Raw genomic sequence first — 57,148 nt, 5'->3', positions numbered from 1 at the left:
GAAGCCGATCGCCACGGCCACGGCGGCCAGGTAGTAGGTGGTGCTGTCGTTGATGATCTGCACCATGCTGTTGGGCCGGGTGCCGTATTCGAGCATCCGCTCGAAGGTGGTCAGGGGCGCGATGCCGCTGAAGAACAGCACGGCGGCGGTGACGGCGGTGGCGATGATCCCGGCCGCGAACACGGCGGCGAAGGACAGCGCCAGCATGGCCGAGAGCCGGTGGATCAGCAGGAAGGCGAGTCCCGCGCCGATGGCGCCGCCCAGCAGGGCGGCCGCCCACTCCTGGAGCTGGAGGTCCAGCGCCCAGGCCGCGAGCAGTCCGCCGAGCACCGACAGCACCAGGGCGGTCGGGAGCACGAGGGTCTTGTGCAGGGTCGTGTTCTTCTCGTCGACGTCGTCGCCCGGATCGCCGTCGTCGGTCCGACCGGAGGCGGTCCAGAACACGAAGGCGAAGGCCGCGACCACACCGATGATCAACGCGGCCCACCACAGCAGCGCCAGATCGAGCCCGGCGGTGACACCGGCGCCCAGGAGGATCGCGATCACCACGACGGCGGGACCGGGCAGGGTCGCGCCGGGGCGGGAGGTCCTACTCATGATCCGCCCTCGTTCTCTTCCTTGTCGGTGCCATCGTTCGCACCGGTCTCACTTTCCTCATCGCCGCACAGGCCGGCGCCGGTCATGGCCGAGCCGAGCTGTTCGGGGGTGACGGTGGCGGGGTCGGCCTCGGCGACCAGGCGTCCGCGCAGGATGACGTGGAGCGTGTCGGACATGCCGATCAGCTCGTCCAGGTCCGCGGAGATCAGCAGCACGGCCAGGCCCTCGGCCCGGGCCTCGCGGAGCTGTTCCCAGATGGAGGACTGGGCGCCCACGTCCACGCCTCGGGTGGGGTGGGCGGCGACCAGGAAGCGCGGTTCCCCGCTCATCTCCCGGCCGATGATGAACTTCTGCTGGTTACCGCCCGAGAGCGCGTCGGCGATGACGTCGATGCCGGGGGTGCGGACGTCGTACTCGGCGACGATGCGCTCGGAGTCCTCGCGGGCCCCCGCCCTGTCGATCCAGGGGCCGCGCACGCTGGGCGCCTTGGTCTGGTGACCCAGGATGCGGTTCTCCCACAGCGGCGACTCCAGCAGCACGCCGTGGCGGTGCCGGTCCTCGGGGATGTAGCCGACCCCGGCCTCGCGGATGCGCAGGGTGGACCAGGTGGTGATGTCCTCCTCCTCCAGGAGGATCCGCCCCGAGGAGAGGCGGCGCATGCCCATGATCGCCTCGATGAGCTCGGACTGGCCGTTGCCCTCGACACCGGCGATGCCGACGATCTCGCCCCGCCGGATGTTCACGGAGACGTCGTCGACGACGGGCCGGCCCTCGGCCGACAGCACGGTGATCCCGTCCAGGGACAGGACCACGTGGTCGGTGACGGTGGACTCGCGCAGCTCGGGGACGGGCAGTTCGCCGCCGACCATCAGGGTCGCCAGTTCCCGCGCGGTGGTGGTGCGCGGGTCGGCGGTGGCGACGGTGGTGCCGCGTCGGATGACGGTGATGTCGTCGGCGACCGACAGGACCTCGTCGAGCTTGTGCGAGATGAAGATGACCGTGAGGCCCTCGCGCTTGAGTTCGCGCAGGTTGTCGAAGAGCTCGTCGACCTCCTGCGGGACCAGCACGGCGGTGGGCTCGTCCAGGATGATGGTCTCGGCGCCCCGGTACAGGACCTTGAGGATCTCCACCCGCTGGCGGTCGCCGACGCCCAGGTCCTCCATCAGGCGGTCGGGGTCCACGCCCAGCCCGTACTGGGCGGACAGGCTCCTGATCCGTTCACGGGCCTTGTTGCCGATGCCGTGCCGGCGTTCGGCCCCCAGGACCACGTTCTCCAGGACGGTGAGGTTGTCGGCCAGCATGAAGTGCTGGTGCACCATGCCGATGCCGTGCTTGATGGCGTCGGAGGGCGAGTGGAAGCGCACCTCCACGCCCTTGACTCGGATCTGTCCCTCGTCCGGCCGGTGCATGCCGTACAGGGTCTTCATCAGCGTGGACTTGCCCGCCCCGTTCTCGCCGACGATGGCGTGCACGGTGCCGGGGGCCACGGTGATGTCGATGTCGTGGTTGGCCACGACGCCGGGAAAACGCTTGGTGATCCCGCGCAGCTCAACGGCGGCGGGTCCGTTCGACCCGCCGCCCGATGGCGTGCTGCTCATCAGACTCCTCTATGGGAACTTGCGGCGGGGCGTGGCGGGCCTTGACAGGGCCACGACCGGACGCCTTCGTCGCGGTGCGGCTACCGGGCGGAGCCGAAGGGGTGGTGTGCCCCTTCGGCTCCGTTCCTCGTGACCCTCGGGTCACCTCGCGGGCCCGGCTCCCGCGGTGGGCTCGGCAGCCGTTACGGCTGGGTGGGAACCTCGATCTCACCGGCCACGATCTGCTCCTTGAGCGCGTCCAGCTCCTCCTGGATCGGCTCGATGGACTCCTCGTTGGAGGTGGTGTAGTCGACACCGCCGTCGCTGAGGTCGAAGCGCTGGATGCCGCCCTCGACGTCGCCCTCGGCGGCCGCGCTGATGAGCTCGAAGACCGAGACGTCGACCTGCTTGATGGCGGAGGTCAGCACGTGCGGCTTCTGGGCGTCCTCGGCGTTGACGTACTGGTCGCTGTCGACGCCGATGAAGGTGAAGTCGTTGGAGACCGCGGACTCCAGGACACCGTTGCCGGAGGCGCCGGCGGCGTGGTAGATGACGTCGGCGCCGCGGTCGTACTGGGCCTGGGCGACCTCGCGGCCACGGGCCGGGTCGCTGAAGCCGCTCATGTCCGGCGGCTGGCTCAGGTAGTCGATCTCGACGTTGATGTCCTCGTTGACGTGCTCGGCCCCGGCCACGAAACCGGCTTCGAACTTGTGGATCAACGGGGTCTCGACACCACCGATGAAGCCGACGTGGTCCTCCTCGGTGGTCAGCGCCGCGGCGGCACCGGCCAGGAAGGAGGCCTGCTCCTCGGCGAACACCAGGCTGGTGACGTTGTCGATGCCTTCGACCTCGGAGTCGACGATCGCGAAGTCGACCTCCGGGTACTCGGGGGCGACCGACTGGATGGCGCCGTCGTAGGCGAACCCGACGGCGATGATGACGTCGTAGCCCTCCTCGGCCATCGTCGTCAGACGCTCCTCCTTGGCGGAGTCCGGCTCGCCGTCGGCGGGCTCGAAGTCCTGCGTCTGGACGCCGAGCTCCTCGGCGGCCTGCTCCAGCCCGCGGAAGGCGGAGTCGTTGAAGGAACGGTCACCGCGCCCGCCGACGTCGTAGGCCAGTCCCACCTTCAGCTCGGAGGCGGCGTCTCCGTCACCGGAGCCGTCGCCGGACCCGTCGTCGGCCGCGTTGTCACACGCGGTGAGTGCCAGCATGCTCGCCGCTGCGACGGCGGCGAACTTGGCCGCGTTACTGCGCTTCACTTGGGTAACTCTCCCCTTCGCCCTCTCAGCACTGCCGCATTCCGCAGCGGAACCGGCCTGAGTTCTGCTGCCGGACGATATCTCGTGGCCGAAAGTACACCGCACCATCGGACGGAGTTGTTATAAAGGCGAGAGCCAAGTGACATGGGGCCTTACCCGGAAGTTACCAAGAACACACCGGAGCCGGTCAACCGTCTTCCTATTCTCTGTTTTTTCACCCCCTCTTCCCTGGAGGAACACGGGTCCGGCACCGATGGTGCGGACCCCTTCACCCCTGGTCACGAGGCCCCGGTGACGCCCTACCGGTCTAGACCGGACTGACCCACTTCAGGCCTCGTCCGCGTCGACCTCCAGAAAGTCGATCACGGCCCGGCGGAACGCCCGGGAGGAGACGGCGTTGACGTGGTCCCTCTTGGGCACCTCGACGAAGGTCGCGCCGATGGCCTCGGCCAACCCCTCCACACCCGCCGCCACGGGGTCCTTCGCACCCGCCGCGAACAGGATCGGAACACCCTCGGGACGGGGTTCGGGGGTGAAGGGTCGGGCCGCCTGACCGAGGGCGCAGGCGGCCAGGGCGTCGGCGTCGTTGCCCGGGAGCCCGACGACCGTTCGATAGACCTGGTCGAAGGGGGTGTCGCCCTCACCCGGGACCCCCTCCTCGACCCCGGCCAGGGCGTTGTCCGGGCCGAAACCGCCGAGGACCAGCCGGCGCACCCGCTCGGGGGCGGTGAGCGCGAGCTCCCAGGCCAGGCGGGAGCCCATCGAGTAGCCGACGACGTCGACACGCTCCAGACCGAGCCGATCGAGCAGGTCCACCAGGTCGGAGACGAAGTGTTCGGGGAGGTAGAACGCGCTTTCGGTGGGTTTGTCACTGGCACCGTGGCCGCGCAGATCCGGGCCGATGACACGGCGTCCCACGGCCTCCAGATCACGCACCCAGCCGGTGGACCCCCAATTCATCTGGAAGTCGCTTCCGAAACCGTGCAGGAGAAGGACCGGAACGGCCTCTCCTGGGGCCTCCGGAAGCAAATCCACATAACTCATCGTCACGTCTCCGACAGGATTCGTCGTCATGAATATCTCCGTGCCTTTCACGGGTTCGAACTCACTGAGAAAAGGGACGGAGGCCCATTCAGATGTTCCTATGAACGAATCGACTCTCCGGGCCTTTTCGTTCGTGTCGACATCCGAATGGACCTCCGTGGAGGGATGATCCGATCAATCCGTCGGGGGCTTCAGACGCACCCGCCTGCGGGGCGCGGCCTCCTCCGTCGGAACGCGACCGACGATCCCGGCCTGCGGTCCGTCCTTCCTCTCGACCGTGAAGGTCACCAGAGGGGCGCCCACCGGGACGACCTGCTCCTCCTCGGCGTGCAGGCCCGCCACGACCCCGCTCTCGGGCGAGGGGATGACCACGGCCGACTTGGTGGTCTCCACCTCCACCAGCGGGTCGTTGCGGCCGATCCGGTCCCCGACCTCGACCTGCCACTCCAGGACGGTCGCCTCGACCAGCCCCTCGCCGAGGTCGGGAAGGGAGAAGGTGATGTTCTCTTCTGCCATGTCGGCTAGTACTCCAGGGTTCGCTGGACCGCGAACAGGACGCGGTCGATCGTCGGCAGGTACTGGTGCTCCAAGGGGCCGGCCGGGTAGGGCACGTCGAATCCGGTGACGCGCTGGACCGGCGCTGCCAGGTCGCGGAAGCACTGTTCGGTGATCAGGGAGGAGACCTCCGCTCCGAGCCCGGCCGTGAGCGGCGCCTCGTGGACGACCACGGCGCGCTTGGTGCGCGCGACCGAGGCCGCCAGTCCGGCGGCGTCGATCGGCTTGAGCCAGCGCAGGTCCAGCACCTCCAGCTCGACGCCGTCCTCCGCGGCCAGTTCGGCCACCTGGAGGCAGCGGTGCACCATGGCGCCCCAGGCGACGAGGGTGGCGTGCCGGCCCGGACGCACGACACGCGAGGTGCCGATGGGGTCGGTCGGCTCGCTCAGGCGGACCGGACGACGGTCCCAGTAGCGGGCCTTGGGCTCCATGTACACGACCGGGTCGTCCGAGCGCACCGACTGGAGCAGCAGACTGTAGGCCTCGCCCGGGTCGGAGGGCGCCACGACCTTCAGGCCCGGGGTGTGCGCGAAGAGCGCCTCCAGGCTCTCCCCGTGGTGTTCGGGGGCCTGGATGCCGCCGAAGGAGGGCAGACGCAGGGTGATGGGCATGGGGGCGGCGCCGCGGGTGCGATAGTTCATGCGCGCCACCTGGTTCACGATCTGGTCGATGGCCGGATAGGCGAAGCCGTCGAACTGGAGCTCCGGGACGGGACGCCAGCCGTTCATCGCCAGCCCGACCGCCATGCCCATGATGGCGGACTCGGCCAGGGGGGTGTCGAAGACGCGCTGGTCGCCGAACTCCTTCTGGAGGCCGTCGGAGACGCGGAAGACCCCGCCGAGGGCGCCGACGTCCTCACCGAAGAGCAGGACCCGGGGGTCCTCGGCGAGCAGGGTGCGCAGGGCCCGGTTGATGGCCTGCTGCATGGACAGTTCGACCGTCTCGGTCTCGGGCGCCGGTTCGGCCCTCTCGATCAGCTCGGTCACAGCTCGACCTCCTCCTGCCAGGTACGGCGCTGGCGGGACAGTTCTTCGGTGGACTCACGGAACACGTGGGTGAACAGCTCCGAGCCGTGGGGCTCGGGGGCCGTGGCCACACCGTCGCGGATCCGCTCGGCGCGGGCGGCGGCCTCGGCGTCCACCCGGTCGAGGTGGGCCTCGTCGGCGTGGCCGGCCTCGATCATGGCCGCGCGCAGCAGGTCGAGGGGGTCGCGTCGACGCCACCGGTCGGCCTCGGCCTCGTCCCGGTAGCGGCCCGGATCGTCGGAGGTGGAGTGCGGCTCGACCCGGTAGGTGAGGGCTTCGATGACGGTGGGGCCGCCGCCCTCGCGGGCCCGCTCGACCGCCTGGGCGGTGGCGGTGTGGACGGCACCGACGTCGTTGCCGTCGACGAGGACCCCGGGGAGGCCGTACCCCTCGGCGCGCGCGGCGATGGAGCCGCCCGCGACCTGCCGGTGGTTGGGCACCGACAGCGCCCACTGGTTGTTCTGGCAGAAGAAGATGACGGGTGCGCCGAAGACGCCCGCGAAGTTCATGGCCTCGTGGACGTCGCCCTCGGAGCTGGCGCCGTCGCCGAAGTAGGCCATCGCCACGCCGTCGCCGCCGCGCAGGCTCTCGCCGATCGCCCAGCCCACCGCGTGCGGCACGGGTCCGCCGACGACGGCGTTGACCGCGCCGAAGCGGGACTCCATCACGTCGTAGAGGCCGCCGTGCCACAGGGCCCGGTGGGTGGACATGTAGCCGACCATCTCGACGCCGTAGGCCAGGGCCGAGGCCATCTCGCGGTAGGTGGGGAAGACGAAGTCGCGTGCGGGATCGAGCGCGGAGACGCCGCCGACCTGCGCGGCCTCCTGGCCCCGTACGGAGACGTAGGCGGGGAAGACGCCCTGGCGCTGGAGGGCGATCGCCTCGGTGTCCAGGTCGCGCGCGGTGCGCATGTCGCGGTAGAGCCCGCGGGTCAGTTCGGGCGACAGGTGCTCCACGGTGATGGCGCCCCGGCCCGTCGACTCTGGGGATGGCATGTCGAGCGGCTCCCAACGTGGCCCTGGGTACGCGTGGAGCGCCGCCGGGGCTCGAGGTGGTCACGGTCTTGCCTTGATTGTCCGGATGTCTGGACGTTTTCGCTAGATATCACCGAACAGTCGAGATGATCGGGAACGACACGAGACTCTCGGTTCGTGATCGTCTAGGATTCAACCCTCAGAACGGAGGAAAACGACACAACACGCTGAACACCACGAACCACCACCGACCCCACCATCTCTACCCTCTCGACGGTGCGCCGCGCCATCGTTTTCCGCGACCTCCACCGAGCACGGCGAGGCGTTGCGATCCGAACACGGGGGGTACGCGACCGTCGTCGGAACGCGTACCTTCGTACCCCCGACCCACAGGAGTCGTCATAGGTACACACAGAAGCAACGAATGCGATCGAAATAGCCGAACGAAGGGTAATTTCCTCCTGATTCATGACACTTCGGCCTAGACCCCGCCCGCTCGGGGAAACTCTCGAGCCACTCCGCGCGTCAACCATGAGTACAGTCGGACTCCACCGCCATCCCGCCGGGCGGTTCGCACGAGAGGCGACCGCGCGCAAATCCCCCGACCCCCCCATCCCCCTCCGACCCACAACAGCCCGAGCGTGCGCATCCCATCTCGCCGACTGAGATCTCCATGGACGAGAACGACGTTTACCTGGCATTTCCTCGGTTCTCCGCCAAAGACGGAGACAAAGGACCGAGCACCATGACAAGAACACCTGAGGAGCACCCGACATGGCCATGGGCGAACAGCGCAGGAACGGCCGGCGGCCGGACACCACCGACCAGACCATTCTGAGCGCGCTCGCCAAGGACGCGCGAACCGGCATCACGGAGATCGCCTCACTGGCCAACGTCTCCCGGGCCACGGCCTACAACCGGATCAAGCGACTCACCGACGACGGCGTCATCCGCGGCTACTCCGTGGTGACCGACCACGCCAAGATGGGGCTGGGCGTCACCGCGCTCGTCCTCATCTCCGGTAGCCAGCCCGATTGGCGGGCCAACCGGGAGATCCTCTCCTCCTACCCGGAGATCGAGTACTGCTGGTACGTGGTCGGTTCGGCCGACATCGTCCTGCTGGTCAGGGTCGCCAACACCAACCAGCTCCGCGACCTGATCCTCACCCGGCTCCAGGCCCTGCCAGGGGTGACGTCCACTCAGACGCTCACCGTGATCGACGAGGTGGTCCATCGACCCGTCGTGGAACCGACGGACGAGGAGGAATGAACCCTCCGGGTCACCCGCCCACCAGGACGGCGATCTCCGCCTTCAGCTCGGACAGGATCTTCGAGCCGCGCGCACGGACGTCCGCGACGTCCCCGTCGACCCCCGACACGACCTCGATATAGGCCTTCAGTTTGGGTTCGGTCCCCGAGGGGCGCAGGGTCACCCTCCCCCGCACCGTGCCCTCCAGTTCGAAACGCACGGCATCGGTCGAGGGCAGACCCTCGTGCCCCTCGGCGAAGTCGACGGTCCTCGCCACCCTCAGAGGACCGAACGCGGTGGGCGGCTCGACGCGCACCCGCCGCATCGTCGCGGCGATCACGGCCGGATCGGACACCCGCACCGAGAGCTGATCGCTCAGGTGCAGGCCGTGGCGGCGCGCCTGGTCGTCCAACAGATCGACCAGGGTCAGCCCCCGACGTTTCGCGGTCGCGGCCAGCGAGGCGGCCATCAGCGCGGCGGAGATCCCGTCCTTGTCGGCGACCGGGCGCCCCTCGTCGCCTCCGACGCAGTACCCCAGCGCCTCCTCGTAGGCGAACACCCGACGCTCCCCCGGCCCGCCCGCGCGGGCCAGCCACTTGAAGCCGGTCAACGTCTCCTCGTAACGCGCCCCCCGGTCCCGCGCGATCTCGCCGAGCAGGCTGGAGGAGACGATGGAGGTGGCCACGACCCGATCGGGGCCCTCGGTCCGGTCGAGCACGTACTCGGCGAGGAGCCCGCCCACCTCGTCGCCGGTGAGCATCCCGTGCCCCGGGACCGCCAGGGCCAGACGGTCGGCGTCGGGGTCGTTCGCGATGACCAGGTCGACGCCCTCGGCCTCGCCCAGCGCGAGGGCCAGGTCCATCGCCCCGGGCTCCTCGGGGTTGGGGAAGTCGACCGTGGGGAAGTCGGGGTCGGGCTCGAACTGTTCGGCCACCACGGCGGGACGGGGGAACCCGGCCCTTTCGAAGGCCTCCAGGAGCACGCGGCCGCCCACACCGTGCAGGGGCGTGTAGGCGACGGACAGGTCACGGTCCTCCCCCAAGGGCAGAGCGGTGACGGCGTTCAGGTAGCGGTCGACCGCCTCACGGCCCAGGACCGTCCACCCCTCGCCCAACGGCAGGTCGCCGACCGGGCCGACCGCGTCGATGAGGGCGGAGATCTCCGCGTCCACCGGGGAGACGATCTGCGCGCCCGCGTCGTCGCCCTCGCCGCCCACGTACACCTTGTAGCCGTTGTCCTGGGGCGGATTGTGGCTGGCGGTCACCATGATCCCGGCGTCCGCGCCCCGTTCCCGCAGCGTGTAGGCCAGCACCGGGGTCGGCAGGGGCCCTTCCAACAGGGTCACCCGGTGGCCCGCCCCGGTGATGACGGCGGCGCTGTCCCGGGCGAAGTCCGCCGAACGGTGCCGGGCGTCGTGACCGATCACCACGTGCCGGCCGCCGTCTCCGAGCCAGGCCGCGATCCCGGCGGCGGCCCGCATGACCACGACCCGGTTCATCCGCCCGGGGCCCGCACCCAGGGCACCGCGCAGCCCGGCCGTACCGAACTCCAGCCCGGCCGCGAACCGGTCGGCGAGGTCGGTCGCCGCGGCCCGCTCGCCCGCCTCGGCCCGGCCGAGCAGGTCGGCCAGTTCGTCCCGGGTGACGGGGTCGGGGTCCTGGTCGAGCCAGTCCCGGGCACGGGTGAGGAGTTCGGTATCGGTCATCGGATCGCCTTTCGGTCGAGGGATCGCCCTCGTGGGGGGAGGTCCGGGGCGGTACGGGCCCCGGACGGGAGAGGGGCGTCGGTGCGGGGTCGGGTCAGATCCGGCCGACGATGTCGGCCAGCAGACGGCCGACGGTCTCGGCCGAGTCACGGCCGGTGGCCAGGACCTCCTCGTGGTCGAGGTTGGCCCCCTCCAGCCCCGCCGCGATGTTGGTGACCAGGGACATCCCCAGGACCCGGGCCCCGGCCGCACGGGCGGCGATGGCCTCCAGGACCGTGGACATGCCGACCAGATCGGCGCCCAACGCGCGCAGCATCCGGATCTCGGCGGGGGTCTCGAAGTGCGGGCCGGGCATGGCCGCGTAGACGCCCTCGGCCAGGTCCGGGTCGACCTTGCGGGCGATGGCGCGCAGCTCGGCGCTGTAGGTCTCGGAGAGGTCCACGAAGGACGCCCCGCTCAGCGGGGACAGCGCGGTCATGTTGATGTGGTCGGCGATGAGCACCGGCGAACCGACCGAGTAGCCGGGGGCGATCCCGCCCGCGGCGTTGGTGAGGACGATGGTCCCGGCGCCCGCGGCGACGGCGGTGCGGACGCCGTGGACGACGGCGTCGGTCCCGTGCCCCTCGTACAGGTGGGTGCGGCCCAGGAAGGCGAGGATGTGCCGGTCGCCGTCGGTGATGGAGCGGATGGTGCCGCTGTGACCGTCGACGGCCGGGGGCAGGAAGCCGGTCAGTTCGGCGGAGGCGAACTCCTCACCGGAGTCTCCGAGCAGGTCGGCGGCGGGGGCCCAGCCCGAGCCCATCACCAGGGCCACGTCGTATCCGTCCACACCGGTACGTTCGCGCAGCTCGTTCGCGGCCTGCTCGGCGGTGGCCTGGGGCGTGAGAGTCACTACGGGTTCTCCTTCATCGGTGCCGCGCGGGCGGCGGGGTGCTGATGGTGGTCTTCAGGGGGACGCGACCTCACGTCCCGGGCGTAGGGCGCGGCCTCCACGTCCAGGGGGTCCGACAGGGACGTCGGCACGAGGTCGGGCCGGCCCCCGGTCCCGCCATTGTGGCGTGACGTCATGGGCGCGTACGGGCACCGCCGCCTCCGGTACGAGGGTCATCGTGGTTCCGGAAGTCGGGGGACGGGGTGGTAGCCGGTGTCGACCGGCCGGGAGAAGACGCTCTGCATGCCGTGGTCACCGGCGTCGTGGCGACGGCCCGTGGGGGTGAAGCCGGCCGCCCGGTAGGCGCGTTCGCCGGCCTCGTTGCCGTCGTTGACGCACAGGACGATGTGTTCGGCCTCGGGAACGATCTGGGAGACGAGCAGGTCGAGCAGCGGGGCCGAGCAGGCGGTCCTGCCGATCCCGTGCCCCTGGTGTTCGGGGGACAGGTAGAAGGCGCGCAGCAGGACCGCCCGCTCCGGCTCGTCCACCAGGTCGCGCAGCACGCCGACCCGGTCGATGATGCCGAAACCGGCGCAGGCGTCCAGGGCCTGGGCACGGTCGGACAGGTCGGCCCCGGTGAGCACGACCGCGTAGGGGAAGAGGTCGGGTACGGCGTCGGCGCGGGGCAGGGTGTGCATCGCCTCGTCGACGAACCTGCGCTGTTCGGGGGCGACCCGCTGACGCGTGACGATCTCGCGCAGCGTGTCGACCTCGGGGGTCCTGCGGTCCAGGCGCACCAGGCGCAGCCCGGGAACGTTCCTGTGTTCGGTCGCGGTGGTCGCGGGGGTGTCGGCCTGTTCGGGGGTCTTCGGCGGCACGTCGTCCTCCACTCGGCTGTCGGACCGGACCCGCCCCGGGAGGGACGGGCCGGACCGTCAGTCTTACATTCCGACCGGATGCCAGACCGTCTTGGTCTCCAGGAAAGGGGTCAACCGGGAGGTGCCGGGGTCGGTGTCGAGCCAGGCGTCCTCTCCCCCGTCGGCCTCGGGGCCGGGGCGCAGTACCCGGGTGAGGGTGGCCGCCGCCGCCCTCTCGAAGTCGACGGCCGACTCGCCGGCCCCGGTCAGGTCCAGGGCGTCGACGTCGGCGTGCGAGGCCAGGTGCGGACCGATCTCGCCCACCTTGCCGGTGAGCACGTTGACCACGCCGCCGGGCACGTCGGAGGTGGCGAGCACCTCGGCCAGGTCGATGGAGGCCAAGGGCGCGCTCTCGGAGGAGACCACCACGGCGGTGTTGCCGGTGGCGATGACCGGGGCGAGCACCGAGGTCAGCCCGAGCAGCGGGGCGCCCTGGGGCGCGAACACCACGACGACGCCGGTGGGCTCGGGGGTCGAATGGTTGTAGTAGGGACCCGAGACCGGGTTCGATCCCCCGATGACCTGGGCGAACTTGTCCGTCCAGCCGGCGTAGTGGACCCAGCGGTCCACGGCCGCCGACACGTACCGGTCGGCCTCGGCCCGGGAGACCCCCAGGGCGGCGACCAGCTGGTCCGCGAACTGGGCGTGCCGGCCCTCCAGCACCTCGGCGATCCGGTAGAGGATCTGGCCGCGGTTGTAGGCGGTCCGACCGGACCAGCCGCCGAAGGCCTTACGGGCCGCGACCACCGCGTCGCGCGCGTCCTTGCGCGAGGCGAGCGAGGCGTTGGCCAGGTGTGCGCCGTCCGCTGAGGTCACGGGGTGGCTCCTACCCGACTCCGAGCGGGGAAAGGCCCCGCCCAGATAGAGCTTGTAGGTCTTGCGGACCGCGAGTCGGGCCGGAATCTCGGCCTTCGTCACGGTCGTCCGGGTCTCGGTGGCGCCGCCGTCGGCCGCGCCCTCGTTCTTCCTCTTGTCGCCGTCGCGCCGCTCAGCCAAGGTAGGCCTCCAAACCATGTCGCCCGCCCTCGCGGCCGTATCCCGACTCCTTGTAGCCGCCGAAGGGGCTGGTCGGGTCGAACTTGTTGAACGTGTTGGACCAGATCACCCCGGCGCGCAGCCGTTCGGCGGTCCAGAGCATGCGCGAGCCCTTCTCGGTCCACACGCCGGCGGAGAGCCCGTAGGGGGTGTTGTTCGCCTTGGTGACGGCCTCCTCGGGGGTCCGGAAGGTCAGTACCGACAGCACGGGGCCGAAGATCTCCTCGCGGGCCACCCGGTGGGCCTGGCCGACCCCGGTGAGGACGGTGGGCGCGAACCAGTAACCGGACTCGGGGAGCGCGCACTCGGGAGACCAGCGCTCCACGCCCTCCTCGTCGGCGGTGTCGGTGAGCTCGCGGATCCGTTCCAGCTGGGCGGCGGAGTTGATCGCGCCGATGTCGGTGTTCTTGTCCAGCGGATCGCCCAGGCGCAGTTTGGCCACGCGCTCCTTGAGACGGGGCAGGAACTCCTCGGCGATGGACTCCTGGAGCAGCAGCCGTGAACCGGCGCAGCACACGTGTCCCTGGTTGAAGAAGATGCCGGAGACCACACCCTCCACGGCCTGGTCGAGTGCGGCGTCGTCGTAGACGATGTTGGCGCCCTTGCCGCCCAGTTCCAGGGTGAGACGTTTGTCGGTGCCGGCCACCGCGCGGGCGATGCCCCGGCCCACCTCGGTGGAGCCGGTGAAGGCGATCTTGTCGGTGCCCGGGTGGTCGACCAGGGCCCGGCCGGTCTCCCCCGCGCCGGTCAGGATGTTGACCACGCCCGGGGGCAGGTCGGCCTCCTGGCAGATCTCGGCGAAGACCAGCGCGGTGAGCGGGGTGGTCTCGGCCGGTTTGAGGACGACGGTGTTGCCGGTGGCCAGGGCCGGGGCGACCTTCCACGCCAGCATGAGCAGCGGGAAGTTCCACGGGATGATCTGGGCGGCCACGCCGAGCGGGCGGGGGTCGGGGCCGAAGCCCGCGTGGGCGAGCTTGTCGGCCCAACCCGCGTGGTAGAAGAAGTGCGCGGCGACCAGCGGCAGGTCGACGTCGCGCGTCTCCTTGATGGGCTTGCCGTTGTCCATGCTCTCCAGGACGGCCAGCTCGCGCGAGCGTTCCTGGATGATTCGGGCGATGCGGAACAGGTACTTGCCCCGCTCCGCGCCGCTCATGCGGCCCCAGACGTTCTCCTGGGCGCGGCGGGCGGCGACGACGGCGCGGTCGACGTCGGCCTCTCCGGCCACGGCCACCCGGGCGAGCGTCTCCTCGTCGGCCGGGTTGAGACTGGTGAGGTGCTCACCGCTCAGGGCCGGGGTGAACTCGCCGTCGATGAACAGGTCGTAGGTCTCGCGCAGGTGGACGACGGAGCGGGACTCCGGTGCGGGCGCGTACTCGAAGATCACGGCTAGTCCTGCGTGTAGTGGTCGGGGCCCGGGTAGGTGCCGGTGGACAGCCTGGTCCGCTGCATGAGCAGGTCGTTGAGCAGACTGGAGGCACCGATCCGGAACAGGTCCGGGGTGAGCCATTCCGGTCCGGCGGTCTCGTTGACCAGGACCAGGTTGCGGATGGCGTCCTTGGTGGTGCGGATGCCTCCGGCGGGCTTGACGCCGATCCGGCGGCCGGTGGCGGCGTGGTAGTCGCGCACGGCCTCCAGCATGATGAGCGTGACCGGGAGGGTGGCGGCCGGGGACACCTTGCCCGTGGAGGTCTTGATGAAGTCGGCGCCCGCCCGCATCGCCAGGTGGGAGGCGCGGCGCACGTTGTCGTAGGTGACCAGTTCGCCGGTCTCCAGGATGACCTTCAGGTGGGCGTCGCCGCAGGCCTCCTTGACCGCGGCGATCTCCTCGTAGACCTTCAGGTAGTGGCCGGACAGGAAGGCGCCCCGGTCGATGACCATGTCGATCTCGGCCGCCCCGTCGGCGACCGCGCGCCGGGTGTCGGCGAGCTTGACCTCCATGGGGGCGCGTCCGGCGGGGAAGGCGGTGGCCACCGAGGCCACGCCGATCCCGGTGCCGCGCAACGCCTCGACGGCGACGGCGACCATGTCCGGGTAGACGCACACGGCGCCCACCTTGGGCACGGTGCGGTCGGCGGGATCGGGCAGCGCCGCCTTGACGCACAGGGAGCGGACCTTGCCGGGGGTGTCGGCCCCTTCCAGCGTGGTCAGGTCCACCATGGAGATCGCCAGGTCGATGGCGGCCGCCTTGGCGGTCGTCTTGATGGACCTGGTGGCCAGGTCCTGGGCCCGGGCTCGGGCGCCGACCTCGTCGACTCCCGGCAGGCCGTGCAGGTAGGCCCGGAGAGCGTGGTCGGTGATCGCCTCGGGCACGGTCGCGGTGTGTGGCACGGGCACCTACAGCTTCGTCGGTTCGTGTGGCCGTCCGCCGGTGACCGGTGGGGGACGGCCCGTACGGGCTCGGTACGGGGTGCGGGCCCCGTTTCCGGCCGTCAGGTGGTCACCATAACCCCGGGTCGCTTCGGCGGCGCGCCCCCGCACGTTCGATCCCCCAAGGTTGGAGAAGCCTCCAAGGAGAGGGGTGGATCTCTGTCATGGTTTCCTCCGAATAGACCCTCGAATCGGGGTGGAAACGGGGTTTTTCGACGAACTTCGACAGGGTCGGTGTCCTCTCTGGTCTAGACCGGACCACTCCCTTGGACCTCGATGGACGTCGCACCGGACCGTTATCGTGGAGGCATGGCGGAGTTTCGGATCAGCAGTGACGACGACGGGATCGACCTGCGCAGGATGGCGACCGCGTTGGCCGAATCGCAGGGGTGGGCCCGCGAGGACGTGAGCGTCTGGGACAACCGTCGGGGCGAGGTGATCGTGACCGTCGACGACTCCCTGCTGCGCAAGCCCGAGGTCGACCCGCTGCACCGGCCCCGGCACACCCCGCACGCCGTGCACGACGCCTGTGAACGGCTGCGTCGGGAGGACACCTCGCTGCGCGGAGTGGACTTCGCCTTCCTCAAGGCCGAGTGCGCCCGCTTCTTCTCGGCCGGTTGGACCCTGGCCGACGTCGAGCACGCCCTGGGCCACCGGCCCGACGGTCGCGTGTGGGAGAAGGGCGAGCGCTATCAGGGCGGCCGCTGGTTCTCGCACCGTCTGAGCGCGTGGAAGACGCCCGACGGCGACATCCGCCCCTCCCTGTCCCAGGAGGAGGCCCAGCTCCGGGTGATCGGCAAGGCCGGGCTCCCCATGGACATCGGGCTGCCTCAGGACACCGAACTGTCGCAGCGCCCGGTGGCCAGCCCCGCCGTGGCCCGGTCGGCCGCCGACGACGCCCGCCGCCTCATCCGGCAGAACACCCGCACCACCACCGACTCCCTCGCCCACCAGGACCGCACCTCGGCGCACATCCGACGCCCCGACCGCCCCTGAGGTCCCTGAGGCCCCGAGACTCTAGCGGGCGCCGTTCTCCCGTCGACGTTCCTCCACCACGGTGACCGCGGCGTCGGCGCAGCGGGCCAGCCCGAGTTCGAGCGGCCCCCGTCCCACCGCGTAGCGCCATAGGGAGGCGAAGAGGAGCGATCCGAACACGAACCACTCCATGTACCAGGGGCCGCCGGCCCCCATGGTGGTCTCCGTTTGGAACGGGATCAGGATCGCCAGCACCAGGATGTGCCCGGTGTAGACGGTCAGCGGCATCCGCCCCACCGAGGTGAGCGGGTACATCGCGCGGGGCAGCCGTTCGGCGAGCAGCATGCACACCACCAACACCACCAGTGCCTGCCCCACCGCCTCCAGGATCTCGAAGGTCGTACCGGTGTGCGGTGTCCCCACCGCCAGCCACCACCAGCTGTCGGTGGGCACCTGCCCGCTGACGTTGTGCATGGCGTCGCGCGTGTTCTCCCGCAGCTGCTCCGCCGTCCAGGCGTCCATCGAACCCAGCGGGGCCCCGGCGAGGAAGGTGCTGTGAGCCTCGGTCAGCCGGTCGATCCCGCCCATCCGCTCGAGCAGGAGCCACGGCCCCAGGTAGCCGAGCGCGGCGGCGACGGCCCCACCGACCGCCATGCGCACGCGGACCGCGGTGGCGGTCAGATCGGTGCGGCCCACCGCCATCCCGGCCAGGACGAAGGTCATGAAGGTGATGGCCGGGTAGTAGCCGGTGAGGAGGAACTCCGGGAGCGAGGTGAGCGATCCCGTGCGCGGCGCCGTCGGGACGAGGTCGCGGCGCAGTAGGAAGGACGCCACCGGGCCGCACAGGGCCAGGGTCCCCGCCGCGGTCCACAGCACGGCCGCCCGTGCCCGGAGGAACGGCAGCGCCAGCAGGAAGAACCCGGCGTAGTAGGTGAGGATGACGGCGATCGGGACCGCGAACAGGTCCAGCACCACGCCGAGCAGCCCGATGAGCACGGCGCGGGCCATGATCCGCACGATGGCCCGGCGCAGGGCGTCGCCCTCGACCGGCCGGGTGCGTCCGGTCATCAGGGCCAGCGAGACACCGGCCAGGAAGGCGAAGAGCGCCGAGGAGTTGCCTCGGACCAGCCCGTGCAGCGCCCACCCCTGTTCCTCGGGGAGCAGACCGTGGGAGGCCACCCCGAGGTGGACCGCGAACATGCCGAAGACCGCGAGGGCGCGGGCCGCGTCGATACCGTCGATCCTGCGCGCGACCGAGGAGGGCGTTCCCGAGGGCGCGCCTGTGTCGCCTGACTGATGCTGTGCCACATCCGTCAGGTTATGCCTGTTCCGGACATTCCCCTTCTTCGTGCGAGGCCCCGTACCGCCGGCCTTCGACCGGCCGGGGCGGAGTGGACGTTCCGCCCCGGCCGGTCGGAGCGGGTCAGCCCCGCTCGGCCAGGTCGCTGAAGTGGTCCAGCGCCTCGGGGTTGGCCAGCGAATCGCGGCTGGCCACCTTCTCGGGCCGCTCGCCCATGAGGATGCGCTTGACCGGGACCTCCAGCACCTTGCCCGACAGCGTGCGCGGTACCGCCGCGATCGCCCGGACCCGGTCCGGAACGTGGCGGGGCGAGCAGTCGGTGCGGATCCGTCGGGCGATCTCCTTGGGCACGTCGCCCTCCAGGTCGGCGCCCTCGCGCAGGACGACGAACAGTTCGATCTTGGAGGAGCCGTCGCCCTGAGGGACGTCGACGACCAGGGCGTCCAGGACGTCGTCCAGGGACAGGACCGCGCGATAGATCTCGCTGGTGCCCATGCGCACGCCACCGCGGTTGATGGTCGAGTCCGAACGCCCGTAGATGATCGCCGTGCCGCGTTCGGTGATCTCGATCCAGTCGCCGTGCCGCCAGATACCGGGGTAGACGGAGAAGTAGCTGTCGCGCAGACGCTCGCCGTCGGTGTCGCCCCACAGGTACACCGGCATCGAGGGGGCCGGTTCGGTGACGACCAGTTCACCGACCTCGCCGATGAGCTCCTTGCCCTCGGGGTCCCAGGAGGCCACCGCCATGCCCAGGCCCCGGGACTGGATCTCCCCCTCGTAGACGGGGAGCGTCGGGGTACCGCCGACCAGACAGCTACAGATGTCGGTGCCGCCGCTGGTGGAGAACAGCCACAGGTCCGATCCGAACTCCTCGTACGCCCAGGAGAAGGCCTCGGGGCTGAGCGGGGAGCCGGTGGAGCCGATCGCCTTGAGCGCGGACAGGTCGCGCCCCTCGCGCGGGTGGACGCCCTCCTTCATGCAGGAGGACAGGAACCCGGCGCTGGTCCCGAAGACCGTCACACCGGCGTCGGCGGCCAGCTCCCACAGGGTGTCCAGGCCGGAGGCGGGGGTCGAGGGGCTGCCGTCGTACAGGACGATGGAGGCCTTGGTCAGCAGGACGCTGGCCAGGAAGTTCCACATCATCCAGCCGGTGGTGGTGTACCAGAAGACCCGGTCGTGCTCCTGGGCGTCCAGGTGCAGGTTCAGGTTCTTGAGCTGCTCCAGCAGGATGCCGCCGTGACCCTGGACGATCGCCTTGGGCAGACCGGTCGTCCCCGAGGAGTAGAGGACCCACAGAGGGTGGTCGAAGGGGACGGGGGTGAAGCTCAGCGCGTCGCCCGAGCCGGAGGCCTCCAGCTCGGACCAGGGCAGGGTGCCCTCCAGGGTCGCGCCCGAGGAGAGGTTGTCGAGGAGGACCGTGTGCTCGACCGTGGGCAGGGCCTCTCGCAGCTCCTCGACCACCGGTCGGCGGTCGAAGTCCTTGCCGCCGTAGCGGTAGCCGTCCACGGCCAGCAGCACCTTCGGTTCGATCTGCGCGAACCGGTCGATGACGCTGCGCACGCCGAAGTCGGGCGAGCAGGAGGACCAGATCGCGCCGAGGGAGGCCACCGCGTAGAAGGCGGCGATGGTCTCCGGCAGGTTGGGCAGGTAGGCCGCGACGCGGTCGCCCTCGCCCACACCCAGCCTGCGCAGCCCCGAGGCGATGGCGGCGGTGCGCTCGCGCAGCTCGCCCCAGGTCCACTCGGAGAGCGGACGCAGCTCGGTGGCGTGCCGGATCGCGACGGTGTCGTCGTCACGCCCCTCGAAGACGTGCCGGGCGTAGTTGAGCGTCGAACCGGGGAACCATTCGGCGCCCGGCATGCTCCGGTCGGCCAGGACCGCCTCGTAGGGGGTGTCGGCCCGGACCCCGTAGAACTCCCAGATGGACGCCCAGAAACCGTCGATGTCGGTGACCGACCAGCGCCACAGGGCGTCGTAGTCGAAGTCGCGGACGGCGGTGGACCCGCCGGAGCCGAAGGCCTCGACCCCCTTCTCCCGTGCGGCCCATCGTGCGAACGCGACGACGTTGGAGGACTCGATCCGTTCCTCGTCGGGCTCCCAGAGCACACGGGGCACGCTGCTCTCCGTCATTGGCCCGCCTTCCCAATCGCGTGAACGTGTTGCTTTGAGACCCATCTAACAACACCGCGTATCCGCGCTCACGCGCCGGCCCGGGTTTCGGCGTCCGGCCCGGCCCACCGGTGTTCGCAGGTCACCGTGGGGCGGCCCGAACGCGAGGACCCCGCCCTCGACGACGCGCGAGAACGGGGTCCGCCCGCCGGAGCGGACGATGGTCACGGAGGGTCAGCTCAGGGCACGGACCGCCGCCACCGCCTCGGCCGGAGAGTCGACGACGGGGGCGCCGGTGGCCTCCAGACGCTCACGGGCCATCAGGCCGCTGGCGACCAGGACCGTGCGGGCCCCGGCCTCGCGGGCGGCGCGGGCGTCGTCGTCGATGTCCCCGATGAGGACGACCCGGGAGGGGTCCAGGTCCTGACGCCGCAGGTGGTCGATGAGGTGCTCGGCCTTGGAGTCCTTCACCGTGGCGAACTTGCGCCCGTCGACCCGGGTGAAGTGCGAGGTCAGACCGCGCTCGGCGATCAGCGGGACCAGGTGTTCGTGGGTGGCCATGGACAGCAGCGACTGGGTGCGTCCCTCCCCCGCCCACGCGTGGAGGACGTCGGGAACGCCCTGCGCCAACTCACAGGTGGGCAGGTGGCTCACGTAGCTCTCGTCGTACAGTTTCTCGACCCGCTCCCACTCGCCCTCGGCGAAGGTCCGTCCCAGCAGCTCCTCGTAGCAGGGGATGAGCGGACGCCGGAAGATCGAACGCCAATGGTCCATCTCCACCGGCTCACGGCCGAAGCTCGCGCAGACGGCGTTGACCGCGGCGAGGTTGGCGTGGTTGTCGTCCAGCAGGGTTCCGTTCCAGTCCCAGACGATGTGGTGGGGGTCGTGGTTCTCGGATGTCATCTCAGCCATTGGATGCACTTTACGACCGAACGTCCGTTCGCGATACGCGGTTTTCACCACTCTCGCCGAGGATCCTCCAGGTCATCGCCGCCTTGGAGGGCCTCCTCGGGGTCCGAACCGCGCCGGTCGCGACGTTCGGACCGTAGCCGTCGACGTCGACGCACCACCCACACCGCGGCGAACACCATCGCCGGGAACACGATGAGGATGAGCACCGGAAGGAGGATGGCCATCAACGAGGTGAGGAAGCTGACGACGTCCTCCAGGAAGGAGACCACCGGCGCCGCGCAGCCGAGGCTCATCGTGTTGATCACCGGCCGCGACAACGCCTTGACCAGGTGGAAGGCCAGAGCGATGAGCACGCCGGCGATCACCGGCCCCCAGTCCACCCCGCCGGAGGACACGGCGGCCCCGGAGGCCTCGCCGGTGATCTCGGACAGCTCCACCGTGGAGGCGCCCGCGCCGAAGGTGATGCCGCCCGAGGTCGGTCGGACGATCGTCTGGACGACGTCGTTGACGCTGTCCAGCGCCGGGAACTTGTCGGCCGCGAACTCCACGACCAGCAGCACCCCGAGACTGATCAGGGTGACGGGATGCTCCAACCAGGCCCAGGCGGGACCGAGCGGGATCAGGTCGGTGAAGCGGGCGACCAGCCCGACCAGGAGGAGGGGGATGTAGGCGTTGAGCCCCGCCGCGGAGGACAGGCCCAGGCCGGTGAGGGTGGCGAACATGCGGTTCCTTCGTGCGCGCCGAACGGAAAGAGGGTGCCGGCCCGAACCCTCGGACCGGCACTCATCGTTGTTGACGCTCGCCGGAGGCTCCCGGTTTCGCGTTCGACGCTATTGGCGGTAGTTCTCGACCTCGGAGGCCGGGCGGACCCTCGCCTCCTCCGGGTCCTGTCCGTACTCGTCCTTCGCCCTGCGTTGACGCAGCAGATCCCAGCACTGGTCGAGCGCCTCCTCGACTTGCTTCATCCGGGCGCGAGAGGTTCGATCCAGACCATCCGGGTCGGAGCGGAGCGCGTGCTCCTCGTCCATCAGACCGCGAATGGTCGTCATGATGTCCTGTTCGGCGCTGTCGCTCATACCGTCATCGTCGACGCGTCCCCGGGCCGGGGCAAGGGCTCCGGCCCGGGGATCACCCGATTCAGACCGAACGTTTACGGGAGACCACGAACGCGACCAGGGCCGCTCCGATCGCGGCCAGACCCCCGATGATCAGCGCCGCCACTCCGGGGCCGGTGACCGGGAGCGTGGGCTCGTACCCGTGGGACGGCGGCTTCGGCTTCTCCGTCGGCTCCTCGGTCGGTGTCGGGTAGCCCGTCGGTTCCTCGGTCGGCCCCTCCGTCGGCGTCGGGTAACCCGTCGGCTCCTCGGTCGGAGACGGACTCGGCGTGGGCGACCCGGTCGGGCTCGGAGACGGCGACCCGGTCGGCGACGGCGTCGGACTCGGGCTCGGAGACTCGGTCGGAGACGGGCTGGGACTCGGGGACGGGCTGGGGCTGGGCGAAGGACTCGGAGACGGCGAAGGCGAAGGTGAGGGGCTGGGTGACGGGCTCGGGCTCGGAGACGGAGTGGGTGACGGGCTCGGGCTCGGAGACGGAGTGGGTGACGGGCTCGGGCTGGGGCTGAGCGACGGAGACGGTGAGGGACTCGGAGAAGGCGAAGGGCTGGGTGAAGGAGACGGACTCGGTGAGGGCGACTCGGTCGGCGACGGCGTCGGGGTCGGAGTCGGGGTCGGCTCCGGGCTGGGCGTCTGGGGGGCGATCTGATTGCAGTCGGCGCGCACGTCACCGAGGGTCATGTCGAAGAGCGTCTCCGGTGCCCCCACGGGGTTCCCGTTCGCGTCCTGACCTTGGACGACCGCCGTGTAGTCGGTGCGGGCGTGCCCGATGAAGGGGTCCTCGATCTCGTACACGTGGGTGATGGTCACGGTGACGTGGGCGTTGGTGATCCCGTCCCCGTAGTCGCCCGGGAAGTCGAGTTCCGTGACGGCGGTGCCCGCGGAGTTCGGGGCGGGCGCGTTGATCAGTCGGCCGAGGAAGAACGGCGCGGTGGTGGAGTCCTGGATGATGACCCCGGCGGGCGGGGCGCACTGCACCCGGTTGTTCCAGGTGGAGACGGAGAGGAGACGGTGCTGACCGTCGGGCTGCGTGGGCCCTTGGGCGACCAGGCCGGCGGCCACTCCCCCACCGACCGGTAGGGGCACGTCCAGATTGGTGAAGGCGCCGTTGGCGTTGGACATGCCCGATTCCGGACCGCTCTGCACGTTCACCTCGGCGGTGCCGGTGGCGGAGGTCAGATTGTTGGAGATGTTCGAACCGGGCCCGGTGTTGATGTCCCATGATTCGTTGCCCTGGCCGCTGACCTCCAGTTCGGTCAGGGTTCCGGAGACGGCCCCGTCCCCGTAGACCGAGGGATCGAGCGTGAGGCTGCCCCAGGTGCTGGAGGCGTACGGCGTGGCGGGCTGGGCGGCGGCGTCCCTGGCGGTGAAGGTGGTCCCCGCGGCGACGGCCCCGGACGCCAACAGAACAGACGCCACTATGGCCACCCCCGTCTGACGGACCCTCGTGGTCTGTAGTGACATCCGCACTCCAAGTTACTTATCGAAACCAAACGACTACCCAGAGCAACGATAAGGGAGGGGGGGTCCGACATGTCGAAGCGACCGGCCCATCGATCTGGGAAACTCCTACTGTGACCCCATTGAGGGCGAATCGCCCTCGCCCCAGGACCCCGCGGCGGAATAGAAGGCCGAACCCCGGCCTTCAATACCACGAGGGGGTATTCTGATGACAGCTGAGCAGGTACTACACGGGAACGAAGGTATGACGGCGACCCACGGTTACAGCAGCGACAAACAGAGCCACATCAACCGACTCCGCCGCATCGAGGGCCAGATCCGCGGACTCCAGCGCATGGTCGAGGACGACCAGTACTGCATCGACATCCTCACCCAGACCTCGGCGGTCAACAAGGCGTTGCGCTCGTTCGCGCTGTCCATGCTCGACGAGCACCTCAAGCACTGTGTCGCCCACGCCGTCGCCAACGGCGGCGACGAGGCGGAGGAGAAGGTCCGCGAGGCATCGGACGCGATCGCCCGCCTCGTCCGCTCCTGACCGTTCCGCCACATCCCCCGCCCCACGGGTCTCCCGAGGATCGACGTTCGCGTATGCCCCCCACCGAGAACAGCCGTTCGAGCGCTCTGGAGCGCCACCTGGCCCTCCCGGTCATGGTGTGCGCGGCCGTCTCCGTTCCCGCGATCTTCCTGGACCTGTGGGGCGAGGGGATATGGGGCCGGATCGGCCGCCAGGTCAACTGGGCGGCCGGACTGGCCCTGTGGGCGGAGTGGATCCTGCTCATCGTCCTGGCGAAGGACAAACGCGCGTGGTTGCGCACGCACAGGTGGACCACCTTCATCGCCGTGCTCACCGTGCCCGCGCTCCTCTTCACCCTCGGCCCGGCCCAGGTCCTACGCCTGGTCCGGACCGCGGGGACACTGCGCCTGGCCCGGGTGACCCGGATCATCGAGGCCGGCGGGGTCCTACGCCGCCGTCTGGGGCTCCGAGGGACGGCGGGGATCACGGCGCTCGTCGTCACCATGGTCCTGTCCGCGGCGTTCGTCGTGACGGTCCTGGCCGACCCCGAATCGGCGAGCCGCCGCTACCTGGCCGACCTGCCGGGGAGCCTCTCCAACGCGCGGATCGCCGCGGCCCTGTTCCTGGTCGCCGCGACGACCGCCCTCATCCTGTACCTACGCCGACGGGCCTCCTCCGCCCCCGAAGACGCCTCCGGGGCCGACGTTCCCGATCAGTCCCCGTAACGGGCCCGTTCGTTGTCGAGCAGCCGGGCGCCCTCCCGACGCGAGCCCTCCGCGTCCAGGTAGTCGACCGTCTCCTTTGCCACGAACGACGAGGGGCGACCGCCGTCGGCGAACCCCAGACGGGAGACCTCGCCTCCGGTGACCGCCCTGATCCCCCAGTTGGCCACGATCCGCGCCCGCGCCGTGGTGGAGGGCACCGAGGCCACGTGGTAGCCGCGCGTGACCGCCAACGCGGGCAGTCCGCTCAGATCGAACCGTAGGACCCGGGCCAACGCGTCCCTACCGCTCAGGTCCACCACCAGCCCCATGTCCTTGTGCTTGAACTCGTGCAGAGGTCGGCCCAGGACCGAGGCGACCACGTTGTGCGCGGCGACCTCCGCCTGACGACCGGCGTACTGGGCCGTGGGCGGGCAGTAGGCGCTGTCGGCGCTCGACAGGTCGGGCACCGCCGCCGCGTCACCGAGGGCGAAGACGTCCGACAGCCCCGGAACGGAGAGGTCGGTACCGACCTCCAGACGCCCCCGCATCGTCGGCTTGTCCAGGGTCTCCATGAGCGGGCTCGGTGAGACGCCCGCCGTCCAGATCAACGTCCGGCAGGGCAGGGAGCGGCCGTCGGTCAGCACCACCTTGTCCGCGCTCACCTCGCGGACGCTCACCTTGAGCTTGACCTCGATGCCCATCCCCCGGAGCAGGTCCATGGCCTTACGGCCGAGCCGGTCCCCCAGCTCGGGCAGCACCTTGGGGGCGATGTCGACCAGATGCCAGCGGATCACCGAGCGCAGTTCCGGATAGCGACGCGCGGCCTCCTCGCACAGGCGCATCAGGGAGGCGGCGGTCTCCACCCCCGTGTAGCCGCCGCCGACCACCACGAACCGGCAGCGCTCCTCCCGCTCGATCGGGTCTCGAGAGTCGTTCGCCAGTTCCAGCTGAGCCAGGACGTGGTCGCGGAGCAGGACCGCCTCGGCCAGGGTCTTGGCCCCGTAGGCGTGCTCGGCGAGGCCGGGGATGTCGAACTCCCGGGTGACCCCGCCCGGCGCCAGGACCAGCCGGTCGTAGGGACAGGGGATCAGTTCTCCGGTGGGGCGACGCACCACCACCACGCGTTCCCGTGGGTCGACACCGATGGCGTGGCCGGGGACGAAGCGGGTCTTGCGGGTGAGCCGGTGCACCGACATGGCCACCGATTGGGGGGTGAGCAGACCCGAGGCCACCTGGGGCAGCAGCGGGCTGTAGAGCATGTAGTCGTGCGGAGCGACCAGCGCGATGTCGGCCGCCCCGTTCGGGATACGGCGTTCCAGATGGCGAACGGTGTGAAGTCCACCGAAACCCGCTCCTACCACCACGATCCGAGGCCGAGACATGTGTTCACCGCTCCTTCTCCGTGTCGGGGTCGGGACGTCCCGGGCCTTAGAGGGGCCCTGAACGGGGGGCGTACCCACTTCGCCCCTGCCGAACGTACGGGTCCGGTCGGATTTCCTCTGCCTCCCACACGAGTCGTTTCCGGGACTTTGACCCCCATTGGTCCTCGCCCGAAAAGGCATACGGGGACTTCAACCCGACGAAACCCGCCCTTGGTCGCGCACCCCGAACACTAGGTGACTGTGTGTGGTCGAGCACGAACAGAATGTGCCGACCCGTGTTCATGGAGAGGGGCAAGGAACGCGTATGCGTCCGTTCACCAAGATCGCCGCCACGACCGTACTGGCCGGAGGGATGACCGTGTTCGGTGCCGGGGCGGCGTTCGCCGCCGGGGCCGACCCGTCCCCCGAGCGGCCTCCGGCGGAGATCCCGGCCGAGGCGCCCGCCGACGTCGCCCAGCCGGTGGAGGACGTCGTCGGTGAGGCCCCGGCCGAGCTGCCGGCGGAGGTACCCGCGGAGATCCCGGCCGAGGTCCCGGCCGAACTGCCCGCCGAGGTCCCGGCCGACGTCGCCCAGCCCGTGGAGGGCATCGTGGGCGAGGCCCCGGCCGACGCCACCCAGCCCGTGGAGGACGTCGTCGGCCAGGCCCCCGTCGACGTTCCCGCCGAGGCCCCGGCCGAACTGCCCGCCGAGGTCCCGAGCGACCTCACCCAGCCCATCGAGGGCGTGACCGGTGGTCTGCTTCCCTGACGGGCCGCGATGACGAGGGGCGGACGGCCGTGGCCGTCCGCCCCTTCACGTGTCCCGGTCATGCGCCGCGGACGCCCCTGGCGATCCGCTCACCGGTCTCGGCGTCGATCGAACGCCAGTAGTCCAGGGCACGCGAGAGCACCCCGTCATCGGTGACGGACGACAGGTGCCCGACGACGTTGGAGACCAACCTGCCCCGGGCGGCGTCGTCCATGACGTCGCGGATCAGCGCGCGCGGCTGGACGAAGTCGTCGTCGTCACGGTGCGGGGTGTAGGCCTCCCGCACCAGGTCGGCCTCCTCCACGCGCCAGCCGGCCTGTTCCTCCCCCTCCTGGCGTACGGCGTCGGGCCCGCCGAAGGAATTGGGGTGATAGACCGCCCCGGTATCGGGGGCGTCGTGACGCATGTGCCCGTCCTTGGAGTAGGAGCGCACACGGACCCGGGGCCGGTTGGGCGGCAGCTCGTTGTAGTTGACCCCGATCCGGTAACGATGGGTGTCCGGGTAGGAGAAGATCCTTCCGAGCAGCATCTTGTCCGGCGAGGCGCCGATGCCCCTCACCAGGTTGGCCGGTTCGAAGGCGGCCTGCTCGATGTGGATGAAGTGGTTCTCCGGGTTGTGGTCGAGCGTCATACGCCCGACCTCGATCAGTGGATAGTCGGCGTGCGGCCACACCTTCGTCAGGTCGAACGGGTTGAACCGGTAGTCGGCGGCCTCCGCCACCGGCATGATCTGCATGCGCAGCGTCCAGGACGGGTACTCTCCGCGCTCGATCGCCTCGAAGAGGTCGCGACGGTGATGGTCCGCGTCCTCACCGGCGAGGCGATCCGACTCCTCCTGGGTGAGGAAGTCGTTGCCCTGGTCGGTCTGGAAGTGGTACTTGACCCAGAAACGCTCGCCCCGGGCGTTGATCCACTGGTAGGTGTGCGAGCTGAAGCCGTCCATATGGCGCCAGGTCTTCGGAAGACCTCGATCCCCCATCAACCAGGTGACCTGGTGCGCCGACTCCGGGGAGAGGGACCAGTAGTCCCACTGCATGGTGTTGTCGCGCAGGCCCGTGCGCGGATCACGCTTCTGAGAGCGGATGAAGTCCTGGAACTTCTGGGGATCCCGCATGAAGAAGACCGGCGTGTTGTTGCCGACCATGTCGTAGTTCCCCTCCCGCGTGTAGAACTTCAGTGCGAAGCCACGCGGGTCGCGCCAGGTGTCGGGGCTGCCCATCTCCCCCGCCACCGTGGAGAACCGGGCCAGCATCGGGGTCTCGCGGCCGGGTTGGAAGAGGTCGGCACAGGTGTAGGCGCTGACGTCCTCGGTCACCCGGAAGGTCCCGTAGGCGCCACTGCCCTTGGCGTGCACCACGCGTTCGGGCACCCGTTCCCGGTTGAACTGCGCCATCTTCTCTATGAGATAGGCGTCGTGGAGGAGGAGCGGGCCGTCCCGCCCCACGCTCAGGGAGTGTTCGTCGCTGGGGGCCGGAATACCGGCGTTGGTGGTGGTCGTGTCCTGGGGTTCGGACCGGTCGTCGACCATGAAGGCTCTCCTCGGGAAGCTGGGCACGTGTCCCGGACGCCCGGTCCGGGGCCTCGTGCGCGGATCTACCCGGAGGCCGGTCAAGCCACGTACAACGAGGGGCTATCTCACCGTCGCCCCTGCCGAGAGCAGGGCCGCGCCCCCCATCTCCAGGAGCAGGTCCGCCATCGCCTCCCGGGAGAGCTCCCCTCGACTGTGCGGCGTGGAGTTGAGCAGCCCGAAGGCCGCGTGCACCGACGCCCTGAGGGTGGGCCCGGGAACGTTCGGACACAGCTTCTCCAGAACACCGACCCACTCCTCCACGTAGCCGCGCTGGAGCCGGCGGACCGTACGCCGGTCCTCCTCGGTGAGGTTGCCCAGTTCACGATCGTGGACGGTGATGAGGTCGGGCTCGTCCAAGGCGAACTCGATGTGGCCCCGCAACAGGGCCCGCAGCGCCTCCTCCGGCCCGTCGGCCTCGGCCACCAGGGCACGTCCGCGCGCGGCCAGACGTTCGCTGATGTCCACCAGGACCGCCCCGAGCAGGGCCTCCTTACCGGGGAAGTGACGGTAGAGGGCGGGGCCGGTGGTACCGACCGCGCGCCCGAGGTCGTCGATGGTCACCCCCCGGTAGCCGTGCGCCGCGAAGAGGCGGGCCGCCGCCCGCAGGATCGCCGTCCTCCGCTTTCCCATCTCCCTGGCCATCGTCCACCCGCCCCTCACCCGCGCTCTCGCCGGTCCGGCCTCGTTCGGCGTCCGATGTCGGCACACCCTGGACACCCATGTTAGTAGTTACTAACATCACCTTTGTTAGTGAGCATTAACATCCCTCCACGAGAGGACACCATGAGCAGGGCACCTGTGCTCGGCTCGGCGGTGGACACCGCCGGGCCCGCGTTCGCCGCCAACGACGCCGCGAACCGCGCCCTCGCGCTGGAGCTGCGGGAACGGATCGACACCGCCGCCCTCGGCGGCCCCGAGAAGACCCGGATCCGCCACGTCGAGCGCGGCAAACTCCTCCCCCGAGACCGCGTCGACCTCCTTCTCGACCCCGGATCCCCCTTCCTGGAGATCGCCCCGCTGGCCGCCTACGGCCTCTACGGCGCGGACGGCCACGACGCGCCGGGCGCCGGCATGATCGCCGGGATCGGGCGCGTGGCCGGACGCCCCATGGTGGTGGTCGCCAACGACGCCACCGTCAAGGGCGGCAGCTACTACCCGATGACGGTGAAGAAGCACCTGCGCGCCCAAGAGGTGGCGCTGCACAACCGTCTGCCGTGCGTCTACCTCGCCGACTCCGGCGGCGCCTTCCTCCCCATGCAGGACGACGTCTTCCCCGACCGGGAGCACTTCGGCCGCATCTTCTACAACCAGGCCACCATGTCCCGGATGGGCATCCCCCAGATCGCCGCGGTCCTGGGGTCGTGCACGGCGGGCGGCGCCTACGTCCCCGCCATGAGCGACGAGGCGGTCATCGTCCGGGAGCAGGGCACCATCTTCCTGGGCGGCCCGCCCCTGGTGAAGGCCGCCACCGGCGAGGTCGTCACCGCGGAGGAACTGGGCGGCGGCGACCTGCACTCGCGCGTCTCCGGGGTGACCGACCACCTCGCCGACGACGACGCCGACGCCCTCGCCCGGGTCCGGACCATCGCCGACACCCTCGGCCCGCTCGACCCGCCCGCCTGGGAGACCCGGGAACCGCGTCCGCCGGCGCTGGACCCCGAGGAGCTCTACGGCGTGGTCCCCTCCGACACCCGCACCCCCTACGACGTGCGCGAGGTGATCGGTCGGATCGTCGACGGCAGCGAATTCGCCGAGTTCAAGGCCGAGTACGGGACCACCCTGGTCACCGGGTTCGCGCACATCAACGGCCACCCGGTCGGGATCATCGCCAACAACGGCATCCTGTTCGCCGAGTCCGCGCTCAAGGGCGCCCACTTCATCGAACTGTGCGACCGCCGCTCGATCCCGCTGGTGTTCCTCCAGAACATCTCCGGCTTCATGGTCGGCCGCGACTACGAGGCCGGTGGTATCGCCAAGCACGGCGCCAAGATGGTCACCGCCGTGGCCTGCGCCCGCGTCCCCAAGTTCACCGTGGTGATCGGCGGGTCCTTCGGCGCCGGCAACTACTCGATGTGCGGCCGCGCCTACTCCCCCCGCTTCCTGTGGATGTGGCCCAACGCCCGCATCTCCGTGATGGGCGGTGAACAGGCCGCCTCGGTGCTGTCCACCGTGCGCCGCGACCAGAAGGAGGCGCGCGGGGAGGAGTGGTCGACCGAGGACGAGGAGGCCTTCAAGGCCCCCATCCGCGACCAGTACGAGGAGCAGGGGAGCCCCTACTACTCCACCGCCCGCCTGTGGGACGACGGTGTCATCGACCCCGTCGACACCCGCGACGTGCTCGCCATGGCCCTGTCCGCCGCCCGCCACGCGCCCCTGGACCCCGTGGGCTACGGCGTCTTCCGGATGTGAGGAACCCTTGACCACCACACCACGCACCATCTCGGGGAGTCACGGAGTCGCGCGCGTCCTGGTCGCCAACCGGGGCGAGATCGCGCTGCGGATCATGCGTACCCTGCGCCGCATGGGCATCAGCCCGGCCACCGTCTACACCGACGCCGACTCCGAGGCCCCGCACACCCTGGCCGCCGACGTCGCTCTGAGGGTGGAGCACTACCTGGACGCCGACGGGATCGTCGCCCTGGCCCTGGACTGCGGGGCCACCGGCGTGCACCCCGGCTACGGCTTCCTGTCGGAGAACGCCGACTTCGCCCGCGCGTGCACCGACTCCGGCCTGGTCTTCATCGGCCCGCCCGCCTCGGCCATCGAGGCCATGGGCGACAAGATCCGCGCCAAGGACACCGTCGCCGCGGCGGGGGTGCCCGTCCTGGGCGGCTTCGCCGAGAAACCCGGACAGCCCTTGGACGACGACGAACTCCTTCGCGCGGCCGAGGAGACCGGCTACCCGCTGCTCATCAAGCCCTCCGCCGGAGGCGGCGGCAAGGGCATGCGCTCCGTGTACGCGCCCGAGAGCCTGCTCGCCGACGCCGCGGCCGCCCGCCGAGAGGCGCTGGCCTCCTTCGGTGACGCGACCCTGCTGGTGGAGAAGCTCGTCCGGCGGCCCCGCCACATCGAGGTCCAGGTCATGGCCGACGCGCACGGCCACGTCCTGCACCTGGGCGAACGCGAGTGCAGCCTGCAACGCCGGCACCAGAAGGTGGTGGAGGAGGCCCCCTCCCCCCTGCTCACCGAGGGGCAGCGCCGGACCATGGGCGAGGCCGCCGTCGCCGCCGCCCGATCCTGCGGCTACGTGGGCGCCGGCACCGTCGAGTTCATCGCCGAGACCGACCCCGACGGAGGCCTGTCCTTCTCCTTCCTGGAGATGAACACCCGCCTCCAGGTGGAGCACCCGGTCACCGAGGAGGTCGTCGCCGTACGCGGCGAGCGCGGCGTCGACCTGGTGGAACTCCAGGTACGCGTGGCCTATGGCGAGGCCCTGCCCTTCGCTCAGGAGGACGTCTCCTGGGAGGGGCACGCGGTGGAGTCCAGGATCTACGCCGAGGACGCCGACCGCGGTTTCCTGCCCTCGGGCGGGCCGATCCTGCTCTTGGAGGAGCCCTCCGGCCCGCACGTGCGGGTGGACTCGGGCATCGCCCGGGGCGGGGCGGTCACCTCCGACTTCGACCCGATGCTGGCCAAGGTCGTCACCTGGGGCGCGGACCGTGCCGAGGCCCTGAACCGGATGGACGCCGCGCTCGCCTCCTACCGGCTGCTGGGCTGTGTGACCAACACCGCCTACCTGCGCCGCCTCCTGCGCCACCCCCGGGTGATCGCGGGCGACCTGAGCACCGACCTCATCGCCTCCGACCCGCCCGAGGAGGCCCCCGACCTCCTCTCCTCCGTGGCCATGGCCGCCGCCCTGGACCACCAGCTCGACCTGGAGATCGGCCCCACCGCCGACCGGTTCGCCGTACCCGACGGTTGGCGGATGGGCGGCCCCGCCTGGACCCCGTGGAGACTGCGGGCCCCCGGCCACGACGCCGTCGTCGTCCGGGTCCGACGCGACGGCGCCCCCGGGCGCTACCTGGTCGCCCTGGCCGACCGGGAGCCGGTCGCGCTCGGGGCCCGCCGCTCCGCGGACGGCACCCGGCTCACGATCACCGACGCCGACACCACCGTCACCTACGCCCGCGCCGACGACCCAGCCACCGCCCACCGGTGGCTGGGGCTGGAGGGCGCCGCCTGGAGCCTGCACGAGGAACCGGTGACGGCGGCGCTGCGCGAGGACGACGCGGCCGCCGACGGCACCGTCCGCAGCCCCATGCCCGGCACCGTCCTGGACGTACCGGTCCGGGTCGGGCAGACGGTCACCGCCGGAACCACCCTGGCGGTGGTCGAGGCCATGAAGATGGAGCACTCCGTGCCCTCCCCGATCGACGGGACCGTCGCCTCCGTGGCGGTCCGCACCGGTTCCTCCGTGCCCATGGACGCCGTCCTGGTCACCGTCGAACCCGAGAACCCGGCCGACACCCCTTCCACCTCCACCGAGGAGCAGCGATGAACCGCCACGAACTCTCGACCGAGCACGCCGATCTGCGGGCCGCGGTGGAGACCTTCGCGCAGACCGAGGTCGCGCCGGTGATCGGCGACTTCTACGAGCGCGGCGCCTTCCCCTACGAGATCGTCGCCAAGATGGGCCGGATGGGCCTGTTCGGGCTGCCCTTCCCCGAGGAGCACGGCGGCATGGGCGGCGACTACTTCGCCCTGTGCCTGGCCCTGGAGGAGCTGGCCCGGGTGGACTCCTCCGTGGCGATCACCCTGGAGGCCGGGGTGTCGCTGGGCGCCATGCCCCTCCACCGCTTCGGTACCGAGGAGCAGAAGAAGACCTACCTGCCCCGGCTCACCTCCGGCGAGGCCCTGGGCGCCTTCGGGCTGACCGAACCCGATGGCGGCTCCGACGCCGGTGCCACCAAGACCACGGCCCGTCTGGAGAACGGCGAGTGGGTGATCAACGGGACCAAGTCGTTCATCACCAACTCCGGGACCGACATCACCGCTCTGGTCACGGTGACCGCCGTGACCGGTGAACGCGAGGACGGCCGGCCGGAGATCTCCTCGATCCTCGTCCCCAAGGGCACCCCCGGTTTCTCCGTCGGCCAGAAGTACTCCAAGGTCGGCTGGAACGCCTCCGACACCAACGAGCTGGTGTTCGAGGACTGCCGTGTGCCCGAGGCCAACCTGGTCGGCGAACGCGGTCGCGGCTACGCCCAGTTCCTGCGCATCCTCGACGAGGGCCGCATCGCCATCGCGGCGCTGTCGGTCGGTCTGGCCCAGGGCTGTGTCGACGAGAGCGTCCGCTACGCCCACGAACGCCAGGCCTTCGGCGGCAGCATCGCCCGCTACCAGGCCATCCAGTTCAAGATCGCCGAGATGGAGGCCCGCACCTACAGCGCCCGTCTGGCCTACTACGACGCGGCCTCTCGGATGCTCGCCGGCGAACCCTTCAAGAAGGAGGCGGCGATCGCCAAGCTGATCGCCTCCAACGCCGCCATGGACAACGCCCGCGACGCCACCCAGGTCTTCGGCGGCTACGGCTTCATGAACGACTACGCCGTGGGCCGTTTCTACCGCGACGCCAAGATCCTGGAGATCGGCGAGGGCACCAGCGAGGTCCAGAAGATGCTGATCGCCCGCGAGCTCGGCCTTCCCGCCTGAGACTCCCACCGACCGCGGCCCCGGGGACAACGGCGTCCCCGGGGCCGCGCTGTACACAAGGAATGTGGACGACTTCAAGGGGCTGGAGAGCGCACTGGAGATCATCGGGATCCGAGTGTTCGGGGGGCGACCGTGCGTGATGCGCGTTCGGCCGGCATCATGGGTCCGCTCAAGGCCCCTCATGCCCCCGAGGTCCCGGCGCAGTGCCCCTCTCCCTCTTTCCCCGTCCGCAGGACCCCACCGAGGTCCTCCCCCTGAGTGCCCACGACCCGACGAGGCTGGGCCCCTATCGACTGCTCGGGCGGCTCGGCTCGGGCGGGATGGGGACCGTCTATCTCGGTCGCTCTCGTACCGGCCGTTCGGTGTCGGTGAAGGCGGTGCATCCGGAGCTGGCCGACGAACCCGAGTTCCGTGAACGTTTCGCCCGGGAGGTGGCCGCGCTGCGACGCGTGCGCGGCCGTTTCGTGCCCCGGTTCGCGGGCGCCGCGCCCCGGGCGGAGATCCCCTGGCTGGCCACCCTCCACGTCCCCGGTCCGACCCTGCGCGAGCGGGTCGAGCACGTACGCCCGTTGCGGGCGGGGGCCCTCATCGCTCTGGCCTCCGGTGTGGTCACCGCCCTGGCCGACATCCACCGGGCCGGGCTCGTGCACCGGGACCTGAAGCCGGGCAACGTCGTCCTCTCCCCCTCCGGGCCGCGTGTCCTGGACTTCGGCGTCGCGGCCTCGGCGGCCTCTCTGCCCTCCTGCGGGCGGATCTGGGGCACCCCGGGATGGGTCTCCCCCGAACGTCTGCGCGGAGGGGCCGCCACGACCGCCTCCGACGTGTTCAACTGGGGGCAGGTGACGGCCTACGCCGCCACCGGGCGCAACCCGTTCGGCACCGGACCCGTCGCGTCGGTCGAGGAGCGGATCCTGCGCGGCGAGGCCGACCTGATCGGTCTGCCGGCCGAGCTCCTGCCCATCGTGCGCGCGGCGCTGGCCCCGGATCCGGTCCTGCGCCCCTCCCCCGCCCAGCTCCTGTCATCGCTGCCGCGGCAGGACGGTCCCCTCACCCGGCGTTCCTGGTGACCCGGTTGGCCACAATCGGACACGCATCACTCTGAGCCTCCGATCCACCACGACAGGTGACCGAGCGTGGTCTCTCGGCCGACCAGAGGCCCGTGCACCGGGATACCAGAGGTGTACGAGGCCGGTGTTGTACCGGTGACGGCGAAGAGTGATCACACGGGGGTGACAAGTGGACGAGGGCGGCACAGAATGGACTCGTAAGGCCGACGCGGCCCCCTGTCACCGGGCCCGCGACCGACCCGGATCGCCACGACGCCTCGCACGGGTCCACCGGCCCTCACACGTTCCCCACCGGAGGAGACACCGGATGGAAGGCGCTCTGCCGCTGATCGCCCTGGTCGCCGTGGTGGTGTCCGCCGGAGTGATCACGGTCGCCGCGCACTTTCGCCAGGAGCGGGTCGCCGAGCTGCGCGGATGGGCCCGGGAGCACGACTGGGACTACGTCGAACAGCACCCTTCCCCGCTGGCGGACGCCACCCTGCCCCGGGAACTTCGCGCCCCCGGCGTCCGGGCACGCCACGTGCTCACCGGCCGACGCGGCCGCCACCTGGTCACCCTGTTCGAGCTCGACCGCCCCTCCGGCCGGGGAGGGGACGGTCCCGCGCCGCGCCCCCACCGGATCGTGGCGGTGCGCGCGCCCGGCCCGGGCGCGGAACTGGAGATCCACCGCCGTGATCTGTCCCGCACCGTGTCGTTCGACGGTCGCGGAGAACCGGAGGAGATCGACCGCGCCTTCGCCGGGGCCTTTCACACCAGCGGTGACGACGAGCGTTTCGCCCGCGCCGTCCTGACCCGGGGGACCGTCGCGTGGCTGTTGTCGGACTGTCGTTCCCGGTCGCTCCCGGTCCGCTTCTCCGGCGGGCACGTCCTCACCTGGGCGCCGATGCGACTCGACCCCGCCCGTGCCCTGACCGCCGCCGACTATCTGATCGATCTGGTCGACCGGATCCCCGGCCGGGCGTGGGGGCTCAACACCGCCGGTTCCTGAGCCCGGACACGACTACCCCCGGCGCACGCACCCGGACGTTCGGCCACCCGGTGTGGTCCCGATAAAATCCGCCTTGCCCGAACCACGAGGAGTAGGACCCGATGAGCGACCCCAACGCCACGCACCGCATCTCGCGCGCGGATCTGTTCCGCGACGACGAGGAGGAGACCACGGCGGACCCCGACGCCACCGCGCAGATCTCCCGCGAGGATCTCTTCAAGGAGGACCCCGCGCCCCGCGACCGCCGGGAGCGGAACTGACCCCCTGGAGAACACGAGGAGCGCCCGCCCCCACGAGGGGGAACGGGCGCTCCGTGGTTTCAGGGGACCGTCGCGGTCAGCGGCGTTCGCGCACGGTGGCGACGATCTCGGCGACCGCCTCGTCGATCGGGACGCCGTTGTTCTGGGAGCCGTCGCGGTAGCGGAAGGACACGGCCCCCTTGCTGATGTCCTCGTCACCGGCCAGCAGCATGAAGGGCACCTTCTGCTTCTGGGCGTTGCGGATCTTCTTCTGCATCCGGTCGTCTCCGGCGTCGACCTCGACCCGGATGCCCTCGGCCTTGAGCCTGGCCGCGATCTCCTGGAGGTAGGGCACGTGCTCGTCGGCGATCGGGATGCCCACCGCCTGGACCGGGGCCAGCCAGGCCGGGAAGGCGCCGGCGTAGTGCTCCAGGAGCACCGCGAAGAACCGCTCGATGGAGCCGAACAGGGCGCGGTGGATCATGACCGGACGCTGACGGGAGCCGTCGGCGGCGGTGTACTCCAGGTCGAAGCGCTCGGGCAGGTTGAAGTCCACCTGGATCGTGGACATCTGCCAGGTGCGGCCGATGGCGTCCTTGGCCTGGACGGAGATCTTCGGGCCGTAGAAGGCCGCGCCGCCCGGGTCCATGACCAGTTCCAGGCCCTGCTTCTCGGCGGCCTGACGGAGGATGCCGGTGGCCTCCTCCCAGACCTCGTCCTCGCCGATGTACTTCTCCGGGTCCTTGGTGGACAGCTCCAGGTAGAAGTCGTCGAGGCCGTAGTCGCGCAGCAGGTCGAGGACGAAGGTGAGCAGCGAGTCGAGCTCGCCCGCCATCTGCTCCTTGGTGCAGTAGATGTGGGCGTCGTCCTGGGTGAAGCCGCGGGCGCGGGTCAGGCCGTGCACCACGCCGGACTTCTCGTACCGGTACACGGTGCCGAACTCGAACAGGCGCAGCGGCAGTTCACGGTAGGAGCGCCCGCGCGCGTCGAAGATCAGGTTGTGCATCGGGCAGTTCATCGGCTTCAGGTAGTAGTCCTGACCGCCGTCGAGCTGCATGGGGGGGTACATGCCGTCCGCGTACCAGTCGAGGTGCCCCGACTTCTCGAACAGCGTGCTCTTGGTGGCGTGCGGCGAGTAGACGAACTCGTAGCCGCTCTCCTCGTGGCGCTTGCGCGAGTAGTCCTCCATGACCCGGCGGATGATGCCGCCCTTGGGGTGGAAGACGGCCAGTCCGGAGCCGATCTCGTCCGGGATGGAGAACAGGTCGAGCTCGGAGCCGAGCTTGCGGTGGTCGCGCTTCTCGGCCTCCTCCAGGAAGGTCAGGTACGCCTTGAGCGCGTCCTTGCTCTCCCAGGCGGTGCCGTAGATCCGCTGGAGCTGCGGGTTGGTCTCCTTGCCGCGCCAGTAGGCGGCGGCGGTGCGCATGAGCTTGAAGGCCGGGACCACCCGGGTGGTGGGCAGGTGCGGGCCCCGGCACAGGTCCTTCCAGCACAGCTCGCCGGTGCGCGGGTGGACGTTGTCGTAGATGGTGAGCTCGCCGGCGCCGACCTCGGCGGAGGCGCCGTCGGCCGCCTCGGCGGCCCCGCCCTTGAGACCGATCAGCTCCAGCTTGTAGGGCTCGGTGGACAGCTCGGCGCGGGCGTCGTCGTCGGAGACCGCGCGCCGGTCGAAGCGCTGCCCCTGCTTGATGATCTGCTGCATCTTCTTCTCGATGCTCTTCAGATCGGCCGGGGTGAAGGGCTCGGCGACGTCGAAGTCGTAGTAGAAGCCGTTCTCGACGGGCGGGCCGATGCCCAGCTTCGCCTCGGGGAAGAGCTCCTGCACGGCCTGGGCGAGGATGTGCGCGGTGGAGTGGCGCAGGATCGCCCGTCCCTCCTCGGAGTCGATCGCGATCGGCTCGACGGTGTCGCCGTCGGAGAGCTCCAGGGCCAGGTCGCGGGGTTCACCGTTGACCAGGGCGGCGATCACGGTCTTGCCGTCCGCCTCCAGTGCCTGGCCCGCGGTGGTCGTGGCCGCCACCGCACGCGAGGTTCCGGCGAGGGTGATATGCAGCTCAGACGCGGCGGACACGGTGACTCCCAGGGATACGTCGATGTCATGGATACGCACCGGCCGCCGGTGACGGCGGCCTGGTGTTTCGTCACCGATGCTATCGGCTCCGTGATGAGGTCGCCCCGTCGTCCACAGGGCCCGGGGACGATCCCCCCATCGGCCGCTCGGGGCCCGTCGGGGCGGGGAATCCAGAACGGACACCCGTGATTCGGTCGGAGAATCGGGGCGATCCGGGCCGGGGGGACGAGGTGCTCCGAGGCCCTTCGAAGCCCTGGCGGCGGGGCCTCCACCAAGGACCTATCGGACTCTTCGTGATCTTCCGGTCTTTTCCTCAGGGCATTGATCCGCATCACGAGATCGGTGAGAATCGGCAGACATCCGACGCCGCACCGAGTTCGTGACCCGAATGCCATCAGATGTAACGACCGAATACTGTGAGCGCATGTCACCGAGTCCTCCAGACGGACCTCCAGCGACGGAGACATCCCACCGGCACCGCACCCGGGTACGCCGGTGGAGGAGGCTGCGCGCGCGGCTCAGACTCTTCCGCCGACGCATGCACACCCACCCGGTGCTGCACCTGCCCTGGCGGATCCTGGTCGGGACGGTGGGCGCGGTGGTCGTCGTCGCCGGGATCGTCATGCTGGTGATCCCCGGCCCCGGTATCGCCTCGATCCTCTTGGGGCTGCTCATCCTCAGTACCGAGTTCCGTTGGGCTCGGCGCCTCCTCCATCCGGCCAAGGTCTGGACCCTGCGCGCCGAACGGTGGGCGCTTCGGACCAAGGACGACCATCTGCGGCGGATGCGCCGCCGGCGGGCCGCGCGACGTGGACGGACCCCCGACGAATAGGCGGGACCTTTCCCGGAGGGGGTGGCCGCCGAAATCGGGGCCGTGGAGCAAAGTCGCACGTTGCCCGGCATTGAGACGACCGAAACGAAAAAAGAGGGAGCGGATCCGTAACGATCGGATCCGCTCCCTCTTCGAGGTGGGCGATACTGGACTCGAACCAGTGACCTCATCGGTGTGAACGATGCGCTCTAGCCAACTGAGCTAATCGCCCCTCGGGCCTGGGCCCCCGTCCGGCCTCGTCGGCCTGACATGTAGAACTCTAGCGCATGTTCGAGGGTGCCTCGCAACTCGACCACCGAGCCGCCCCCGAAGAGACGTGACCGAGGTCACATTATCGACATGAAGACCCCCATTGGAGTTCCACGGACGCCCCTGATCCCCGCGATGAGTAGGAGTTCCCGGCTTCACGACCCCTCCGAGGACGACCACGAGTTGACCTCCGCGTGACACGGGCCACCCATCATGGGGAAATCTTTGGTTTCCCCTGGTCATTACAGTGACGAAGGATCGTGGTGCCGCCCCGCGGCGCGCTGGGCCCGCTGGGCGGGCAGCGAGACCTCCGGTCCCACCGACCAAGAAAGTCTCCGTACTCACGTCATGATCCGCGGACAAGCGCGTTGGAGCGAGTGAGACGGCAACCGGCCGGCGCCCCAGGAACGCCTGGGCCGGACGAGAAAAGGTTTGGCGAACATGAACAGTAGCGATATCACTGCCACCGCCGAGCTGGGCCTGCGACTCGTGGTCCCGGAGCGCACCGCGGTTCCCCTGGTCGCGCGACTCGACTACAGCGCTGACGACCCGTACGCGATCCGCGTGGCCTTCCACACCGGCGAGGACAGCCCCGTCGAGTGGATCTTCGCCCGCGAGCTCCTCACCGTGGGCATCGTGCGCCCCGTCGGCGAGGGCGACGTCCGGGTGTGGCCCTCCAAGAGCGAGGGTGGAGAGCGCTCGGTGAGCATCTCCCTCTCCTCTCCCTTCGGTCAGGCGGAGTTCGACACCCAGGTCTCCCCCCTCGCCGAGTTCCTCCACCGCACCTACGAGATCGTCCCGGCCGGCCAGGAGGGCAGCTTCGTCGACCTCGACGAGGAGATCCAGCAGCACCTCCACTCCTAGAGAGTGGAACGGAGCCCGGCACCCCCGTGGGGCGGCGCGAGCGGGGCACCGACACATCGGCGGAAGAGTGAGGGGACGACGCCTGGGCGTCGTCCCCTCACTCGTTCCCGTTCCCGAGGACCCCGGTCACGGGTCCTGGTCGTCCGCGGAACGCTCGGCGAACACCGCCATCGCCTTGAGCGTGATCGGCCCCGGCTCCGACGACACCGTCCGGTCGTCGATGGCCAGGATCGGCTGTACGTCGCGCCCGGTGGAGGTCAGGAACGCCTCGGTGATCTCGGGCAGACGCTCCATGGGAACGTCCTCCTCCTCGCCGCCGAACCACTCCAGGACCAGCTCGCGGGTGATGCCGGCCAGCGGCCCCGCCGACAGCGGCGGGGTGACCAGCCGGCCGTCCAGCACCACGAAGACGTTGCTGCCGGTGCCCTCGCACAGGTTCCCCGAGATGTTGCGGAAGATCGCCTCGCTCGCGCCCCGCTCGCTCGCGTAGGCCAGCGCGCGCACGTTGTCGGCGTAGGAGGTGGTCTTGAGCCCCGCCAGGGCCCCGAACTCGTTACGCGGCCACGGAGCCAGCGCCACGGTCGTGTGCGGGGCGATCCCGGGGAAGGGCGACATCGCCACGATCATGGTCTGCTCCCCCTCCCCGCGGCCCGAACCCAGCGGCCCGGTCCCGTCGGTGACGGTGATGCGCACACGGGCGTCGGTCACCTCCGCGTTGGCCTCCAGGGCCCGGGCGACGCCGTCGGCGATCAGTTCCAGGTCCGGCTCGTCCATGCCCAGGCCGGTCGCGGAACGCGCCAGCCGCTTCAGGTGCCGGGTCAACGCGAACGGACGCCCGTTCCGCGCCCGGACCGTCTCGAAGACGCCGTCCCCGACGGTGACGCCGTGGTCGACCACCGGAATCAGCGCGTCCTTCTCCTCCAGCACCGCGCCACGCCCATGGCCGGCTCCGGCGATCCACACCCTCATTGCAACCCCCACTCTCAAGAGCCCTGGTCGGGCCGGTGTCATCCTCGAATCCTGCCACTTCGGAGCGGGTGCCCGCCGGGAGATGCCCCGAACCGGGCCCTACCCGGCGCCGTCCCCCCTGACAAGACCTGTGACCGGCACCGGCCGCGAGGCCTCTCCACACCGTCTTTCGCGACCCCGTTCTCGCTGGTCCGGACACCGGAACACGCCGGTGTTCCGCCCCGTCCCACGAACGATGGCCGGACAGATAAGTTACGAATGACTATCATCTGGGCAACGCTTATGCGGGACCGGTGGCCGTACCCCCACGACGGTGACCTCCCCGGAACGTCCCGCAGAGCACGCGCTCCAGAACACACAAGGCCCCGCCTCCGACAGAGCAAAGAGAGACATGACCCAACCGAGCACCGCCCGCGGAGAACTCAGCTGGCTGCTGGACGACCTCCTGACTCGCGCTTCGGGCACTCAGCACGCCATCGTCCTGTCCACCGACGGGCTCCTCATGGCGACCTCCAGTGGCCTGGACCGCCCCGCCGCCGAACACCTCTCGGCCATCGCCTCCGGACTGCACAGTCTCGCGGGAGGGGCCAGTCGGCAGTTCTCCGCGGGCGACATCCGCCAGAGCATCATCGAGATGGACCGCGCCTTCCTCTTCGTGGCCGCCGCCGGCGAGGGCGCCTGCATGGCCCTGATGTCGGACGCCGACAGCGACGTGGGCCTGATCGCCTACGAGATGAACAAGGTGATCGAGCGCGTCGGTCAGTACCTGTCCGCCCCACCCCGGCCGGACATGCCCTCCACCCCCGCGCAGGCGGAGAACTGATCCTCGTTCCGTACGCACGCGCGGGGATCCGCCCCTGCCGCCGCGGTGGACCTCGACGGTCCGCCACGGCAGGGCACGGAACCCCGTGGGGAAGTCGATTTCGCACTTGCCCGAAGATCCGCTAGAGTTCTTAACGCAGCGAGGGACGCGGCACCGGGAAGAACCGGAGGCCACGGAACACTCGCCGCGCGGACGTGGCTCAGCTGGTAGAGCATCACCTTGCCAAGGTGAGGGTCGCGGGTTCGAATCCCGTCGTCCGCTCGAAGGGTCCGAACACGATCGCCTCGGCGACACGGTAGGATCCAGGGACGGGAGAGATCCCGTACCACATGCGGACGTGGCTCAGCTGGTAGAGCATCACCTTGCCAAGGTGAGGGTCGCGGGTTCGAATCCCGTCGTCCGCTCGGAGAAAGGCACGCATGGGTGCCGCTCGGCCCCCCGTGCCTCCAGCCGGAGTGGCCGAGTGGTTGAGGCAAGGGACTGCAAATCCCTGCACACGGGTTCGATTCCCGTCTCCGGCTCCATGCGTACCACATTTCCATAGGGGCGATTAGCTCAGTTGGCTAGAGCACTACCTCGACACGGTAGGGGTCACAGGTTCGAGTCCTGTATCGCCCACAGGTAAGGCCGAAGGCCGGGATCCACACGGATCCCGGCCTTCGTCGTTCCCGGGGTCCGAGCCGGGCGCACCGCTCCCCCGCCGGGAGGACTCGGACCGCGCGACCGGCTCAGATGCGAGCGCCGATGGCCCCGGCCCCCCGTGACAGCTCGGGCAACCAGGTGAGCAGCTCCTCCGCGCTGGTGACGTCGGTCGTCGTCACCAGGTTGAGCGCCCCGGCGAGTTCCTTGTCGGCGTCGTACACCGGCACGCTCAGGCTCAGCGCGCCCAGTTCCCGCTCGGACTCCGAGAGGTGGTAGCCGTTCTCGCGCACCCTGCGGATGTCCTCCATCAGGGCCCGCTCCCCCTGGACCCGCCCCGAGGCCAACGCGACCTCCGGGAAACGGCGAACGTAGTCCTCGATCTCCTCGTCCGGCCAGGCGGCGAGCAGCACCTTCCCACCACCGACGTCGAGCGGCACGCGCCGTCCGATCGGGAACTGGTAACGGAGGGGATCGGCTCCGCTGACACGGGCGACGAGGATGCGTTCGTCCCCCGAGCGGACGAACACGGAGGAGGTCAGCCGCGTGGTCGCGGAGAGCTCGGTGAGCACCGGCGTGGCGATCGTGCTCATCCGGTCGTTGACCACGAAGCCGTGCGCCAGCCCCAGCACCACCGGGCCGAGTGAGTACCCCAGACGCCCCTGTTGGACGTAGCCACGCCGCACGAGCTGGTTCACCGTCCGCTGTGTGGTGGCCAGGTGCAGGTCGGTCTCCCTGGCGATGTCGCTCAGCCGCAGCGGACCGCGCGCGCGTTCCAGGCATTCGAGCACGTCCAGCGCACGGTCGAGCGTGCGTCCCTGGTTTCCGCCTCCGGCGCCCATGCTCGCCTCGTCACCCCTTCTTCGTTCTCTTCTGAGGATTTCCTCGCCCCGGGCGATGACCTCCAAGCCCGTGGAATACGGCGATCCGGCTCGCCTCCGTTCCCTCCAAGGTAGCGGAGGGGTTTCCGGGAGGTTGACAGCCGAGAGAGCCACAGGTCACACTCCCTATCAATCAACAAGATAAACTATCACTCAATGATAGCTGGTGCATGATGAAGGTAGCCGTTCTGGGACTGGGCGAAGCCGGCGCGATCTTCGCGGAGGCCTACGCCGCCGCCGGTCAGCTGGTCATCGGCTTCGACCCCGCGAGCACGGTGCGGACCCCCGAGGGCGTCGATCGGGCCTCTTCGATCGCGGAGGCGGTGGCCGGGGCGGACGTGGTCCTGAGCCTGGCCACGGCCGCCCACGCGGTCTCCGTCGCCCGTGAAGCCGCGCCCGCGTTGCGGTCCGACGCCGTCTACATCGACCTCAACGCGGCCTCACCGCAGGTCAAGACGGATGTGGCACGTACTGTCGATGGTGCGGCCCGCGTGGTCGACGGGGCCCTCATCGGTTCGGTCGTCAAGTTCGGGTCGAAGGTCGACATCCTCCTCGCGGGCCCCGCCGCCGAAGAGGCCGCTCGGATGCTCCGGGTCGTGGGCGCGAACGCCGAGCCGATCGGCGAGACCGTGGGCGCCGCGTCGGGACGCAAGCTGCTGCGCAGCGTGTTCATGAAGGGGTTGGGGGCGCTGATCACCGAGGCCTTGGACGCCGGACGCGCGGCGGGCGAGGAGGAGTGGATGCGCGAGCAGGTGGCCGCCGCCCTCACGGACGGGACCGCCGCGCTCGAGCGGTTGGACAACGGGACACGGCTGCACGCAGTGCGGCGCTCCCAGGAGCTGGACGCCAGCATCGCCCTGCTGGACGAACTCCACGTGGAGGCCCCGGTGAGCACGGGCGCGGCCGACCGTCACCGGTACCTGGCGCGTGTGACCGACCACCCCGACGAACGACTGATCGACGCCTACGCGACGATCCCCACCGCCGCCATCGGGGACGCGCGGGACCGGCTCGGTTTCCTGTCCTCCAGGATCAGGCCCGTCTGGGCCGGGGCCCGGCTGTCGGGGCGCGCCCTGACGGTGCGGACACGGCCCGGTGACAATCGCGCGTTGCACGAGGCGCTGACCGTCGCCCGCCCCGGCGACGTCCTGGTCGTGGACGGAGGGGGCGACGACTCCCGGGCGCTGTTGGGCGAGCTCATCGCCGAACGCGCCATCAACAAGGGGGTACGCGGGATGGTGATCGACGGAGCGGTCCGCGACGCCGACGAACTGCGCGAACTCGGCTTCCCCGTCTGGTCCGCCGCGATCTCTCCCGCGGGGCCCTACAAGGACGGGCCGGGCCACATCGGTCGCACCATCGCGGTGGGCGGCGCGGTCTGTTCCCCGGGGGACATCGTGGTGGCCGACGGGGACGGCGTGTTCGTCGTGCCCCGCCTGGAGGCCGAGCGGACCCTTGCCGCCGCCCGGCTCGTCCTGGCCGACGAGGCCGAACGCCGCGAGGCGATTCGGAGGGAACGCGCGTGACGATCCCCTCCCCCACCCGGTCGCTCCCCCGAAGCGACACATCGCCCGTCCACGGGCACCAGAGTTCCCCTCCACCGAAAGTCGACCCATGCCGATCGCGCTACTAGCCCTCGCGGCGTTCATCGCCGTGATCATCGTGTGGAACGTCGTGTTCAAGCGGAACATGGGCGAGGCCATGCTGCTCGGACTCGTGGTCACCGCCCTGTTCGCCGGAACACGGGCCCCGGAGTACCTCTTGGGAGGGCTGGCCGACGCCCTCACCCACGACGTGCTCTACGCCGCCCTGGCCTTCGTGTTCATGGCCTACCTCATCGACACGACGGGGCTGATCCAGAAGATCCTGGCCATCCTCAACTCCGCCTTCGGACGCCTCCGGGGCGGCCCCGCGTTCATCGACACGGCCGGTTCCGCCGTCTTCGGGGCCCTGTCCGGCTCCAACTCCGCGAACACCGCCTCCAGCGGTTCCTTCACCGGCCCCTGGATGGTGCGCACCGGGTGGACCCCCACGCGGGCGGCCACCGTGCTCGCCGGCAACGGCGGGATGGGCGCGGCTCTGCCACCCAGTGCGTCGATGGTCATCATGATCGGCTTCGCCGGAGGGATGGTCACCACCGGCCAGGTGTATCTGGGCCTCCTGATCGCCGGGCTGTACCAGATCCTGCTGCGCATCGGTCTGGTCACGTACTTCGTCCGCCGTGACGGTGTCCCCAGGGTGGACGAGCACGACCTGGTGCCGATGCGTACGTCGCTGCGTCAGGGGGCCGGCGCGCTGACGATCTTCCTCGGCGCCCTCATCCCCATCGCCGTCACCGTGGGCCCCCTGGCCACCTACCTCACCGAGGCCACGCCACTGGGCGACGCGGTCGGCGACATCTCCCTGCTGACCTGGATCCCCATCCTCATCATCGGCTTCTCGCTCATCGCCGGTCGGGACCGTCTCCCGCGGACGGTGCGCGGCTGGTCCCGTCTTCTGGACGGCGCCCTGCCGAAGTTCGCGACCATCGGCGCCCTGCTGTTCTTCGCGATCTCCGCGAGCGAGATCCTGGGGCGCCTGGGCCTGGCGGAGGACGTCAACGTCATCCTGGAGTCCCTGCCCGTCGGTTCCACCGTGATGGTGGTCGTCGTCGGCCTGGTGATCACCCTGGTCGCCGGTCCGCTCTCGTCCACGGCCACCCTGACGGCGGTCGGTCAGATCTCCTTCCTCGCGCTGGTCGGCGTGGGGGTCGACCCTCTCCTCGCGATCATCGCGATCCTGGTGTTCGCCTCCACCGAAGGGGCCTCCCCTCCCGCCTCCGGCTCGATCTTCGTCGCCGCGGGTCTGACCGGGGCACGGCCGGAGAGCACCTTCCTGCCGCTCATCGTCTACTACATGATCCCGATCTTCCTGATCGGCTGTCTGATCGGTTGGGGCGTCCTTCCGGTCCTGGGGGTATGACCATGCTCGCTCTCAAGCCCCGGACCTTCGGCGTGGTCCGCGCGCTGTTCAAGGTCGGTCTCGTCTGCTGCCTGGCACTAGGAGCGCTCCTGGTCCTGGGGCAGATGGCCGGAGTCCTCACCCAACGTCCGGACTGGGTGACCGGCGCCTCCGACCTGCTGTTCGTGCCGAGCGTCGGCGCGGCGGCGACCTTCGGTGTCCTCGGTTTCATCTGCAACTACCTCGCGCCGGAGGAGCCGGAGTCCGAGGACGACTGAGGGTCCGGGAAGGGCGGGACGGGGCGCGCCGTCACCCGCCCCGCCCTTCCCGGTGTCGGGGTCAGAGGTCGCGGTCGGGAGCGTCCAGGGCCAACCGATAGCCGCGCTTGACCACGGTCCGGATGATCCGGGGGTCGCCCAGAGCGGTGCGCAGTCGGGCGATGGCGGCCTCCACCGCGTGGGCGTCGGCGTCCTCGCCCAGGCAGGTGAGCAGCCGGGCCCGGTCCAAGACCTGCCCGGGGCGATGCGCCAGAGCTCTCATGACGCGCATCAGGGTGGGAGAGAGCGTGCGGGCGACGCCGTCGACCAGGACGGCGTGACCTCGCGGTTGGAGATGGTGCCCGGCCACCTCCAGAGTGGGGTACCGGGCCGGCAACTCCTCGGCGAGCCTGCGGATCTGGGCGCCGACGCGCGCGCGTTCGGGCCTGACGGTGGGGATATCGTGCGCCACGAGCGGGCGGGCGGTGACCGACCCCACGCACATGGCCAGGACGTCGCCGCGCAGGGCGTGGACCAGGTCGGCCCGGCGGCCGGTGGCGTGGGCCCGGGCGAGCAGTCCGGCCGCGGCGGGGGCGCTGGTGAAGGTGACGGCCTCCGCTCCCCCGGAGACGACGGTCTCGATGAGACGGTCCAGGGCGGCCGTGTCCTCCGGCTCGACCCAGCGGTAGACGGGGACCTCGATCACCTCGGCCCCGGCCAGGCGCAGTGCGGCGGTGAAGTCCGGCAGCGGTTCACCGTGCAGCTGGACCGCCACGCGCAGGCCTCGGACACCTTGGGCGAGCAGGTGGTCCAGGACCTCGGCGGAGGATTCCGAGTTCGGTGACCACTCTTCGGTGAGACCGGCCGCGCGGAGGGCGCCGCGGGCCTTGGGGCCTCGGGCCAGGAGACGTGAACCGCGCATCCCGGTCAGGAGCCGGTCGGCGACGCCCCACGTCTCGCACGCCTCGATCCAACCGCGAAAGCCGATGCCGGTGGTGGCCACGACGATGTCGGCGGGGCGACGGGCGAGTTCGTCGGAGACCGAGGCCAGGCGTCGGTCGTCGCTGATCGGGACGATGCGCAGAGCGGGGGCGGACACGACCCGGGCCCCTTTGCGGCGTAGCAGGGCGCCGATCTCCTCGGCTCTGCGGGCGGCGGTCACGGCCACGGTGAAACCGGTCAGTGGCCCGGAGGGCGTGGCCCCGCTCGCGGAGACGGTGTCGTCGAGGGTGGTGGGGACCGTGTTCACGGGGTCCCCTCCTCGGTGCGGACGGCGATCTGCACCGAGGCGCCTCTCCGTCGTACGGGCCAGGTGGTCAGGCACGTGTGCTCGTCGTCCAGGCCGCGCCCGGTCGACAGGGAGAAGACGTGCTTGAGCATGGGAGAGGCGATGGTGGGCTCCCCCGCCCGGTCGCCGACGATACCTCGGGAGATGACGGCGGCCCCGGTGTAGGGGTCGATGTTGTCCACCGCGTACAGGCGATGGTCACGGGTGCGGAACAGGGCCGCCTGGCGTCCGTCGGGGAGCAGGACGGCCACTCCGTCCTCGACCCCCGGCAGGTGCGCGGGGCAGGCGTCGATCCAGGTCGTGGTCGGCTGGACGGTGGCGGTGATCATCGTGGTCCCTCCTGGGGTCGACGGGCGGGCATGCCCAGGTCCACGGACGCGCCGGCGGGCACGGGCTGGTCGCGGACGGTGGTGAAGTCGATGGTGGGGTCGGGGGCGTGGGGGGCGTTGGCGAAGGAGACGAACCGGGAGAGCTTCTCGGGGTCGGCCAGGACGGCGGCCCACTCGTCGGTGTAGGAGGCCACGTGGCGTTCCATGGCCTCCTCCAGTTCCGCGGCGATCCCGAGGCTGTCGTCGATCACGACGTCGCGCAGGTGGTCCAGGCCGCCTTCGAGGGACTCGATCCAGGGCGCGGTGCGCTGAAGCCGGTCGGCGGTGCGCACGTAGAACATCAGGAACCGGTCGATGTAGCGGATGAGGGTGGGCTCGTCCAGGTCGCCTGCCAGGAGTTCGGCGTGGCGGGGGGTGAAGCCGCCGTTGCCGCCCACGTACAGGTTCCACCCCTGGTCGGTGGCGATCACCCCGAAGTCCTTGCCTCGGGCCTCGGCGCATTCCCGGGCGCATCCGGAGACGGCGGACTTGAGTTTGTGGGGTGAGCGCAGACCCCGGTACCGCTCCTCCAGGCGGATGGCCAGACCCACCGAGTCCTGGACCCCGTAGCGGCACCAGGTGGTGCCCACGCAGGACTTGACGGTGCGCAGGGCCTTTCCGTAGGCGTGTCCGGATTCGAAACCGGCCTCCACCAGACGCGCCCAGACCGCGGGCAACTGTTCGAGGCGGGCGCCGAAGAGATCGATGCGCTGCCCGCCGGTGATCTTGGTGTACAGGCCGAAGTCGCGAGCGACCTCGCCGATGACGATGAGCCGCTCGGGGGTGATCTCGCCGCCGGGGATCCGAGGTACGACCGAGTAGGTGCCGTTGCGCTGGAGGTTGGCCAGGTAGCGGTCGTTGGTGTCCTGGAGGGTGGCCTGCTCGCCCTCCAGGATGTGACCGTTGCCCAGTGAGGCCAGGATCGACGCGACGGCGGGTTTGCAGACGTCGCATCCGTGTCCGGTGCCGTGGGAGGCGATCAGCGCGGAGAAGGTGGAGACGCCGGTGGAGCGGACGATCTCGACGAGTTCGGCGCGCGAACGGGTGAAGTGCTCGCACAGGGCCTTGGACTGTTCGATGCCGGACCGGGCGAGGATCCGCTTCAGCATGGGCACGCACGAGCCGCAGCTGGTGCCCGCCCCGGTACGGGCCTTCAGAGCGGGGACGTCGTGGTCTCCATCGGCGATGACCCGGGAGAGGGCGCCCTTGGTGACGGCGTTGCACGAGCAGATCTGCGCGTGGTCGGGCAGGGAGTCGGCGCCCAGGTCGGCCCCGCCCTCGGGGGTGATCAGGGAGAGCGGGTCGCCGGGGAGGGGGGAACCGACCAGGGGGCGCAGGGCGGAGTAGGCCGAGGCGTCGCCGACCAGGACGCCGCCGAGCAGGGTTCCCGCGTCGTCGGAGACCACGAGTTTGGCGTAGCGGCCGCCCGCGGCGTCGTTGACGACCACGTCCAGGGCCCCGGGGGTACGGCCGTGGGCGTCGCCGAAGCTCGCCACGTCCACGCCCAGGAGTTTGAGCCTGGTCGAGGTGTCGGCTCCGGTGAAGACGGCCTCCCCGCCCAGAAGACGGTCCGCGACGACCTCGGCCATGGCGTTGCCCGGGGCGATGAGGCCGTAGACGGTGCCGCGGTGCTCGGCGACCTCGCCGATGGCGTGGATGCGGGGGTCGTCGGTGGTGCAGGTGTCGTCGATGACGACGCCGCCGCGTTCGCCGATCCGGAGCCCGGCCGCGCGGGCGAGATCGTCGCGGGGACGGACGCCGACCGAGAAGACGACGAGGTCGGTGTCCAGGCGGTCTCCTCCGTCCAGGACCAGGCGGGCCGCCCTCCCCTGGGGGGAGGCCTCGATGGCCGTCGACGCGGTACCGGTGTGGACGTGGACGCCCAGATCGGTGACCAGGGCGCGCAGCAGCGCGGCGGCCCCCTGGTCGATCTGCGCGGGCATCAGGTGGGGGGCGAGTTCCACCACGTGTGTCTCCAGACCCAGCAGGCGCAGGGCGTTGGCGGCCTCCAGCCCCAAGAGCCCACCGCCGACGACCACGCCGGTGCGGGCGTCGCGGGCGGAGGCGATGATGGCGTCCAGGTCCTCGATGGTGCGGTAGACGTGGCAGCCGGGCAGGTCGTGGCCGGGGACGGGCGGCACGAAGGGGGTGGATCCGGTGGCCAGGACCAGACGGTCGTAGCGCAGTCCACGGCCGCGGGCGGTGGTCACGGTGCGGGCGTCGCGGTCGATGGCGGTGACGCGTTCGTCGACGTGCACGTCGACGGTGGGGCCGGAGAGATCTCCCAGGGAGAGGTCGTGGGCGTCGGCGCCGTCGAAGTAGGAGGACAGGGCCACCCGGTCGTAGGCGGTGCGAGGTTCCTCTCCCACGAGGGTGACGTGCAGGTGACGATCGGTGTCACGGTCACGGAGGGCCTCGACGAGGCGGTGGCCGACCATGCCGTTGCCGACGACGACGATCTCTTCCATGGTGTGCGCGGCTCCTCCTGCTACGGGGGCGGACGGATCCCAGACAACCTCTCGAGTGTTTCCGTCGGGTCGGCCGCGTGTGACGCGGTGGTTTCGTTGTGCCGCCATCGCGGTTCGAGGGCGTGTGATGTCACGGGGGCGTGTCGTCACGGCGGGCGCGCCCGGGGCCGGCCCCGGGCGCGCGGTCGCGAGGCGGCGACCCCGACGGATCACCCCGCCGGGGCGCTGCGCATCCCCTCCAGCACGGCCCGTACCTCGCGCACGCATCCACCGCAGCCGGTGGTGGCGCGGGTGCGTTCGGCGATGTCCTCTCGGGTGCGGGCCCCGTCCAGCCACGCCTGTTCGATCTCGATACGGCCGACCGCGTTGCAGCGGCACACCGGCGCGTCCCGTGCCTCCCGAAGACCCGAGGCGGGAAGGGGCGCTCCTTGGAGCAGGGCCAGCCGGTCCGAGGGCACCGGGTCGCCGGTGTCGTAGAGTCCGGCCAGGGTGGCGGCGGCCTCGGGGAAGCCCAGCAGTACCGCGCCCACCACCTTCTCCTCACGGACCGTCAGCTTGGCGTAGCGACCGCCGTAGGGGTCGCTGATCGTCACCGTCTCCGCGCTCGGAGAGCCCTCTTCCTCGTGGACCCGGCCGAACGCGGTCAGCTCGATGCCCTCGGCCTTGAGGCGGGTCAGCGGTCGGGCTCCGGTGTAGGTCGCGTGCGGTGCGGTGCCGGTCAGGCGTTCGGCCAGGACCGCGGCCTGTTCCCAACCCGGCTGGACGAGCCCGGCCCCGCCGCCGGGGTGGCGGGCACAGTCTCCGATGGCGTGCACACGCGGGTCGGAGGTGGCCATGCGGTCGTCCACCACGACACCGTGATCGACCTCGATCCCTGCGGAGGCGGCCAGGTCGGTGTCGGCTCTCACCCCGGCCGCGACCACGAGGGCGTCGCCGGGCAGGACCCGGCCGTCGTCCAGTTCCAGTCCGGAGCCGGGGGTCCAGCGGACGGCGGTCCGACCGGAGTGGACCGTCACGCCCAGGGCGGCGTAACGGTCGGCCAGGATGCCCGCGGCCGCTCGGTCGATCTGGCGGCACATGATCCAGGGCGAGGCCTCCACCACCGACACCCGTACCCCTCGGCCCACCAGGCCGCGTGCGATCTCCAGCCCCAGGACCCCTCCGCCCAGGACCACCATGGGAGCGCCGGGGCGGGCCACCGCGATCAGACGCCGACAGTCCTCCAGGTCACGGAGGACGCCCACCCCCTCCCCCGGTCCTCCCTCCGAAGCGCGCACGCCCGGGACCGGAGGAAGCACGGCGCGTGCCCCCGTGGCCAGGACGAGTTCGTCGTAGGGCAGGCGGGAACCGTCGTCCAGGGTGAGGACGCGTCGTCGGGTGTCCAGGTCCGTGGCGGCCGTACCGGTGCGCACGGTGATCCCCGGCCCCTCGGGTACGGGCAGCCGGATCCGTTCGGCGGTGTGGTCCCCGGCGAGCACACCGGAGAGCAGGACCCGGTTGTAGGCGGTGTGGGGTTCCGCTCCGACCACGCTCACCCGCACGTGTTCTCCGGACGGGTCCAGACGGGCGACCTCTTGGGCGAAACGGGCACCGACCATGCCGTTGCCGACGACCACGATCCGGCGGGGAGAGGTGTTCTGGAGGGTGTTCAACCGTGACCTCCGGGTGTGGGAGCGCCGGTCTCCTCCGGAACGCCTCGGCCGCTCCGGTCCGGCGGGGCGGGTTCCAGACGCACGGCGCTGACCTTGAACTCGGGCATACGGCTGGTGGGGTCCAGCGCCGGATGGGTGAGGTTGTTGGCGGACTGTTCGCCCGCGAAGTGGAAGGGCAGGAAGACGGTGTCCAGGCGGGCCGTGGGCGTCAGACGCACGCGGGCGAGGGTGTGCCCACGCCGGGAGACGACCCGTGCCGTATCCCCGTCGGCCAGCCCGACACGGGCCGCGGTGGCTGGGTGCACCTCCACGTACGCCTCGGGCTCGGCGGCGTCGAGTTCGGCCACACGCCTGCTCTGGGCCCCGGACTGGTAGTGGCCCATCAGCCTGCCCGTGGTGGCCACCAGGGGGTGGCCGGGATCGGTCTCCTCGGCGGGGGGCCGATGGTCGACCGGGACGAGGCGGGCGCGTCCGTCGGGGTGGGCGAAGGAGTCCAGGAAGAGACGGGGTGTGGACTCCTCGGGTGAGCGCACCGGCCAGTACAGCGCCTGACCGTCGGCCAGACGTTCGGGCGTGACCCCGGAGTAGTCGGCGGCCCCTCCGGCGGAGGCCCGTCCGAGTTCGGCCAGGACGGTGTCGGGGTCGGTGGGGAAGCGATCGGCCGGCTGTCCCAGCCGTGCGGCCAGCGAGGAGAGGACCTCCAGGTCGGTCCGGACCCCGTCGGGCGGGGCGGTGGCCCTCTCACGGCGCAGGATCCGCCCCTCCAGATTGGTCATGGTGCCGCGTTCCTCGGCCCACTGGGCCACGGGCAGGACCACGTCGGCCATGGCGGCGGTCTCCGAGAGCACGAAGTCGGCCACCACCAGTAGATCCAGGGAGTCCAGGCGGGCACGTACACGCGCGGAATCGGGGGCGGAGACCACGGGGTTGGAGCCGAACAGCAGAAGGGCGCGTGGCCCGTCGGGGGTGCCCAGGGCGTCGAGGAGTTCGAAGGCCGAACGCCCCGGGCCGGGCAGGGAGTCGGGCTCCACACCCCACACCCGGGCCACGTGGTCACGGGCCTCGGGGTCCTCGATGTGCCGGTAGCCGGGCAACTGGTCGGCCTTCTGGCCGTGCTCGCGTCCACCCTGGCCGTTGCCCTGACCGGTGATACACCCGTAGCCCGAGCCCCGACGGCCCGGTAGTCCCAGGGCCAGGGCCAGGTTGATCCAGGCCGAGACGGTGTCGGTCCCTTTGGAGTGCTGTTCGGTGCCGCGCCCGGTGAGGATGTAGGCGGCGTGGTCTCGGGCGGCCCGGCCCAGCAGGTCGGCGGCGGCACGGATGTCGGCGGCGGGTACGCCGGTGACACGTTCGGTGCGTTCGGGCCACCAGGCGGCGGCGTGTTCCCAGGCGGCGTCGAACCCGGTGGTGCGTTCGGCGAGGTACTCCTCGTCGCACCGGCCCTGTACACGTGCGGCGTGCAGTAGCCCCAGGGCCAGGGCCGTGTCGGTGCCGGGACGGGGCGCCAGGTGGAGGCCGCCCCGATCGAGGGCGACCTCGGCGGTGGCCGAGCGACGCGGGTCGATGACGATGAGGGCGGGCGAGGACAGATGTCCCATCATCGGCGGCATGGTCTCGGCGGGGTTGGCCCCGGCGAGCAGGACCACGTCGGCCTCGGCGACGTCGGTCAGGGGGAAGGGCATGCCCCGGTCCAGGCCGAAGGCCCGGTTGCCCGCGGCCGCCGCCGACGACATGCAGAAGCGGCCGTTGTAGTCGATCTGGGAGGTCGCCAGGGCCAGGCGGGCGAACTTGCCCAGGGTGTAGGCCTTCTCGTTGGTCAGGCCGCCACCGCCGAAGACGGCGACGGAGTCGGGGCCGGCCGCGGCGCGAAGGGCCATGAGGCGTTCGGCGACGTGATCCAGGGCGGTGTCCCAGTCGGTCTCGACCGGATCGGAGTCGCGGTCCTTCCGCAGCAGGGGGCGGGTGAGCCGGTCGGGGACGGTGAGGACCTCGGCCGCGGTCCATCCCTTGCGGCACAGTCCACCCCGGTTGGTGGGGAAGGGGGCCGGGCGGACGGCCGGACGTCCCTCCGGCCCCCGCTCCAGGCGCATGGCGCACTGGAGCGCGCAGTAGGGGCAGTGGGTGATGGTCATCGGGCCGTGGCCCCGACGTTCTCGACGGCGAGGGCGGGGCGCGCGGGGCGACGCATGTACACGGCCCAGGTGACCAGCGCGCAGAGAAGGTAGAAGGCGCCGAAGGCGAGGAAGGCGGGCGCGGTGGAACCGGTCGCGGCGAAGGACTCGCGGAAACCGACGTTGATGCCCACGCCCCCCAGAGCGCCGACCGCGCCGATGAGGCCGAGCATGGAGGAGGCCACGCGTTTGGCGCGGGCCAGGGCCCGGTCCCGGGACTCACCGGCGGCGACGGCGTCCTCGGCGCGGGCCGCGTGGATGGAGGGGATCATCTTGTAGGTGGAGCCGTTGCCCAGTCCGGTGAGGGTGAACATCACCGCGAACGTCCCGATGAACAGGGGTGCCCGACCGGTCTGAACGGCCAGGACGAGCACGGCGGCGCAGGCGGCCATGGCGGTGAACACCCACAGCGTGACGCGGGCCCCGCCCAGGGAATCGGCCAGTCTTCCTCCGACCGGGCGGACGAGGGAACCCACGACCGGGCCCAGGACCGCGATCCCCGCGGCATGGACGGGTTCCAGGCCGAACTGGGCCTGAAGCAGCAGACCGAAGGCGAAACCGGTGCCGATGAACGAGCCGAAGGTGCCCACGTACAGCAACGACATGATCCAGAAGTGGGGGTCACGGACGGCCGACAGGTGAGCGTCCGTCTCACCACGTGGGTGGACGAGGTTGTTCATGGATCGGTGGGCCCACCAGACCGACAGCAGGATCAAGGGCATATAGAAGAGCGGGACCAGGTGGCCCGCCGATGTGGTGAACAGGGCGATGACGGTCAGGCCGACCAGCTGGACGGTGGCGACCCCGATGTTGCCGCCACCGGCGTTCAGTCCCAGGGCCCACCCCTTCTCCCTCTCGGGGAAGTAGGAGTTGATGTTGGCCATGGAGGAGGAGAAGTTTCCGCCGCCCACACCGGCGGTGGCGGCCAGGACCAGGAGTAGCCAGAAGGGGGTGTCGGGGTTCCGGACGAGGAAGAACGCGGCGACCGTGGGGACGATGAGCGCCAAGGTCGCGATGACGGTCCACGTGCGTCCGCCGAAGACGGGCACCGCCAGGGTGTAGGGCACTCGTAGGACGGCACCGACCAGGGTGACCACCGACAGCAACAGGAACTTCTGTTCGGGGGTGGTGGAGAAGCCGTGCTCGGGGATCATGAACAGTACGAGCACCGACCAGATGCTCCACACCGAGAAGCCGATGTGCTCGGAGGCGATGGAGGCCCAGAGGTTGCGGCGGGCCACGTGGCGCCCCGTCTCCTCCCAGAACCGCCGGTCCTCGGGGTCCCAGTGGGAGATCCGGTCCCCGACCGCGCGCGGCGCGCGTCGGCCTGTCTCAGAGGTCACGTCCGGTGCCTTCCTACTCGACGGCTGTCGACCCTACCGAGGGTAGGAAGGCCGTGTTGCCCGGAGATGTCCGTCCGTGAAACACGAGAGACGGCCGGCTCACCCGGCGAGCACGGCCGTGGTGAGCGCGTCCGTCGGCGACGGATGATCCGTCCGGGGTCTCCGTCAACCCTGCTCGCCGTTGACGGCGAGTCTGCGCAGGGTCTGCTCCGAGGCGGTCGTCATCTCGTTCGGGACGCCGAGGGAATCGAGGAATTCGGCGGTGGCCCGCACCTCCTCACTGCGCCGGGAGGCGTGCTTGACGGTCCCACTGAGGAAGCGGTCGACCAGCTCCGCGCCCCCCGTGAGCTGGGAGGCCACCTGTTCGCGCACCCATTCCTCCGCCCCCGCGGCCCTACCGGCCACGACGGCCTCGCACACCACCGAGGCGAGGGGCTTCATCAGGGAGCTGCGCAGGAGCTTGCGCGCCGTGGCCTCGCCCGGCTCTCCGGGCAGGACCTCCACGTCGGCGCCCAGGGACGCGCACACCCGCGCGACCTCGGGGGCGCCCGGACCACTGGCGATGAGGGCGGTGGCGGCTCCTCCGATCGTCATCGGGCCGAGGATGGCCACGTCGGCGAACCGGGCCCCGGTGGCCTGGACCTTCTCGCCGAGAGACCTCATGACGTCGGGGGTGGCGGAGGTGAGGTCGGCGTAGACGGTGTCCGGGGCGAGCGCTCCGAGCACGCTGTCCGCGACGGCGGGAGCGACGGAGGCGGAGGTGAGCACCAGCACCATGCCCGCTCCGGCCACGGCCTCGTGGGCGGACTCCGCGCGCCGGACGCCCTCGGGGGTGTCCGTGGGGCCGGGGTCGAAGCCGGTGACCTCGTGGCCCGCTCCGGCGAGCGCGGTGGCGTAGATGTTTCCGGCCTCACCCAGGCCGATGACGGTGATGCGCATGGTGACCTTTCGTCGTGTGGGAGCCGACGACGGGCCGGGACCGCGCACGAGTGCGCCCGCTCGGTCCGGTCGCCGCTCCGCCGTGGTCCGGCGGGCGGCGTTCCCGATACGGGGTCGGGCGCTGGGCCGGATCACGGAAGGGGGTGCCGCCCACTGAGGGCGGAGGCTGCTCTTCGGAGTTCGGGGACGGCCTGACGCAGGCGGTCCCGGGATGTGTGTTCGGAAGGCCCGGAGACGGAGAGGGCGGCGAGCACCTCCCCGGTCGGGCCGGTGACGGCGACGGCCGCGGCGGCGACGGCGACGTCGCGCTCACCGATGGTCAGGCTGTAGCCGTCCTTATCGATGTCCTCCAGTTCCCGGCGCACCCGCTCGGGATCGAGCGGTTCTCCCGAGGCGTTCGCGCACCCTTCCGACATCGCCACCACGGCGTCCCGCTCGTCCTTGGGCAGGTGGGCCGCGATGACCTTGCCGGACCCCACGTAGAGG

50 protein-coding genes and 5 tRNA genes (2 of these 55 cut by a window edge) are annotated in these 57,148 nt (G+C 70.6%); 21 read left to right on the top strand and 34 right to left on the bottom strand.

Annotated features, from left to right (window positions below):
- From U9J66_RS23745 to U9J66_RS23715, 7 genes are all read right to left on the bottom strand, one after another.
- Positions 1-597, bottom strand: partial view of an ABC transporter permease gene (locus tag U9J66_RS23745; RefSeq protein ID WP_014908801.1) — the 5' portion only. The gene continues 987 nt to the left of window position 1, outside the view; the window shows 597 of its 1,584 coding nt (coding positions 1-597); it begins with the start codon at positions 595-597; its stop codon lies off the left edge, out of view.
- Positions 594-2,195, bottom strand: coding sequence for an ABC transporter ATP-binding protein (locus U9J66_RS23740; protein WP_041561636.1), 1,602 nt, complete (start codon positions 2,193-2,195; stop codon positions 594-596). Before U9J66_RS23740 ends, U9J66_RS23745 begins: the two co-directional genes overlap by 4 nt.
- A 182-nt stretch (positions 2,196-2,377) precedes the next feature.
- The gene (locus tag U9J66_RS23735) at positions 2,378-3,433 is read right to left on the bottom strand and encodes a BMP family lipoprotein (protein ID WP_014912805.1); all 1,056 of its coding nucleotides are present in this window, start codon (positions 3,431-3,433) and stop codon (positions 2,378-2,380) included.
- Positions 3,434-3,760: 327 nt separating this feature from the next.
- The gene (locus U9J66_RS23730) at positions 3,761-4,477 is read right to left on the bottom strand and encodes an alpha/beta fold hydrolase (protein WP_238543816.1); all 717 of its coding nucleotides are present in this window, start codon (positions 4,475-4,477) and stop codon (positions 3,761-3,763) included.
- A 174-nt stretch (positions 4,478-4,651) separates the two neighbouring features.
- Positions 4,652-4,993 (bottom strand): biotin/lipoyl-containing protein, encoded by a 342-nt coding sequence (locus U9J66_RS23725; protein ID WP_042283681.1) that lies wholly within the window; start codon positions 4,991-4,993, stop codon positions 4,652-4,654.
- 5 nt (positions 4,994-4,998) lie between these two features.
- Positions 4,999-6,018, bottom strand: coding sequence for an alpha-ketoacid dehydrogenase subunit beta (locus U9J66_RS23720; protein ID WP_042283678.1), 1,020 nt, complete (start codon positions 6,016-6,018; stop codon positions 4,999-5,001).
- A complete protein-coding gene (locus tag U9J66_RS23715; RefSeq protein ID WP_017535058.1) occupies positions 6,015-7,052 on the bottom strand; it encodes a thiamine pyrophosphate-dependent dehydrogenase E1 component subunit alpha in 1,038 nt (345 codons plus the stop codon). The genes U9J66_RS23720 and U9J66_RS23715 overlap by 4 nt, the downstream gene beginning before the upstream one ends.
- Positions 7,053-7,805: 753 nt before the next feature.
- Between U9J66_RS23715 and U9J66_RS23710 the strand changes: the two genes are divergently transcribed.
- Positions 7,806-8,300: an Lrp/AsnC family transcriptional regulator gene (locus U9J66_RS23710; RefSeq protein ID WP_014911596.1), complete on the top strand. Its 495-nt coding sequence runs from the start codon at positions 7,806-7,808 to the stop codon at positions 8,298-8,300.
- A 10-nt stretch (positions 8,301-8,310) separates the two neighbouring features.
- On the opposite strand, the gene U9J66_RS23705 is transcribed toward U9J66_RS23710, so the two are convergent.
- The 6 genes from U9J66_RS23705 to deoC all read right to left on the bottom strand — a co-directional run bounded on the left by U9J66_RS23705 (position 8,311) and on the right by deoC (position 15,141).
- Positions 8,311-9,984, bottom strand: a complete 1,674-nt coding sequence (locus tag U9J66_RS23705) for a phospho-sugar mutase (RefSeq protein ID WP_326338797.1) — start codon at positions 9,982-9,984, stop codon at positions 8,311-8,313.
- Between the two features lie 94 nt (positions 9,985-10,078).
- Positions 10,079-10,876 (bottom strand): purine-nucleoside phosphorylase, encoded by a 798-nt coding sequence (locus U9J66_RS23700; RefSeq protein WP_014911701.1) that lies wholly within the window; start codon positions 10,874-10,876, stop codon positions 10,079-10,081.
- Positions 10,877-11,088: 212 nt separating this feature from the next.
- Positions 11,089-11,733 (bottom strand): GNAT family N-acetyltransferase, encoded by a 645-nt coding sequence (locus U9J66_RS23695; RefSeq protein ID WP_234305848.1) that lies wholly within the window; start codon positions 11,731-11,733, stop codon positions 11,089-11,091.
- 63 nt (positions 11,734-11,796) lie between these two features.
- On the bottom strand, positions 11,797-12,768 hold the full coding sequence (locus U9J66_RS23690) for an aldehyde dehydrogenase family protein (protein WP_326338796.1): 972 nt from the start codon (positions 12,766-12,768) through the stop codon (positions 11,797-11,799).
- On the bottom strand, positions 12,761-14,191 hold the full coding sequence (locus U9J66_RS23685; RefSeq protein ID WP_326338794.1) for an aldehyde dehydrogenase family protein: 1,431 nt from the start codon (positions 14,189-14,191) through the stop codon (positions 12,761-12,763). Before U9J66_RS23685 ends, U9J66_RS23690 begins: the two co-directional genes overlap by 8 nt.
- A 2-nt stretch (positions 14,192-14,193) precedes the next feature.
- Complete coding sequence (deoC, locus tag U9J66_RS23680) at positions 14,194-15,141, bottom strand: deoxyribose-phosphate aldolase (protein ID WP_326338793.1); 948 nt, start codon at positions 15,139-15,141, stop codon at positions 14,194-14,196.
- 342 nt (positions 15,142-15,483) lie between these two features.
- On the opposite strand from deoC, the gene U9J66_RS23675 reads away from it, so the two are divergent.
- Positions 15,484-16,170, top strand: coding sequence for a hypothetical protein (locus U9J66_RS23675; RefSeq protein ID WP_014912451.1), 687 nt, complete (start codon positions 15,484-15,486; stop codon positions 16,168-16,170).
- A 21-nt stretch (positions 16,171-16,191) separates the two neighbouring features.
- On the opposite strand, the gene U9J66_RS23670 is transcribed toward U9J66_RS23675, so the two are convergent.
- The 6 genes from U9J66_RS23670 to U9J66_RS23645 form a co-directional block, all read right to left on the bottom strand.
- A complete protein-coding gene (locus U9J66_RS23670) occupies positions 16,192-17,457 on the bottom strand; it encodes a heparan-alpha-glucosaminide N-acetyltransferase domain-containing protein (protein WP_326338792.1) in 1,266 nt (421 codons plus the stop codon).
- Between the two features lie 115 nt (positions 17,458-17,572).
- Positions 17,573-19,579 (bottom strand): acetoacetate--CoA ligase, encoded by a 2,007-nt coding sequence (locus U9J66_RS23665; RefSeq protein WP_042283670.1) that lies wholly within the window; start codon positions 19,577-19,579, stop codon positions 17,573-17,575.
- Between the two features lie 213 nt (positions 19,580-19,792).
- Positions 19,793-20,470, bottom strand: coding sequence for an HAD family hydrolase (locus tag U9J66_RS23660; protein WP_326338791.1), 678 nt, complete (start codon positions 20,468-20,470; stop codon positions 19,793-19,795).
- Between the two features lie 44 nt (positions 20,471-20,514).
- Positions 20,515-21,192, bottom strand: coding sequence for a DUF4126 domain-containing protein (locus tag U9J66_RS23655; RefSeq protein WP_326338790.1), 678 nt, complete (start codon positions 21,190-21,192; stop codon positions 20,515-20,517).
- 108 nt (positions 21,193-21,300) lie between these two features.
- Positions 21,301-21,546 carry a DUF2630 family protein gene (locus U9J66_RS23650; protein WP_014911967.1) on the bottom strand — a complete coding sequence of 82 codons (246 nt, stop codon included), beginning with the start codon at positions 21,544-21,546 and terminating at the stop codon, positions 21,301-21,303.
- Between the two features lie 61 nt (positions 21,547-21,607).
- The gene (locus U9J66_RS23645; protein ID WP_326338788.1) at positions 21,608-23,002 is read right to left on the bottom strand and encodes a hypothetical protein; all 1,395 of its coding nucleotides are present in this window, start codon (positions 23,000-23,002) and stop codon (positions 21,608-21,610) included.
- A 286-nt stretch (positions 23,003-23,288) separates the two neighbouring features.
- Here U9J66_RS23645 and U9J66_RS23640 point away from each other — a divergent pair, with 286 nt between their 5' ends.
- On the top strand, positions 23,289-23,579 hold the full coding sequence (locus U9J66_RS23640; RefSeq protein WP_017535043.1) for a metal-sensitive transcriptional regulator: 291 nt from the start codon (positions 23,289-23,291) through the stop codon (positions 23,577-23,579).
- Positions 23,580-23,632: 53 nt separating this feature from the next.
- Complete coding sequence (locus U9J66_RS23635; RefSeq protein ID WP_326338787.1) at positions 23,633-24,283, top strand: metal-sensitive transcriptional repressor family protein; 651 nt, start codon at positions 23,633-23,635, stop codon at positions 24,281-24,283.
- Here U9J66_RS23635 and U9J66_RS23630 read toward each other — a convergent pair.
- Positions 24,271-25,644 (bottom strand): NAD(P)/FAD-dependent oxidoreductase, encoded by a 1,374-nt coding sequence (locus tag U9J66_RS23630; RefSeq protein WP_014912714.1) that lies wholly within the window; start codon positions 25,642-25,644, stop codon positions 24,271-24,273. The genes U9J66_RS23635 and U9J66_RS23630 overlap by 13 nt on opposite strands.
- A gap of 304 nt (positions 25,645-25,948) precedes the next feature.
- On the opposite strand from U9J66_RS23630, the gene U9J66_RS23625 reads away from it, so the two are divergent.
- On the top strand, positions 25,949-26,392 hold the full coding sequence (locus tag U9J66_RS23625; protein WP_326338786.1) for a hypothetical protein: 444 nt from the start codon (positions 25,949-25,951) through the stop codon (positions 26,390-26,392).
- Positions 26,393-26,450: 58 nt separating this feature from the next.
- Here the strand turns inward: U9J66_RS23625 and U9J66_RS23620 are convergent, their stop codons facing one another.
- Positions 26,451-27,920, bottom strand: coding sequence for a catalase (locus U9J66_RS23620; protein ID WP_326338785.1), 1,470 nt, complete (start codon positions 27,918-27,920; stop codon positions 26,451-26,453).
- A 102-nt stretch (positions 27,921-28,022) separates the two neighbouring features.
- Positions 28,023-28,604, bottom strand: coding sequence for an SACE_7040 family transcriptional regulator (locus tag U9J66_RS23615; protein ID WP_014913331.1), 582 nt, complete (start codon positions 28,602-28,604; stop codon positions 28,023-28,025).
- A 156-nt stretch (positions 28,605-28,760) separates the two neighbouring features.
- On the opposite strand from U9J66_RS23615, the gene U9J66_RS23610 reads away from it, so the two are divergent.
- The 6 genes from U9J66_RS23610 (at position 28,761) to U9J66_RS23585 (ending at position 35,929) form a co-directional block, all read left to right on the top strand.
- A complete protein-coding gene (locus U9J66_RS23610; protein ID WP_326338827.1) occupies positions 28,761-30,371 on the top strand; it encodes a carboxyl transferase domain-containing protein in 1,611 nt (536 codons plus the stop codon).
- Between the two features lie 7 nt (positions 30,372-30,378).
- Positions 30,379-32,460 (top strand): acetyl/propionyl/methylcrotonyl-CoA carboxylase subunit alpha, encoded by a 2,082-nt coding sequence (locus U9J66_RS23605; RefSeq protein ID WP_326338784.1) that lies wholly within the window; start codon positions 30,379-30,381, stop codon positions 32,458-32,460.
- Positions 32,457-33,614: an acyl-CoA dehydrogenase family protein gene (locus U9J66_RS23600; RefSeq protein ID WP_017535036.1), complete on the top strand. Its 1,158-nt coding sequence runs from the start codon at positions 32,457-32,459 to the stop codon at positions 33,612-33,614. Before U9J66_RS23605 ends, U9J66_RS23600 begins: the two co-directional genes overlap by 4 nt.
- 203 nt (positions 33,615-33,817) lie before the next feature.
- Positions 33,818-34,681, top strand: coding sequence for a serine/threonine-protein kinase (locus U9J66_RS23595; protein WP_042283653.1), 864 nt, complete (start codon positions 33,818-33,820; stop codon positions 34,679-34,681).
- Positions 34,682-34,988: 307 nt separating this feature from the next.
- Positions 34,989-35,669 (top strand): hypothetical protein, encoded by a 681-nt coding sequence (locus tag U9J66_RS23590; protein WP_042283650.1) that lies wholly within the window; start codon positions 34,989-34,991, stop codon positions 35,667-35,669.
- Positions 35,670-35,770: 101 nt separating this feature from the next.
- Positions 35,771-35,929 carry a hypothetical protein gene (locus tag U9J66_RS23585; RefSeq protein ID WP_014913300.1) on the top strand — a complete coding sequence of 53 codons (159 nt, stop codon included), beginning with the start codon at positions 35,771-35,773 and terminating at the stop codon, positions 35,927-35,929.
- A gap of 76 nt (positions 35,930-36,005) precedes the next feature.
- On the opposite strand, the gene thrS is transcribed toward U9J66_RS23585, so the two are convergent.
- Complete coding sequence (gene thrS / locus U9J66_RS23580; RefSeq protein WP_026125088.1) at positions 36,006-37,979, bottom strand: threonine--tRNA ligase; 1,974 nt, start codon at positions 37,977-37,979, stop codon at positions 36,006-36,008.
- 538 nt (positions 37,980-38,517) lie between these two features.
- Between thrS and U9J66_RS23575 the strand changes: the two genes are divergently transcribed.
- Complete coding sequence (locus U9J66_RS23575) at positions 38,518-38,811, top strand: PGPGW domain-containing protein (RefSeq protein WP_014908330.1); 294 nt, start codon at positions 38,518-38,520, stop codon at positions 38,809-38,811.
- Between the two features lie 137 nt (positions 38,812-38,948).
- Here U9J66_RS23575 and U9J66_RS23570 read toward each other — a convergent pair.
- Positions 38,949-39,022, bottom strand: a tRNA-Val gene (locus U9J66_RS23570).
- Positions 39,023-39,501: 479 nt separating this feature from the next.
- Between U9J66_RS23570 and U9J66_RS23565 the strand changes: the two genes are divergently transcribed.
- On the top strand, positions 39,502-39,924 hold the full coding sequence (locus tag U9J66_RS23565; RefSeq protein WP_014910549.1) for an SsgA family sporulation/cell division regulator: 423 nt from the start codon (positions 39,502-39,504) through the stop codon (positions 39,922-39,924).
- 126 nt (positions 39,925-40,050) lie between these two features.
- Here the strand turns inward: U9J66_RS23565 and U9J66_RS23560 are convergent, their stop codons facing one another.
- Complete coding sequence (locus U9J66_RS23560) at positions 40,051-40,893, bottom strand: aminotransferase class IV (RefSeq protein WP_326338781.1); 843 nt, start codon at positions 40,891-40,893, stop codon at positions 40,051-40,053.
- A gap of 391 nt (positions 40,894-41,284) precedes the next feature.
- On the opposite strand from U9J66_RS23560, the gene U9J66_RS23555 reads away from it, so the two are divergent.
- The 5 genes from U9J66_RS23555 to U9J66_RS23535 all read left to right on the top strand — a co-directional run bounded on the left by U9J66_RS23555 (position 41,285) and on the right by U9J66_RS23535 (position 42,334).
- Entirely contained in the window at positions 41,285-41,716 is a 432-nt protein-coding gene (locus tag U9J66_RS23555; RefSeq protein ID WP_014913584.1) for a roadblock/LC7 domain-containing protein, read from the top strand.
- Positions 41,717-41,904: 188 nt separating this feature from the next.
- Positions 41,905-41,977 (top strand) — tRNA-Gly (locus tag U9J66_RS23550).
- 70 nt (positions 41,978-42,047) lie between these two features.
- Positions 42,048-42,120 (top strand) — tRNA-Gly (locus tag U9J66_RS23545).
- A 45-nt stretch (positions 42,121-42,165) separates the two neighbouring features.
- Positions 42,166-42,240, top strand: a tRNA-Cys gene (locus U9J66_RS23540).
- A 20-nt stretch (positions 42,241-42,260) separates the two neighbouring features.
- A tRNA-Val gene (locus U9J66_RS23535) sits at positions 42,261-42,334 on the top strand.
- A 110-nt stretch (positions 42,335-42,444) separates the two neighbouring features.
- Here U9J66_RS23535 and U9J66_RS23530 read toward each other — a convergent pair.
- Entirely contained in the window at positions 42,445-43,197 is a 753-nt protein-coding gene (locus tag U9J66_RS23530) for an IclR family transcriptional regulator (protein WP_026125087.1), read from the bottom strand.
- A 209-nt stretch (positions 43,198-43,406) separates the two neighbouring features.
- Between U9J66_RS23530 and U9J66_RS23525 the strand changes: the two genes are divergently transcribed.
- The 3 genes from U9J66_RS23525 to U9J66_RS23515 all read left to right on the top strand — a co-directional run bounded on the left by U9J66_RS23525 (position 43,407) and on the right by U9J66_RS23515 (position 46,454).
- Positions 43,407-44,762 carry an NAD(P)-binding domain-containing protein gene (locus tag U9J66_RS23525; RefSeq protein WP_161110225.1) on the top strand — a complete coding sequence of 452 codons (1,356 nt, stop codon included), beginning with the start codon at positions 43,407-43,409 and terminating at the stop codon, positions 44,760-44,762.
- 88 nt (positions 44,763-44,850) lie between these two features.
- Positions 44,851-46,197: a TRAP transporter large permease subunit gene (locus U9J66_RS23520; RefSeq protein ID WP_326338779.1), complete on the top strand. Its 1,347-nt coding sequence runs from the start codon at positions 44,851-44,853 to the stop codon at positions 46,195-46,197.
- 2 nt (positions 46,198-46,199) lie between these two features.
- Positions 46,200-46,454 (top strand): hypothetical protein, encoded by a 255-nt coding sequence (locus U9J66_RS23515; RefSeq protein WP_234305847.1) that lies wholly within the window; start codon positions 46,200-46,202, stop codon positions 46,452-46,454.
- 61 nt (positions 46,455-46,515) lie between these two features.
- On the opposite strand, the gene U9J66_RS23510 is transcribed toward U9J66_RS23515, so the two are convergent.
- The 8 genes from U9J66_RS23510 to U9J66_RS23475 form a co-directional block, all read right to left on the bottom strand.
- Complete coding sequence (locus U9J66_RS23510; RefSeq protein ID WP_326338778.1) at positions 46,516-47,682, bottom strand: uroporphyrinogen-III synthase; 1,167 nt, start codon at positions 47,680-47,682, stop codon at positions 46,516-46,518.
- Entirely contained in the window at positions 47,679-48,050 is a 372-nt protein-coding gene (gene nirD / locus U9J66_RS23505; RefSeq protein WP_326338777.1) for a nitrite reductase small subunit NirD, read from the bottom strand. The genes U9J66_RS23510 and nirD overlap by 4 nt, the downstream gene beginning before the upstream one ends.
- Complete coding sequence (nirB, locus tag U9J66_RS23500) at positions 48,047-50,557, bottom strand: nitrite reductase large subunit NirB (protein ID WP_326338775.1); 2,511 nt, start codon at positions 50,555-50,557, stop codon at positions 48,047-48,049. The genes nirD and nirB overlap by 4 nt, the downstream gene beginning before the upstream one ends.
- A 209-nt stretch (positions 50,558-50,766) precedes the next feature.
- On the bottom strand, positions 50,767-52,209 hold the full coding sequence (locus tag U9J66_RS23495; RefSeq protein WP_326338773.1) for an FAD-dependent oxidoreductase: 1,443 nt from the start codon (positions 52,207-52,209) through the stop codon (positions 50,767-50,769).
- A complete protein-coding gene (locus tag U9J66_RS23490) occupies positions 52,206-54,341 on the bottom strand; it encodes a molybdopterin oxidoreductase family protein (protein WP_326338772.1) in 2,136 nt (711 codons plus the stop codon). Before U9J66_RS23490 ends, U9J66_RS23495 begins: the two co-directional genes overlap by 4 nt.
- A complete protein-coding gene (locus U9J66_RS23485; protein WP_326338771.1) occupies positions 54,338-55,723 on the bottom strand; it encodes a nitrate/nitrite transporter in 1,386 nt (461 codons plus the stop codon). The genes U9J66_RS23490 and U9J66_RS23485 overlap by 4 nt, the downstream gene beginning before the upstream one ends.
- A gap of 165 nt (positions 55,724-55,888) precedes the next feature.
- Entirely contained in the window at positions 55,889-56,662 is a 774-nt protein-coding gene (locus tag U9J66_RS23480) for an NAD(P)-dependent oxidoreductase (protein ID WP_017535024.1), read from the bottom strand.
- Positions 56,663-56,793: 131 nt separating this feature from the next.
- Positions 56,794-57,148 carry the end of an IclR family transcriptional regulator gene (locus U9J66_RS23475; protein ID WP_026125085.1) on the bottom strand. The gene runs 413 nt beyond the window's last position, so 355 of the gene's 768 nt are visible here — the last part of the coding sequence; its start codon lies off the right edge, out of view; it ends in the stop codon at positions 56,794-56,796.

The sequence above is a fragment of the Nocardiopsis sp. LDBS1602 genome, assembly GCF_035818715.1.
Lineage (GTDB): Bacteria > Actinomycetota > Actinomycetes > Streptosporangiales > Streptosporangiaceae > Nocardiopsis > Nocardiopsis alba.
Note: the sequence above shows the minus strand (reverse complement) of the source record. Positions and strands in the feature narration are given on the sequence as shown.

Excerpts from the sequence above, each read along its gene's own strand:
- nirB (WP_326338775.1), bottom strand. The coding sequence starts at position 50,557 with ATGGAAGAGATCGTCGTCGTCGGCAACGGCATGGTCGGCCACCGCCTC.
- U9J66_RS23560 (WP_326338781.1), bottom strand. The coding sequence starts at position 40,893 with ATGAGGGTGTGGATCGCCGGAGCCGGCCATGGGCGTGGCGCGGTGCTG.
- U9J66_RS23635 (WP_326338787.1), top strand. The coding sequence starts at position 23,633 with ATGCCCCCCACCGAGAACAGCCGTTCGAGCGCTCTGGAGCGCCACCTG.
- U9J66_RS23615 (WP_014913331.1), bottom strand. The coding sequence starts at position 28,604 with ATGGCCAGGGAGATGGGAAAGCGGAGGACGGCGATCCTGCGGGCGGCG.
- U9J66_RS23515 (WP_234305847.1), top strand. The coding sequence starts at position 46,200 with ATGCTCGCTCTCAAGCCCCGGACCTTCGGCGTGGTCCGCGCGCTGTTC.
- U9J66_RS23710 (WP_014911596.1), top strand. The coding sequence starts at position 7,806 with ATGGCCATGGGCGAACAGCGCAGGAACGGCCGGCGGCCGGACACCACC.
- U9J66_RS23530 (WP_026125087.1), bottom strand. The coding sequence starts at position 43,197 with ATGGGCGCCGGAGGCGGAAACCAGGGACGCACGCTCGACCGTGCGCTG.
- U9J66_RS23555 (WP_014913584.1), top strand. The coding sequence starts at position 41,285 with ATGACCCAACCGAGCACCGCCCGCGGAGAACTCAGCTGGCTGCTGGAC.
- U9J66_RS23480 (WP_017535024.1), bottom strand. The coding sequence starts at position 56,662 with ATGCGCATCACCGTCATCGGCCTGGGTGAGGCCGGAAACATCTACGCC.
- U9J66_RS23520 (WP_326338779.1), top strand. The coding sequence starts at position 44,851 with ATGCCGATCGCGCTACTAGCCCTCGCGGCGTTCATCGCCGTGATCATC.
- U9J66_RS23625 (WP_326338786.1), top strand. The coding sequence starts at position 25,949 with ATGCGTCCGTTCACCAAGATCGCCGCCACGACCGTACTGGCCGGAGGG.
- U9J66_RS23525 (WP_161110225.1), top strand. The coding sequence starts at position 43,407 with ATGATGAAGGTAGCCGTTCTGGGACTGGGCGAAGCCGGCGCGATCTTC.
- U9J66_RS23640 (WP_017535043.1), top strand. The coding sequence starts at position 23,289 with ATGACGGCGACCCACGGTTACAGCAGCGACAAACAGAGCCACATCAAC.
- nirD (WP_326338777.1), bottom strand. The coding sequence starts at position 48,050 with ATGATCACCGCCACCGTCCAGCCGACCACGACCTGGATCGACGCCTGC.
- U9J66_RS23740 (WP_041561636.1), bottom strand. The coding sequence starts at position 2,195 with ATGAGCAGCACGCCATCGGGCGGCGGGTCGAACGGACCCGCCGCCGTT.
- U9J66_RS23675 (WP_014912451.1), top strand. The coding sequence starts at position 15,484 with ATGGCGGAGTTTCGGATCAGCAGTGACGACGACGGGATCGACCTGCGC.
- U9J66_RS23655 (WP_326338790.1), bottom strand. The coding sequence starts at position 21,192 with ATGTTCGCCACCCTCACCGGCCTGGGCCTGTCCTCCGCGGCGGGGCTC.
- U9J66_RS23730 (WP_238543816.1), bottom strand. The coding sequence starts at position 4,477 with ATGAGTTATGTGGATTTGCTTCCGGAGGCCCCAGGAGAGGCCGTTCCG.
- U9J66_RS23650 (WP_014911967.1), bottom strand. The coding sequence starts at position 21,546 with ATGAGCGACAGCGCCGAACAGGACATCATGACGACCATTCGCGGTCTG.
- U9J66_RS23715 (WP_017535058.1), bottom strand. The coding sequence starts at position 7,052 with ATGCCATCCCCAGAGTCGACGGGCCGGGGCGCCATCACCGTGGAGCAC.
- U9J66_RS23575 (WP_014908330.1), top strand. The coding sequence starts at position 38,518 with ATGCACACCCACCCGGTGCTGCACCTGCCCTGGCGGATCCTGGTCGGG.
- U9J66_RS23565 (WP_014910549.1), top strand. The coding sequence starts at position 39,502 with ATGAACAGTAGCGATATCACTGCCACCGCCGAGCTGGGCCTGCGACTC.
- U9J66_RS23585 (WP_014913300.1), top strand. The coding sequence starts at position 35,771 with ATGAGCGACCCCAACGCCACGCACCGCATCTCGCGCGCGGATCTGTTC.
- U9J66_RS23600 (WP_017535036.1), top strand. The coding sequence starts at position 32,457 with ATGAACCGCCACGAACTCTCGACCGAGCACGCCGATCTGCGGGCCGCG.
- U9J66_RS23630 (WP_014912714.1), bottom strand. The coding sequence starts at position 25,644 with ATGTCTCGGCCTCGGATCGTGGTGGTAGGAGCGGGTTTCGGTGGACTT.
- U9J66_RS23665 (WP_042283670.1), bottom strand. The coding sequence starts at position 19,579 with ATGACGGAGAGCAGCGTGCCCCGTGTGCTCTGGGAGCCCGACGAGGAA.
- U9J66_RS23490 (WP_326338772.1), bottom strand. The coding sequence starts at position 54,341 with ATGACCATCACCCACTGCCCCTACTGCGCGCTCCAGTGCGCCATGCGC.
- U9J66_RS23590 (WP_042283650.1), top strand. The coding sequence starts at position 34,989 with ATGGAAGGCGCTCTGCCGCTGATCGCCCTGGTCGCCGTGGTGGTGTCC.
- U9J66_RS23620 (WP_326338785.1), bottom strand. The coding sequence starts at position 27,920 with ATGGTCGACGACCGGTCCGAACCCCAGGACACGACCACCACCAACGCC.
- U9J66_RS23725 (WP_042283681.1), bottom strand. The coding sequence starts at position 4,993 with ATGGCAGAAGAGAACATCACCTTCTCCCTTCCCGACCTCGGCGAGGGG.
- U9J66_RS23660 (WP_326338791.1), bottom strand. The coding sequence starts at position 20,470 with ATGGCTGAGATGACATCCGAGAACCACGACCCCCACCACATCGTCTGG.
- U9J66_RS23705 (WP_326338797.1), bottom strand. The coding sequence starts at position 9,984 with ATGACCGATACCGAACTCCTCACCCGTGCCCGGGACTGGCTCGACCAG.